The following is a 57,671-nucleotide window of genomic DNA, read 5'->3' as shown; positions in this document are numbered from 1 at the left end:
CTCGGTGAGTGAGACTGAGGCAACAGGTGTAGCTTCAATCGTTATTGAAGAAGATGGAGAGAATCGGATTATCGTTGTCCCCGGAGCGAATATTGACCTCTTTGTAGAGGATATACAGGCGTTAGAAACTGTAATTAGCCAGGCTGAGATGATTGTGATGCAGCTTGAAATGGAACTGGCGATGAGTGAGCATGCTATTGCCATTGCACATCGTCATGGAATTCCGGTCATTCTGAATCCAGCACCAGCTAGAGTGTTTAAAGATAAGATGCTGAGCCAGATATCGTATCTGACTCCTAATGAGACTGAAGCGGGAATTTTGACTGGAATGACGGTAGATAGTTTAGAGACTGCTGAGCAGGCAGCCCGTATTTTGCTGCAAAAAGGTGTTAAAAACGTGATCGTAACCTTGGGATCTAAAGGCGCACTGATTGTTAATGCTGAAGGCGCTAAGTCAGTTCCGGGATTCCCGGTCAAGGCGATAGACACGGTTGCTGCCGGAGACTCATTCAATGGGGCATTAGCCCAGCAATTGGTCTTAGGAAAAACGTTGGAGGAAGCAGTGAACTTTGCTAATGCTGTTGGAGCACTGGCTGTAGGGAAAGAAGGCGCGATCCCATCGCTACCGCAGTTATCAGAGGTTGAACAGTTTCTAAAACAAGTAACGGCAGTAAAATAATCAATACACAATCTATACTAGACGACGGGATAAGGAGCTGAAATAATGAGCAGGACAGTAATCGTTAAAAATGTGATCATTGGCGAAGGAATCCCTAAAATATGTGTTCCGTTGATTGGAGCTACCTTGTCTGAACTGAAACAGGAAGCCGAAGCATTGAAAGAGCTTAGTCCGGATTTAGTGGAGTGGCGGACGGATTTTTTTGATGAAGTTGAAGACACAGAGGCGGTCAAATCAGCACTAAAAGAAATTCATTCTGTAATTCCGGAGTTACCACTGATTTTTACTTTTCGGAGTGCCAAAGAAGGTGGCGAAAAGCAGGTTAGCACGGAATATTACATAACATTAAATATAGCTGCTGCCGAAAGTGGTCTAGTAGATATAATTGATGTTGAATTATTCAATGAGGAACAGGATGTAAAGCTACTGGTCGAGACTGCTCATACTCATAAAGTGCCCGTCATTATCTCGAATCATGACTTTCATGGAACTCCTTCTCAAGAGGAAATCATCTCGCGACTATGCAAGGCACAGGAGCTTGGTGGGGACTTGCCTAAAATTGCGGTTATGCCTCAGGATGCAGGGGATGTACTGACTCTACTTGATGCTACCCATACTATGAAAGAACAATATGCAGATCGCCCGATTATAACGATGTCCATGGCGGGAGCTGGGGTAATTAGCCGTCTAGCCGGTGAAATATTCGGTTCAGCGATTACCTTTGGAGCGGCGCATAAGCCCTCTGCACCTGGGCAGGTAGCTGTGGGTGAGCTGCGAAATGTACTATCGTTGCTGCATCGCAGTCTATAAGGGTTATTAGCAGGTTTCCGGAGAATAGAAATAAGAGCGGCGACCAGATTTCCGGTGCCGCTCTATTTCTGTTTGATTATTTTGTTCCCGTGTATACGTGAACGGCATCTTTTAGGAATTCAGCAAGTCCAGGGCGGTGCTTGTCGTAGTACTTGGTAAAACGTTCATCATCCACATACATTTGCGCTACACCAGCATGTGCTTCTTTGGAATAGGAATCCCAGTAGAAGGAGAGCCACTGGCGGTGCAGGTCAGCACTTTTTTGTGCCAATACACTGGCAGGATCTCCATGCTCCATGGCTTGCAGAAGCGTCTCGAACATTTCCTCCTCAAGCTGCTGTATAGCCGCATATTGTTCTTCTGTCATACCTTTAAGCTTCTTGTTAGATTGATCTACGGTACTGTCACCGTATTTTTCCCGAATTTCTTGACCGTATTCCTTCTCGTTGTCCTCTACCAGCTTTTGCTTAAAGCCTTCGAATTTTTCAGCATCACTCATAGTCTTTCTCCCTTCTTGGTGAGCTAGCGTCTGTTCGACGTTAGCGATTAGTAGATCTAATTGATGTCTCTTTTCAAGCAGCTTGTCATGATGCTCCCGCAGCGCTTTGGCTCCGTCGAATGACGGTTCAGTCATAATAGCTTTGATACGTTCCAGACTTAAGCCAAGCTCTCGATAAAATAAAATTTGCTGTAGTAGATCCACTTCGGCGCGGCCATAGATACGATACCCCGAAGAGTTGATTCTCGCCGGCTTAAGAATGCCAAACTCATCGTAGTAGCGCAGGGTTCGCGTACTGATTCCAGCTAGCTCAGCGAGCTTCTGTACTGTGTATTCCGTAGTATCACCTCCCACAAATTCAATGTACACCTTTACGTAGCGTGAAGGTCAAATGTTTTTTTAAAATATAAGAATGTATAAGTTGCACGCTATACATTATCCTTATATTTCTACGAGAAACGGTTGTCATCCATAAAGGATGACACTGTCGTTTCTTCTTGTTCTACCCAAAACAGCGGCAGTTACCCGCTAAAGATCATTGGGAGGACTGCCGCTGCTTTGATATGCTGATGTTTGAAGTTATTTTTGGCCCATCTGCACCGCAAAATAATTCTGTAATTCCTCTAATTTCCGAGGATCGGTTAGGGTTGTTTTGTCTGAGAAGTAGTGTTCGAGAATAAGGTCCCAGGTAGGTGCAATTTTTTGCGAGTTCATCGCTTTAATGGCGACTTTGACCGTCTTGCGTTCTTTGGCATTAGAGAAAGTATCTACGTAATGCTGTGAGCGCTCGAAATCCAGATCCTTAAACACTGCGCGGAAGATCTCCGATGTCATCTTTGCATCATCCAGTGCCCGATGAGCAGATCCAGACGGTTCAAGCTCGAACAAAGCCATCGCGCCTTCGACACTGATATCATTGCTTAGGCCGCGAGCTCGCAGCACACCCTTAAGTAAATCGAAATACGTAGCGGACATCCAGTAGGAATCGTCCATCTTGTGCATGCGCACATCCTGAATGATTCGCTTCATGTCCTCGCCACCCCATGTAAGCAGCAGCACTCCGTCCGTACTTAGATCAAGCCACTCTCTAAACGCAGTGATTACTTTCGGAAAGCGGGCTGCGATATCGATTTCCTCTTGAGGAATACCGGTTTTTTTCTTAATAAAAGAATTAAGGGTGGAGAAATATATGGGTTTGATCAAGGAAGAAAATTCATCCTTATACTGCAATGAAGAGTCTAACCGGACAGCTCCAATCTCAATGACCTCCATAGGGTGCTCGCTGGCAAACTTACGGCCGTTGAATTCGATGTCCAGAATAATATAATCCACAGGTACTTGCCTCCGTTCCATGACTGACGCTGTAGTACTTAATACGTCGACTACTCTATTTTAACAAAAAAAGCGATGTAATGGGAAATAAGGCTTTAGGCATTATGAATATTTGAGCAAGACCTCTCGATCAGGTAATATGGAGTGTAATACTTACTAATCGCCGAATGGTAATAAAGTGCTAGAAACTACTTTTGATAACATCACCAGGAGGATAATAATGCTTACAATTCGGGGGAAAATGAATAAGGCGTCCTAGTGAAGAAACCAAACGCCATGAGATATTGAAGCAGTTATTAGGAAGTGTTGGCAAAGAGCCATGGATTGAAGCGCCGTTACATTTGGCATATGGGAGTAATACTCATATTGGGGATCATTTCTATGCAAATTTCAATCTAGTAGTAGTAGACGATATAGATGTACATCATTGGTAACAACGTAATGTTCGCTCCAAACGTGACCATATCCGCTACAGGCCACCCCGTAGATCCGGAGCTTCGAAAAAACTGCGAGAAATTTCAGAGCGTGATAAAGAATACTATTATAAAGATTTGAAAGTTGAATAGGAAGCATGTAGCAACATAGAGCAACTTGATCAGGGCGACTTGAAGGGGACTCTTAAGATAAATTTCCATTCAAAAAGACGCATCCATCCTCACTTAGTGGGTTGGATGCGTCTTTTCGTAGGGTTAGGTACAATTCCTTTCAGGTTCAGGCTGATGAATTGGCTGTTCCAGTACGACAGATCCGTCTTCAAGGCGAAGCCAGGTATTGAAGTCCTTATTGCCCTGGGTCAGACTTATGACGCGTGCGCCCCGCATAAAGCCTTCTTTTCCATAAGTGTTGTAGCCAGTCGCCCGCCCGTAGCTGAGGCGTATGCCGTACAGGTTGCCCGTAAAATCGTTAATATGGTCATGCCCGCAAAAGGTACCAAGCACATCGCCCATTTCAAGCAAAGCTGTGAACAATCCCGAGTTAACATGTGATGAGCATACACGCTCGAGCTTATGTCCATGACAGACTTGTGTTGACCATACTTCCTGGTATTCGGGAATCGGGATATGGAAGAAAGCCAGTGCAGGTAGTCTGTTTTCAGCAGTCTTTGGATTCAGCCGAGCAGATTCAGCAGTTAGCCAGTTGATCTGATTCCGGCTAATCCAATTGTAGCCAGGGATATGCTCCATCTCGGAGTAGCTGCCGGAGTCTATGAAATAAAGGACAGCTGCCCCATGGCCATCCTGATCTTTTATTTCAAGCGTGTAATTGCCTGAACCTTCAAGATCCTCTGGACCGGCTTCGGCCAGGCAGTGGGGATGTTCCAATGCAATCTGCATTAGTTCACTGCGGGAGATCAGGGTTTCTGTATCATGGTTGCCAAATACGAAGGCCCAAGGGGTACCTGTTTTCTCCACAGCAGCGACAGCATCCCGAAAAGCTTGGGCGGGGTCTTCACACGCCTTCTCACCAGGTGAGACAGGGGCGGTGTATATTAGATCTCCCGTGAAGACCACAAGATCAGGTTGTTCTGCTTCCAGAACGCGTTCCATCAGTTCCCGGGTACGCTGATCTTCGGCTCTTCCATCCATCCAGTGAAGATCAGTGAACTGTACAATTTTCAAGGTTCCATCTTGCTGAAATGATAAGCTGTGTCTCATTGGGGTTATCTCCCTTACTATCTAATATTGTTAGCCGATCCAGATTCGCTGGGTGAAGTGATCTCCGGAGTTCCTACCAATCATAATATCAAATTCCCCGGGTTCGAAGACCAATTGATCGTCTTTTCCGTAGAACATCAGCATTTCTCTAGTGATCTCGAAAGAAACCACTTGTTTCTCATGCGCTGCGAGTGTAATTTGTTGGAAGGCCTTCAGCTCCTTGACCGGGCGTACGACACTTGCGCTGACGTCATGGATATAGAGTTGAACGGTTTCCTTGCCGGCGATGTCTGAAGTATTCTCCACCTCAATGGAGGCAACAACCTGATCAGCAGCATCAACATTGAAATTGCTGTAATCAAAACTGGAGTAGCTCAGACCATAGCCAAAGCAGAACAGCGGGTCGTTAGGGCAATCCAGATATCGAGTTACATAACGCACATTGGGATATAGGGGATCATAGGGACGCCCCGTCTGATAGGCATTGTAATAGACAGGAATTTGCCCAACCGAGTAAGGAAAGCTCATAGATAAACGGCCGGACGGATTATAATCTCCGAACAGCACATCAGCTAGTGAGTTCCCGGATTCTGTACCCAGAAACCAGGCTTGCAATAAAGCATCGCTGGCCTCAAGAATAGGCTTTAGTTCCAACGGTCGGCCGCTAAATACAATGGTAACAATCTTTTTGCCGGTGTCTTTCAGACGCCAGATCAGCTTCTCCTGATTGGTCGACAAGCGCAGATTGGTTTTGCTTCCGCCTTCCCCGGTATCCTGCTGATTCTCACCGACAGCAGCGAGAATTACATCGCAATCTTTTAGGCGCTGGAAGGCTTCTTCGATTTCATCCTCCACATCAAAAACACCCTCCAGCATGCTTCCCAGCTCACCAGTCATAGCCGTAATAATATCCGCGGCAGATGTTTTTTGAGAAATGCCGTTGTAGAGTGATACAGCCGGGTCTTTTTCCGTTCCAGACCAGCCGCCCAGCACATGAATAGAGGTAGCGAAGGGACCAGCCAATCCAATCTTCATACCGTGTTTAAGGGGCAGAGCATTATTGTCATTTTTCAGCAGCACCACTGAGCTGGTACCCAGCTCTCTCGCAGCTTGTAAATTCTCCACGCTCGGCGTAGGCGCCTCATCTACTAGTGGATCTGCATCCTTGAATGGATTGTCAAACAAACCGAGAGCGTCCTTGAGTTCTAGCACTCTAACAACAGCTTCATCGATCAAGGAGATATCAAGCTTGCCTTCCTCGACTAGACCAGCACCGTAGTTTAGATAATGGGTGGACATCATTTCAATATCAAGTCCGGCAGCCAGACTTTTCTCCGCAGCTTCACGACCATCTTCGGCAGCACCATGAGGGATTAGTTCATTAACAGAATTGAAATCGGCGATGGTAACGCCGTTGAAGCCCCATTCCTCACGCAGAATTCCGCGTAGAAGTTTGGAATTGCCGCTTGCTGGTATGCGGTCTATTGTATTGAATGCAGCCATCACCATGGCGACACCAGCATCTACGGCAGCCTTATAGGCTGGTAGATAGAACTCACGTAAAACGCCGAGGGACATATCTACCGTATTGTATTCACGACCGCCTTCGGGAGCGCCGTAACCGGCGAAGTGCTTCACACAGGCAGCGATACGCCCTTTTTCTTTCAGGTCTTTGCCCTGATACCCCCGTACCATACTCTCGGTTACTCGTGCATTCAGATAAGGGTCCTCACCGGATGTCTCCATCACCCGTCCCCAGCGCGGATCGCGTACGAGATCCGTCATAGGCGAGAAAGTAAGGTGAATGCCGGCAGCTGCGCTCTCCTTGGCTGCAATTTCAGCGAACCGTTCGCAGGCTTCCATGTCAAAGCTACAACCTATCGCAAGCGGGATCGGAAGGATCGTTCTGTAGCCATGAATGACATCCGCCATGAAGAGCAGGGGAATCTTCTGACGGCTGGCTTGCAAATGCCGGGTTTGCAGATCGATCACATTCCTGGCTCCAATGCCGTTTAGAACACTTCCGATGTTCTCCATTACTTGCGGTTTAATGTTCAGTTCTTTAAATGGACCGGTTAAATCCACGGTATCATCCAAACCCCAATAGTGAGGGCCTAGCTGGGTTAATTGGGCCAATTTCTCTTCTAGAGTCATATCGTTCACAAGATCTTGGATAAACGGTTTAGTCATGGTTAACACCTTCCTCGTGAGCGCATTGAAAGTTATTGTGACAAATAAATGTGCTATACCAATAAGAAAGCGCTTGCGATTTGTGTTCGCCGCTGCTTTGAGCGGGAGCGGATTCTGAGTAAAGGATAGCTTTCAATATCCTGTTCCGTGTGCACACGCAGATTAATATAAATGGATGAGACATGAAATAGATCAGAACGGGGAGTTCATCGTCAGATGTCATAATAGAGGCTGACATGGTTGTAAAAGAACAAATAGAAACGTTTCCATTAACGATACATATCGATCTTAGTCCGAAGACCTTAAAAAGTCAATTATCTTCGCGAAATCGGCCGATTCATTATATTTAGGTTGTAAAATGTGATTTTTATTACAAGAAAATCAAAAATAAAATGAATTGACAGCGCATACATCTAGGGAGTATGATTTTCGTACAGGGAGTTTCAAAGAAATTATGGAAACGTTTCTATATCATCCGATACGCTTTTTTCATAAAGGATGAGCAAGCAGTTTCATGCTGGTTGCGGGACAAGAAAGGAAGCTAAGTTATGCATGTGACGAAATGCATCTTTCAAATTGGAGGTGGGCTCATTGTCAAGAATTAAGCTTGCGGGTGGAAGTATTGTCCGAGAAGTCATTAAGAACAAAGTGCTTTTTCTAATGTTGCTGCCTGTAATCCTATACTTCATTATTTTTCACTATGCGGTAATGCCTGGCGCTTACGTCGCATTTGTAGATTACAAGCTCAACAAGGGCATTTTTGGAAGTAACTTTATCGGTCTGAAAAACTTCGAATTTTTGGTTCAAAATGGCGATCTATGGAATATTACCAAGAATACACTGCTCTACAACATCGTCTTCCTAGCTCTGGGTAACATTATTCAAATTGTGTTTGCCATTATGCTTTCGGAGATCTCGGGCAAGTGGTTCAAGAAAGTGTCTCAATCCGTTATTCTCCTACCCTACTTTATCTCTATGGTTATCGTCGGTGTGTTTGCCTACAATATATTCAATTTCAATTCCGGGTTCATCAATACGATGCTAACCGGAATGGGGCTAGACCGTTACGAGTTTTATTCTGATCCGGGCATCTGGAAATATATCATTGTAGCCTTCAAGATCTGGGCTGCTACCGGATATGGAATGATCGTCTATCTGGCAACGATCACAGGGATTAATCATGATCTGTACGAGGCTGCTTATATGGACGGAGCTACTACCTGGCAGCGAATCCGTTATATGACCTTACCGATACTGAAGCCAACCTTTATTCTGCTCCTGCTGTTCGGTATGGGTGGAATTCTCAAAGGATCCTTTGACCTCTTCTATAATCTGATCGGTACGAACTCGGTGCTGTATCCGCAGACGGATATTATCGATACCTATGTCTTCCGTTCACTGGTGGGACAATTCAACTTCTCTATGGGCGCCGCGGTGGGCTTCTACCAATCCATGTTTGGCCTGATTCTGGTGCTAGTAGTTAACTTTATTGTACGCAAGGTCGAGCCTGACAGCGCATTGTTCTAAAACCAGACACGAAACAGGGGTGATGAATATGGAAACTCAAAAAATCAAACAGGATTCCGGAAGTATTATCATAAAAGTGATTAGCTATATCTGCATTGGTATCTTTGCACTGTTCTGTGTATTTCCCTTCGCACTAATGATCTCCTCATCGTTCATGAACGAGCAGGAAATTGTCCGTGAAGGCTATAAGCTGCTGCCTAAGGAATTTTCCTTTAAGGCTTACGAATTGTTGTTTAACAACTCTACGCAATTGGTAAATGCTTATAAGATAACTATTTTTATAACCGTAGTGGGTACGGTCCTTGGACTGTTCATGATGTCGATGGCTGGCTTCGTGCTTAACCGCAAGGATTTCAAGTATCGCAACTTCTTTTCCTTTCTAATTTACTTTACGACACTCTTCAGCGGTGGCTTGATTCCAACGTATATCCTGATGGTCAAACACCTGCATATGAAAGATAACTTATTTGCCATGATTCTACCGGCTGTAGTTGGCGCTTGGTCGATCTTCCTGATGCGTAATTTCATGAAGGCGATTCCGGATTCCTTATATGAATCTGCTACCATTGACGGTGCTGGCGACTTCCATATCTATTGGCGGATATTTATTCCGCTGGCGGTTCCTTCCTTAGCTACCATCGGGCTTTTCTCGGCGATAGGCTTTTGGAATGAGTGGTACAACGGGATGTTATATATGGACTCCCCGACGAAATATCCACTCCAATACTTTTTGCAGCGAATGGTCAACCAGACGAATCTCGGTACACTAATCAATTCGGGGGCAGTTATCAATACGGCTGATCTTCCAACGCAATCCATCAAGATGGCTACAGCTGTGCTGGCCACCGGGCCAATTATTCTCCTCTATCCATTTGTACAGCGTTATTTCGTAACAGGCCTCACTGTTGGGGCTGTAAAGGGTTAATGGACGTCTCCTTTTCGAAGGCGCGTTTATTATAAATGCAATTCATAAATAGAAAAGAAAAGGGAGGCTTACCTAATGAAAGGTAAAAAAATTGCGTCTTCTTTAATTGCTGTACTCATGCTTTCTGGGGCATTGACAGCCTGTTCATCGAAGAACAACGAGGCGAGTAATGATCCGGCAGCTACGAAGGCACCAGAAGCTTCAACGAATGCAGGAGGAGTAGACACTTCCAAAGAAGCTAAGTTGGTGTACTATCTGTGGGGCAGTGAAGGTGTTCAAAATAAGGCGATTCTAGATGAGATTAACAAAAAGCTAAAGGCTGATCTCAACGCTACAATTGAAGTGAAGTATATTGACTGGCCGGATATCAATACGAAATACCCGTTGCTGTTTGCTTCAGGCGAGCAATTTGATATGTCTCATGCATCTCCAGGAGCACCGGTATCCTATTTCACATTGGCTAGTGAAGGCGCTCTAGTGGACCTTACAGATATGCTCGATAAAGTTGCTCCTAAGCTGAAGGCAGAGATCCCTGCTAGTGTATGGGAAAATACTAAGTACAAAGGTAAAATCTATGGTGTTCCGAGTCTTTATAGCGAATATACACCGAATGGTTATGCCTATCGTGTAGACTTGCTGAAAAAATATGGAATGGAAAAAATTACAACTATTGATGACATGGTTAAATACATGGATAATGTTGTTGCCAATGAGTCCTTCCCACCAATTAACGGTAAGTCTGAAGATGCGGCCAATATGTTCAGAATGCTCGTAGATACTACAGGAATGTGGCTTAACGCACCTGGTATATCTTTGAATGAACTGAATCTTGTGACCAAAAGTCCAGAGGACTACAAGACCGTCTTCCATCCAGCATACACTCAGGAATTCGAAGATTGGGCTGTGAAGATGCGTGAATGGGCAGATAAGGGATACTGGGGCAAAGATGTGCTGTCTGCAACTCTTGGTAGCAAAGATAACTTCAGAGCAGCAAACTCCGCAGGTTATTTGACTCATGCTCAGGACTGGATCGGCCAATACGGTGCAGATTTGAAGGCGCAACCTGAGGCAGAAACTGCATTCTTTACTTTTGCGGAAGCCAACAAGAAGATCAAACGTAAGATGGGCGTTGACAACTCGACTGTAATCAGCACGAGCTCCGAGAATCCAGAGCGCTCTTTGATGGTGATCGAGAAGTTCATGACTGACGAAAGCTATTACAACCTCATCCAAAACGGTATTGAAGGCAAACAATATGTTATGGAAAATGGTGTTAAAAAGCAGCCTCAAGGCTTCAACGAAAAAACGGACGGCGGAGGTTTCGCTGCTTGGTCACTTCGTAATGACAAATTCGTAGTTCCTACGGATACAGAAAACCCAATTCGTAACTCCTTGTTTGCAGAGTGGGATAAAGTCGCTATCGATGATCCATACAATGGCTTTAGCTTTGATCCATCGAATGTAACTACAGAAATTGCTTCCATCTCCAACGTGAATTCCCAGCTTGGTATTCAATTGATGCTTGGTAAAACAAGCAAAGATCCTAAAGCTGCTGTAGCGGATTACCGTGAGCAACTGAAAAAAGCAGGAATTGACAAGGTTATTGCCGAAGTAGAAAAGCAATTGGCTGAGTTTGTTCCAGTGAACTAAAGAACGTTAAAAGGTGTGAGGGAGCTATAGTAGCATATAGCTCCCTTACTTATAAGTGGGGGAGTATAGTGGACGTAAATATCAAGGATATCGCGCGGATTTCCGGTGTGGGCATCTCGACGGTTTCCAGGGTCATCAACAATAAGGGGCTGGTGAGCAAGGCTACACGGGAAAAGGTTCTGAATGTTGTTAAGGAATACAATTACATTCCTAATTCCAATGCAAGAAATTTAAAAACGACGGAGTCTAAGAACATTGCGCTCATGGTCAAAGGGATTACCAATCCGTTTTTCTCCAATATGATCAAAGAGATTGAGCGGCAAGCTAATCTTCGAGGTTACCCCTTCCTCATTCATCAGGTAGAGGATGGAACGGATGAAATTAATGCGGCGATTCAGCTGACCAAAGAAAAGAATCTATGCGGGATCATCTTCATGGGCGGAACCTACAATCATTCTGAAGAGAAATTCAAGCAGCTGACGGTCCCATTTGTTCTGACAACGATCACCTCTACACAAGAGGTGGACCCTGATATCTTTTCTAGTGTCACCATTAATGAATTGAAGGAAGCTTATAAGGCCACCAATTACTTGATATCACTTGGGCATGAGAATATCGGTTTTCTAGCCAAGTCCCCATTACTGGATGAAACGACAGGCAACCGGCGTTATTTAGGCTACAAAAAAGCACTGGAAGAACATAATCTGCCTTATGATGCACAGCTTGTGGAAGATTGTGAATACAGCCCTAGCTCAGGATTTGATGCAGCGCGAAGATTGCTTAAAAGGGATAAGGGAGTAACCGCAATATTTGCAGCCTCCGACACGATTGCTATCGGTGCTGCCAAAGCGGTGCTTACCGCAGGGTTGTCAATTCCGGATGATATTTCAATCATTGGCTTTGACGGGATCGAAATGGCTGAATATTTTCATCCTTCACTTGATACGATCAGCCAACCGGGTACAGAAATGGCTTTATCCAGTGTGGGCGTTCTGTTTGATCTAATTTCTGGACGGTCAGGTCATCAGCATTTTGTCTACGATGCGGTATTGCTCAAGCGAGGCTCTTGCAAGATGCTCAAAACACTTAAGGTTTAATACTGACTATAAACGCTATCATTGGAGTGGTAACCCAAATGCAAGACACATTGAGAATAGGTACTCTGGTTCGTGGCGGGGAGGCCGTCACCGTGATTCCGCAAATCGTTCAGCATGGTTTTGAATCCTTTAACCTGAACTTTTGGCAGACCACAGGTGAAACCAATCTTGTAGAAACAGCTGCACGAGTAAGGGAGCTGGCTGCTGAGCATGATTTTGTCATCTCTTCCGTTGGGATTTACGGAAATCCACTTTCAGGAGATGGAGACAATGCTGACACACTCGCCAGTTGGGAGCGATTGATTGATCATGCCCATTTATTCGGCACAGATATTATCGGCGGATTCACTGGACGTCTGCCGGGTTCGTCGATCGACGAGTCGATTCCGAAATTTGCAGAGGTGTTCGGAGAATTGTCCAAGAGGGCAGCGGATCGCGGTCTAAGAATTGCTTTTGAGAATTGTTCTATGGGTGGGAATTGGCAGACCGGAGAGTGGAATATCGCCCATAATCCTTCCGCCTGGGAGAAGATGTTCAATGCTGTTCCAGCAGACAATCTGGGTCTCGAATGGGAACCGTGCCACCAGCTGATCGGTCTGATTGATCCGATTCCGCAGCTACGCAAATGGGTGGATAAGGTGTTCCATGTACATGGCAAGGATGCCACCATTGCTTGGGATATCGTCAAGGAATACGGGATTCATGGACCTAAGCCTTATGTGTGGGACCGGACACCTGGCTTTGGAGATACGAATTGGGTGGATATCATCTCGATTCTGCGCCAAGCTGGCTATAAGGGAACTATTGATATTGAAGGCTGGCATGATCCTGTCTACCAGGGTGAACTAGAAATGACTGGACAAGTACATGCGCTAAATTATTTGAAGTATTGCCGAGGTGGCAGTTTTGTCCCTAATCCGGTGTAAAGGTTGTCAGATAGTAACAACCCAAAAATGACCTCAGAATCCACAGTGAAGTGGAGGATGAGGTCATTTTTAAAAATATACTTTAATCCCGAATAAGATATCCTTGCCCAAGCTGGATTTCATTAAAGCCTGCCATATGGCGAGCTTGAAAGCGAATCGGCTTAAATCCACCTATAATAATGATGTTTTTAATATCCGCAGCCCCATCTGAAGGCAGTGAAAAGGATTTGATATAGGTGAATTCTTCCGCGAGCGTGGTGTGAATCGCGTTAATGTGCGGGTCATTTTCACCTTTTCCCATTAGATTCATTAGGAGATACCCTTCGGCATTCAGTTTTGAATACACGATGCTGAAAAATTCACTGGAGATTAAGTGCCTCGGCGTACCCGCGGCGGTAAAAGCATCCAAGATAATGTAATCATATTTTTGTGGTTCTTCACCTTCAAGGAGCTGACGTCCGTCACCAATCACTACGTTATCTTGGGTGTATCCAAAATAGCGGCGGCTTAATTCGACTACTTCGCTGTCTAGCTCGGCTACTTTAAAATTTTTGTCTAGAAAATGCCCAGCAATCGTTCCAATTCCATGACCAATAAGAAAGGCATCCTCGAAAGAGGGGGCGTTGAATTCCATTAAGTGAATGATGGCTCGCGGATATTCAAATAGAATTCGTTCCGGGTCATTAAGATCCATCGCACCTTGAGTAGCATTATTCGAGAACTGCATGACGCGGAACGAGCCTTTTTCTCCATATAGTTCTGTCGTGTCATAGACGGTGATTTCATGATTATCGCTGTTTCTTTGAAGTTCCGAATGCAAGTGATCAATCTCCTTATACGATAGAAATTCGTTTATATTCATTGGGCGTAACGCCGACTACATGTTTAAACAGCTTATTGAAATAGGCAGGATCGCCATATCCAACTTCTGATCCAATCTCGTGAATCTTTAGGTCAGGGACATTCTTGAGCAGATGCTTGGCTTTACGTAGCCGGATTTCTGTGATGTAGTCCGTTAATGTAAGTCCAGTCTCTTGTTTGAACAGCTTACTTAAATAGCTTGGTGTCAAAAAAACCATATTCGCTAAGGTGTTCAGATCTGCATGTTGATTATAGTTGGCTGATATCCCGCGCTTTATGGTTTCTACAGCTGTACCGGACATCTCTAGGCGATGGGCTCTGATATCAAATAGAATCTTCGAGAGATGATCGGTGAAACCACGCTCGATTACACTGAAGCTCATACTGGATGCGATACTTTCATACAGCCTGAGATGAGGATCGCCTTTGTAGAGGGTCTCGAATTCTTGCAGTTCCTTCTGCGCAGATTCAACAACCCATCGACAGACACGGAGAATTTGATCGGGCGCAGCTTGTTGTGATTTCAGCACTGAGAATAAGTTATGCACACGCTCTAAGGCACCCTCCATATTCAGAATCTGCAGATCATGGATTAATGGCTCCTTGATCGCATGGAAAGGCTCAAGAATATTTACCTCAGGCTGCTGAATGTTCTGAATATTTGCATAGTGCAATCGGTCAGTATTATAAATGCCGAGACTGCAGGCTAATTTAGCATCTAGATATGCTTGTCTAAGCTTGGCTGCATCATTATAGGAACTGCTAGTACCTACATGCAATATCATACCATTGGCAGAGGTCCGAATCCTGCCGCCGATGTCATGCCAATCGCTGTCTGAGAGTGGCTTTGTAGAATACAGGATACAGACGTGCAGTCCATATTGAATCTCTAAGCTGTCGATGCTAAATGACTTCTCTTGCCGTAAACTTTCTACGCAGAAACAGACAGGCTCTCTGGATCTTCCTTTGAACACAAAGACCGAGAAATAAGGCTGGGGTAAGATAAGGCTCGACAACAGCAAGGGGGAAGGGGGCTCATCGACTTGAAGAAGGGTCAGTAAGAGACCAGAACGGTGACGTACCTCCTTGTCACGAGAGAACTTTTACTCTTCCTCCAATTGATAAAGCAGCTCGAATAGTTGTTCCTTATCGATTGGCTTTAATAAGTAGTCTACGGCAGAGCTGCGTATGGCTTCTCTGGCATAATTAAATTCAACAAATCCACTCATCAGAATGGAGCGGATTTGTGGGTGACTGGCTTTTAACTGTTTAATTAATTCCAAACCATTGATTTGCGGCATACGAATATCAGTAATCACAACATCAAGTTGAAGTGAAGGTAACTCGTCAAGTAGATGTTTCCCATCAGAGTAGGTGCCGATGACCAGAAATTCAGTACTTTCTTTGCTGATCATTCGGGCTAGACCTTAGCGGATCAGGATTTCATCGTCAACAATTGCAATACGCAGCAATCAGAGCATCTCCTCTCCGTAATCCATGCCATCTTCACTATGAGTAGTGAAGGTAATGTCCTCAATGCGCAGCGTAACACGAGTACCCATTCCGAGTGTACTCTCCACAAGGAGCCCAAATGAGCTGCCGTAATGCAGGCGGATTCTCTCATTCACATTTCGTAGACCAATACCGAACATTTCACTTTCAGTCCCATTATGCAGACTATTATTTAAGGATCGAAGGGTAGCTTCATCCATACCGATGCCATCATCTTCTACACAGAATACGACATTTCCATGCTCACTCCATGCGGTGATGCTTAAGGTGCCGAGCCCTACTTTTTGATCTAAGCCGTGAAAGAATGCGTTCTCCACAATCGGTTAAAAGACAAGCTTGATTACAGGAAGATGCAGAAATTTCTCTGGCACATCAATGTGTAAACTGAACTTATCTGGGAACCGGATTTGTAGCAGATGATAATAATTCCGTACATGATCCAGCTCTTGTCTGATCGTAACGGCTTCTTCGCTTCGGACAATGCTGTAACGCATCTGAAGTCCAAGCAAATAGGTGAGCTTCGCTACACGGAGGTCATCATTGCTCTCTGCCAGCATACGGATAGACTCCAGCGTATTATAAATAAAATGGGGATTGATCTGATTCTGAAGTGCCCTCATATCAGCCTTTTGCTTACGCTTCTCGGTAAGGGATACTTCCTGTAGGAGATCCTTGACCCTTATGATCATTCGATTAAAATGACTGCCGAGCATTCCAATCTCATCATTATATTTGGAGTGCTGCCAGACATCTAGATTACCGTGCTGTACCCGTTTCATTAGACGAACCAAAGATTTAAGAGGTTTGGTTAACGCATGTGAGATAAACGTCGCAACACAAAGTGCAAAAGCAATAATGATCAGTGTAGTCAATATAAGAGCATTGCGATTCTTCTGTACAGGTATCAGGATACGGGCCAAAGGATTGTAACCACAGTCGTCCAACCTGTCTGTTTCGAGACGGTATACACTGCAAGATAAGACTGACCATTCATTTCTATTTGAAAATGATCCTGTTGCGATTCACATGCTGCAGCAAAAGCTGCGTGTTCTGATTTTGCTCCTCGTTAGCTTGCATCGAGTCTGCGGAGTCTTCACCGGCATAGATCAGTTTTCCGTTATTATCTACAATTATCGTGTTGCCTTGCGTAACCGCATTTACGGGATCGATGATCCCCTTAAACAAGTTGATGTCTACATCAAATACGAGAATTCCTATATTGTCCAGCGTACTTACAGAATTAATGGTGCGCAGTACACTAATACCTCTCTATGGGCGTTGGAGTTTACGCGAATTGTATGTCTGCCTTGAATGACAGGAGCAGCCCCGGCTTCTTTACTTAAAGTTCTCCACTCGGCTAGTCGTTCTTCAGGATACAACTCGTGGATTCCCGGGACTCTATCATAAAAAACAGAACCGTATTGATCCACCATGTACACGGCGATGATCTCTTCCTTCGTATGCTTCAAGTAGCTCAGGAACATCGCCATGCCAGTGTTTTTATCCCAGTCGGTATTTTGCTGAGTTAAGTAGAATTGTACATCGGTGTTATACAGCGGTAGCGCTGTGTATCTTTTTAGATCGGCGACATAACGGTCAATGGTATCAGAGGCATTCGATGTCATTTGGTTCGCGCCTTCCGTTGCATTCACAAGAACAGAATTGAACATGGAGCGGGAGGACAAATAACTAACATATGTGATTGGAAGCGAGATCAGAAAGATAAATACGACGATCAGTTTTCGCTCCATCGGAAGATTAGCAAGGAACAACCACATTTTGCGTAAGGCTAGCCGGATGTATGATACCATTTGCGTTGTTCCTTTCTTAAAGAGGTTGTTCAAAAAGTCGACTTTCTGAACTCGCACTTAAAGTGAACTGACTTATTTAACTGCGCCTCTAGTTACGCCTTCAAAGATGTAACGTTGTAGAAAGAAATATAGAATTATTGTTGGAAGCAGGATAAGTAGAATAGCCGCACAGATCAAATTCCACTCTCCCGAATTGCCCCCCTGAAAACGCAACAGGATCGTCGTAACCACACCTAGGCTTTGCTTTGGCATATATAGATAAGGGATATACATGTCATTATAGATACTGATTGTCTTCAAAATAATTAAAGTAGCCGTGGCCGGCGTTAATAATGGGAATATAATCGAGCGATAGATTTTGAAAAGAGATGCACCTTCTACCATCGCATTCTCATCGAGATCCACAGGAATATTACGGATAAATTGCAAATAAAGAATAATTTGAATCACATCTGCTCCGATGTAGAGCACGATAGGAGCGCCGAGTGTATTATATAGCCCCATGCTTTTGATGATACCAAAAGTGGCTACTTGTGTCGTGATGCTAGGAATGATAGTGGCGATTAGATAGGCACCGAAGACAACAGGTTTTAATTTAAAAGAGAAGCGTTCGGATATTTCTCATTAAAGCGCTTTAAATATTCGTCGTACTCTTTACCGATCATGTCTGTTCTGTTGGTTAAGAAGGTGATTTTACCGGTAATATCAGTACCCGCTGCAGGCTCAGCTGTTGCGTTGCTTGTTGAATCACCACTTGTATTCTCTGTATTCGTTGCTGCGGGTTTATCGGTTGCGGGCGCCGCGTTATTCGTGCTATTGCCATTGTTCGAGCCGCAGCCAGCAAGCGTTGATGATAAAATCATAATCATAACAAAAGATAACGAAAATAACTTATTTCTCATAACTTAATCCCCTTTTCATTATTTTGTTAGCGTTTGCATGAACATTATAGCTTTAAATAAAGCGTTTAGAAATGTATTGTATTATTATTTATTGTCTTTATTTGTTTTGTTTGAATGATTATAATTAGTGTACACCTAACGAATGAATAACAAAATACAAAGAATATCAAGTGAAATCAATGAAATGCTAGAAGAGGTATGTTATTTTGAAAGATGAATGGGCTTACAAAACTTAAACACATGTTTCCGAAGTGAGTTTTGTACGAAGTCACTCAAAGAGGCATATGCTCTACAAAACTTTTAGGCAAATGCTTCCGGAGTGAGTTTTGTACGAAGTCACTCAAAGAGGCATATGCTCTACAAAACTTTTAGGAGGATAAAATGAAACATCTAGAGATGAAGCTTGCGAAGTGGGAATTTAGAAGCTGTGGTGATGAGGAGTGGCTTCCTGCTACTGTGCCAGGCACGGTCCATACGGATTTACTGAAGAACGGAAAGATTGAAGATCCCTTCTATGGAACAAATGAACATAACCTACAGTGGATTGATAAGAAGGATTGGGAATATCAAACCACTTTGCAGCTTGGTGAAGAGTGGTCGGAGCTTACTTGCACGGAGCTGATCTTTGAAGGTCTTGATACCTATGCTGACGTGTATGTGAATAATGTACATGTGCTCGCTGCAGACAATATGTTTTTGGCGTGGAGAGTGGATGTTAAAGATCATTTGAGGATTGGTGAAAACCATATAAGAGTGAGATTCCGTTCTGTAGTAAAAGAGGATCTACCTAAGCTAGCGAAGCTGGGGTATGCGCTTCCTGCACCGAATGATCAATCCGAGCTTGGGGGACTAGATGAACAGCGGATTAGTATTTTCGCCCGCAAAGCTCCTTATCATTATGGTTGGGATTGGGGTCCTCGTTTCTTGACCAGTGGAATATGGCGTAAGGCGGCTCTTGAGGGGCGTAATTCAGTTCAAATCACAGATCTATATATTCGCCAAAATGTGATCACAAAGGAAGAGGCTCGATTAACCGCAATTATTGAAGTAGATGCTCCTGCGGCATGGCAGGGAATGCTGCGAATGAGTGCTGATGGTTTAGAGTCGATGCAAGCGGTTTCCTTAAAGAGTGGCAAGCAACAAATAGAGATGGATATCGTGGTAGATCAGCCGCAGCTCTGGTGGTGTAGAGGGCTAGGCGAACCTCATTTATATACGTTTCAAGCGGATTTGGTGAAAGGTAAGGAAGTTGAAGTTAGCAAAAGTGTAAGAACCGGTCTCCGTAGTATTCAATTGATTCGGGAGCGTGATGCCAAGGGGACTTCATTTTCTTTTGTACTGAATGGTGTGCCGGTCTTCGCCAAAGGTGCCAATCATATTCCGAATGACAGCTTCATCACAGAAGTAACCGAAGAGCGGTATCGGCATGAAATTGCCACGGCTGCAGAATCAAACATGAATATGCTGCGAGTGTGGGGTGGCGGTTTTTATGAAGAGGAGATATTTTACAAGCTCTGTGATGAATACGGGCTGCTGGTCTGGCAGGACTTCATGTTCGCTTGCAGCATGTATCCGGGGGATAAAGCGTTCCTTGCGAATGTGAAGAAAGAAGCTGGGTATAACGTCAAAAGATTGCGCAATCATCCCTGCATCGCCCTATGGTGTGGCAATAACGAGATTGATTCAGCCTGGTCACAGTTCGAGGAAAATATGGGCTGGGGCTGGAAAGAAAAACTCAGCGCGGAGCAAAGAGCTACAATGTGGGCTGATTATGAGGAAATATTCCACCGGATTCTACCTGAGGCTGTAGCCGCGTTCCATCCAGGTGTGGACTATTGGCCGTCTTCACCGATGCGGAATTTGACTGGAGATATGAATCAACATGCGACGCGGATTGTGGGCGATGGGGATGTTCATTACTGGGGCGTGTGGCACGGGATTGAGCCTTTTGAGAATTATAATACCAAGGTTGGTCGCTTTATGAGTGAATACGGATTCCAGTCGTTCCCGGAACTAAAGACCGTAATGAGCTATGCTGAAGAGCAGGATTTGGAGCTTACCTCAGAGGTGATGCTGGCTCATCAGAAGAATGGACGCGGAAATCTGCTGATCAAGGAATATATGGATATGTATCTGCCGCAGCCGAAGGATTTTAAAGCATTTCTGTATATGAGTCAAATTCTGCAGGCCGAAGCGATTCGAATCGCGATTGAAAGTCACAGAAGAAATAAACCTTACTGTATGGGCACTTTATACTGGCAGATGAATGATTGCTGGCCGGTCGCCTCTTGGGCGGGGATGGATTACAACGGACGCTGGAAAGCATTGCAATATAGCGTGCGCTCAAGCTTTCAAGATGTTCTGCTGTCTATTGACGGTACAGACCGTGAGCGGATTGACGTTCATGTCGTATCTGATTTAAGAACAGCAAAGACCGCTGAGTTAGTGCTTAAATTGTATCAGTTTAACGGTTCGACACTGCGAGAGTGGATACATCCCGTTGATCTGGGAGCCGATTCTGCGGCTATCGTATTCTCGTCTTCAGTGGCGGAACTGCTAGAAGGTCATGGATCTAACGATGTATTGCTTGAGATCAGCTTGCAGGCTGATGGCGAGATGATAGATCGTAAGATGCACTATTTTGTCCCGGAAAAAGAAATTCGGTTGCAGCGTTCAGTAATTAACATAATGGAAACTCCAGATAGCGGAGGTCTAAACTTCACTGTGACAAGTGATGTATTAGCTAGAGGCGTATACCTGACCTCAGAAGATGAAGGAATATTCTCTGACAATTACTTTGATCTTCTCCCAGGGCAGCCCAAGACAATAGCGTTCTCGCAACGCGGGAACGATGGGAGGGACTGGATTCCAGGCGCTCCTAAGGGACTAAAGGTTCAATCGATGGTTGATTTTGTGAGCGAGGATTTACTGTAAATCTTAAGGAGAGAAGGACTTTCGTATGGGGATTTCAATTCAGGAAGATAAGGGACTATTCCTTCGGCGGTGACGGTCTAATGCAGGTAGGACTGGCACTGCCAGATGTCCAGCAGGATAATATTAGCGGATGCTTTAAATTGAAGATGCGGCAATAGATATTTTATTTTTTCAATAAAAAGCAAGCCAAGAGCCCGGCTCTTGGCTTTTTAATGTAGATGCAAGGACTGGTCAAGGGTATAATCCTGCAAAAGCTCCTAGGCCCCCTAATTAAACTGGAGTCTTTACACCCAATAATCTAAACTTAAGTTAAAGGAGTGATCCAGTATGGGGAAAAGGTTGAATAAAGAAACGCAGCTTAACATCGTCAAAGAAGCGTTGGCTGGTATTAAGGTGGGGGTATTGGCTCGCATGTATGACATCCATCCTGAAACCATTCGTAGTTGGATAAGAGATCATCGTGACTTCATCCCTGCTGAAGAGATTCCGTTTGCTGACGAGCACCTCCAGGAGCTGCAACGGCTGCAAGAGGTCGAACAGCGGTATGAAAAGGCGGTTAAGGTGCTCGGGGAGAAGGAACTCGAGCTTGAAATCTTACGAGAACTGCTAAAAAAGCAAGCCCCCGCTTATCTGAAAAACTCGAAGTAGCAGAACCATTTATTAAGCGGGGAGAACCAGTAGCAGTGGTTCTGCGCATCCTAGGCATTTCGGAATCCACCTATTATGACCGCAAAAAAAGAGCGAATGTTGCACCATCTGAACGCCCTACAAGAGGCCAACGTGGCCGTCCAGTGCCCGGATACTCTTATACGTATGAGGGCGAACGCATATGCGACGAAAGGGATAAATCAATGGCTTCTTGAACTGATTGAAGGTGAAGAGTATGTTTACGGCTACAAACTTCTCGCAAAATGTATTCAGGACAAATACAACGTGAAACTAAATAAAAAGAAGTCTTACCGGTTATGTGACGAGCTAGGCATTCTTCAAAAACCACGCCAGCGAGTCCAGTCACATCCGCGTAGACTGCCGAGAAACCGCATCGTTACAGGCTCTAATCAACTGTGGCAAATGGATATTAAATACGGATACGTCAGTGGGCTGGAGCGTTTCTTTTATGTGCTCAGCATCATTGATGTGTTTGATCGCGTTGTTGTTAAGCAGTACAGAGGGCCCGCTTGTGAAGCTAAGCACGCCGCTCAGACGCTTTGTTACGCCCTTCAGAATCGGATAACAACAGGTGAAGAGATGCCTACAATTCGTACGGATAACGGCCCTCAATTCACCAGTAAACTATTTGGAGATATGTGCGAGAGTCTAGATATTATCCATGAGCGCATACCTCCAAGGACACCAAATATGAATGCCTACATTGAGTCTTTCCATAGTTTGATGGAACGCGATCTGTTCCGTATAAGGGACTTTAGGACATTTGAAGAGGCCTATGAATCGCTTGACCAGTACATGGATTTCTACAATAACCGAAAAATGCACGGTAGTTTAAAATCGAAACCTCCTGCCGTATTTTCAGTGTGGGTTAAAACACTAGAGGATTCTTCAGCATTTCATAGAGCGATGTAATTGCTCGAAAGAACGAGCAATTCTACGTCTGCAGTATTTTTGGTGGACAGGACTCCGGATTAAGGGGGCCTAGCCGTTTTCGCAGCTTTTAGACATAGTGATCAGGATTTCTTAACAAAAAACTGTATTATTGCAGGATTTTTCTGGCCTCTGGTCTCTAGTCCTGCGGAGGGCATGGATATGGATGACTTAGAGCACGTTATATTTTCATTGTGTGAGTGATTCGAGGACTCATGAAAGTATGATGCTGTATCGTTTTTTCGTTAATTCATATTCCGTTCATATTGAAGACATGAGGAGTACATCTTCATTGGTTAACCTTACTGTAGCAGTCGGTTATGGTGGTCCAATAGACAGAGGATGACAGGAGAAGATGTGAGTGAAACTAAGAGAGGTAATGAGTGTGAAGGCGGGCACGAGAACGAGTAGAATACTAAACATTTTATTGAAAACCATAGGCGCAATACTCATAGCAATCATGTTGTTTCTCGCCATTGTTTATACAGTTAATCTGATCAGCAATAAATCGGAACAAAGCAAAATAGAACCCTATGGTCAGTTAGTACCTGTAGATGGAAAAAATATGAATGTGTTGATTCAAGGACAAGGTGAAGAAACAGTCGTGCTATTACCGGGTTATGGGACATCAGCACCGGGGCTTGATTTTAAATCACTAATAGAAGAGTTAGTACCTTTTTACAAAGTTGTCGTGATTGAGCCTTTTGGGTATGGATTAAGTGATCTGACCAAAAAGGAGCGCAGCACAGAGAATATTGTTAGTGAAATTCATGAAGCTTTACAGGTTCTTAATATCGACCGTTATATTCTAATGGCCCACTCCATTTCAGGCATTTACGGACTAGATTATGTAAATAAATATGAAAATGAAGTGAGTGCATTTGTCGGGCTCGATAGCAGTGTTCCCACGATAAGAGAAAGGAAGATTGAATCTTCAGAAATAAGAATTATAAATCTAATCAAAAAATCCGGACTCGTCAGATTGCAAATGAAACTAAGTGCTGACCCCATTGCTGAATTACCATTTGATGATAAAACAAAAGGACAAATGAGAATGATCAATCACAAAAACATGTATAATCCTACTCAATTAAATGAAGCTGAAATGATGTTTTCTAATTTTAAAGGGGCTGAAAATTTATCGTTCCCCAAAAATCTTCCTCTTATTTTCTTTGTACAAGCGAATCATCCAGTAGCTGATAGATGGTTACCAGCGCATGAAGAGCAAGTGAAAGATTCTGTACATGGAAAAGTGGTGACATTTGAAGAAGACCATTATTTATATCGTACTAAAGCAAAAGAAATTACAGAAAATTTCAGAGCATTTATGGATGAGGTTAAATAAATCCAGCAAAACACAGGAATATTTCACAAAGAAAGCAAGCCAAGTGCATAGCTCTTGGTTTGCTTTTTTTTTTTGTTGATTTAAGAGGTTGGATTAGTGTTTTAAGAAGTTACGATCCGAATGCCTGACGGTACTTCACAGGAGATACGCCTTCAAACTTTCTGAATACTTTAATGAAATAGCTGGACTGGGCAAAACCGGACTGAGTCGCAACCTGAGCAATGGAGAGTCCAGTAGAAACTAGCAGAAGCTTGGCTCTGGTCAGCCGGCAATCTGTTAAATAACGGTTTGGTGTTTTGCCCATAACCATTCGGAACAGCCGCAGAAAATGATAGCTGCTATACCCGGTTAGTCTTGCCATCGACTCGAGTGACCAAGGACGGGCACATTCGACATGAATGATATCTGCGGCACTGGGGATAGACTGCCTGACCTCGTGCGGTACTGAGCCGTGAAGCGGTTCGGAATTCTGTAGCAATTTTACTAGAAGCTCATACAGAAGCGCGGATAGCCTTGGCTCATTACGTGTTACATAGGAAGCGCTCAGTAAGTACATTTCCTCGAACAGCTCGTCCAGCTTGGCCTCCAAATCAAAAGTGAACAGGTATGCACGAGACTGGTCCACTTCTTCTAATAAAGGGAGCACAATTTCAGTACTAAAATGAACCCAGCGAACATCCCAAGGCTTCCCAGGATCTGATCCGTAATACTGATAGGCGCTTTTAGGGTAAAGAAAACCTCGTCCTCTGCTCATCGGAATACGTTCGCCCTCATGGAATACATAACCCTCCCCATCAAAGATTAAATGCAGGTTATAGTTTCCCAGAAATCCTTCACTTCTTCTCTCGGTATGTTGAGGAAAGTGACTGTAATGTCCCAAAAATTCAGGATAGCAGACATATTTTGAAAAAGCTGGTGTCGGCAAATACCATTGTTTCTTCATGTTATATAGCACCCATTTCTATCGCGCTACAGAGCGCTAGTTGGATAAGGTAATTAACGCAAGATAGTTATATGATCACAATATTTTGTTATATAAGCCTTATTAACACTGATACTACAATAGAATTATAAACTACTGAAAGCATATTTTTAATACTTTGGAGGTAATCATGAAGAGACCTATCGCAACAGAAAAATTTGAACTTGGCGTCTGTTATTATCCGGAACACTGGCCGGAAAGCCTGTGGGAGGATGATTATCGCCGGATGCGAGAACTGGGCTTCATGATCATTCGGATGGGGGAGTTTGCTTGGTCTATTTTTGAACCCGCTGAGGGCGAATTTCAGTTCGGGCTCTTTGATCGTGCGATTGATTTAGCTCATAAACAGGGTCTTCAGGTTGTGCTTGGTACGCCGACGGCAACGCCTCCAGCTTGGCTGACCCATAAGTATCCAGAAGTATTGAATGTGACGTATGAAGGTGTTACCCTTCAGCATGGCATGCGCCGTCATTATAATTACAGTAGCCCCAAATACCGTGAGCTGTGTGCACGGATTACAGAACAGTTGGCTGAACATTATGTCAATTATCCAGGTGTAGTCGGCTGGTAAATTGATAATGAGCTAAACTGCGAGATTAGTGAATTTTATTCAGAGAGTGATCATAAGGCTTTCCGGGAATGGCTGCAGCAGAAATATGTCACGCTTGAGCAGCTAAACGAGGCTTGGGGGGCTGTCTTTTGGAATCAAAGTTATAGCGATTGGTCTCAGGTGTATCTTCCGCGTCCGACCCCATCACTTCAAGCAGCCCAATCCCCATCAAGCCTTGGATGAAAAACGGTTTATATCGGACAATACGATTTCTTTTGCCAAAAACCAAGCGGACATCATCCGTAATCTTGCACCCGATCAAATGGGTAACAACGAATGGTCTGTTTGGCCATCTCGACAACCATGAATTGACGGATGAACTGCTAGATTTCTTCAGCTATGATTCCTATCCTCAGTTTTCAACTATTTTTTATGATCCGAACGAGCGCAATCCGCTGAATGACAGAGGCTGGGGACTTTCATTATCTGTTGTCCGTTCCATTACCCCGAATTTCTGTATCATGGAGCAGCAGTCGGGACCAGGCGGCTGGGTGAACCGGATGGATATGCCTTCTCCGAAGCCGGGACAGATGCGGTTATGGACCTATCAATCGATCGCACATGGCGCTGATATGGTGCTCTATTTCCGCTGGCGGACAGCCACGATGGGCAATGAAATTTATTGGCATGGCATTAACGACTACCATAACCAGCCGAACCGAAGAGTAAGGGAAGCGGGACAGATCGGTCAAGAGCTAGCGGCGGCAGGTCAAGCACTTATCGGCACTCGTAATCAGGCTAATGTTGCTATTGTCCGTGATTATGATAATGAGTGGGCTGGAGAGTACGATGTGTGGCATGGTCCATTTATGTGGAAGAGTAATAAGGAGTGGTACAAGGCACTCCAGCGGAAGCATATCCCGAATGACGTACTCTATTTACGCAAAAAGACAACGCTGGAAGAACTTGTACGATACGACGTTCTTATCTATCCTCATCCGGCGATTATGGTAGATGAGACAGCGGTGCTACTAGACGCATATGTTCAGCAAGGCGGAAAACTGATCTTCGGATGCAGAACCGGCTATAAGGATGAGCGTGGTCAATGCTATATGCGTCCATTTTCAGGTGCTGCTAGGGATCTATGCGGGATCACAGTCGAAGAATTCACCATGGTTAAGGGCAGTCGTAAGCCAACAACGATTAGCTGGTCGGGTGAGGCCGAAGTGATTACGGGGGCAGATGATTTTAATGATATTCTCCGAATTGAGGATGATTCAGCCGAAGTCTTGGCGGTCTATGCCTCGGACTATTATGCGGGAAAACCAGCCGTTACGAGAAATCGTCGCGGCAAAGGCGAAGTTTGGTATCACGGAGCAGTCTTTAATGAACAAGCAGCGTCCGTAATCATAGATCAAATCGGTCTCAAGTCACCAGTAGAGTGGCTTGAGCTTCCAGCGAAGTAGAGCTGCAGATTCGTAGCGGAGCTTCGTCCAGCTATACTTTTTTACTTAACTATAGTGAAACGCCTGTCTCTATACATCTACATGAGACTAAAACGGATTTACTGAACGGAACAACGTTATCGGGTGAGGTTACTCTGGAAGGCTTTGGTGTATTGGTATTACATTAACGTTATGAATAAAAGCTAATAAAATAAATAGAGTTACGTATTAGAGATCTAATATGTAACTCTATTTTTTATAGGAGCTATTTAAGAGGATATTTTTTAAATATAGTTATTTATTCCAACAAAATACAACGAGCAACAGGTAAAATATAAAGAATATTATAGATTTGAAGGAGGAAAGTATTGTGATCATTGAAGCTGAGAAAGTATTGTTGCAGTATTCGTTCATCGATCCAATCATTGAATTCATTAGGCATAATGAGAATATAACATTTAAAGTGACCGACAAAACGGATAACAAGAATTATTTGTTACGTATACATAAACCAATATCGGAAGGGTTCTCAGGCTTACAACATACTCGAGATGGATTACAGTCAGAAATGTTTTTTCTGCGAGAAATCGATCAAAAGAACATACTGAAAGTACAAAGACCTGTTGTAAATGAAAAGGGTGAACTGGTTACTGAATATAGTTCGGAGCAATTTGGTACCAGTTTGGCAACTCTTCTAGAGTGGATCGAAGGTTCGACGCTTACCCAAGATGAAGATAATATTGATCAGATTGTTTATAGATTAGGCGAGAATCTTGCCAATTTACATAAATTTTCACGAACGCTAATGCCCTTGGAGTTACATAGACCTGTCTACGACGTCCAAAAGATTGATGAAACGTTAAAAGAACTTCGACAGGGTACAAACAACGGAGTCCTGAATCAGGAGGATTACGATGTTATTAGTAGCGTTCTATTCGTAGTAAAAGAACAGTTAGCAGAACTGGACGCCAAGGATAACTCATGGGGATTCATTCATGCTGATTTTCAACTGGGGAATGTCGTTGTGTCAGAACAAAACCCGATCTTAATAGATTATTGTTTATTTGGTTATGGTTACTACCTGTTTGATTTGGGCTCTGCATCTTCCATGCTGAAAAGTGAGCTCCGTAAAACGCTATTGGATGGTTATGCTTCTAAATCAAGCTTTTCACTTGATGAGATTCGGTACATTGAAGGACAAATATTTATGGATATTTTTATTAGTTACGTATTTTTTATTCATGACCCTGAGAGGAACGGCTGGATTCAAGAGCATGCCTCCAAAATATGTAGCACGCTATGTCGAGATTTTCTTGAGGGGAAAGAGGTATATTACTCGTTTTAGAGATGGTGTGATATTCTAATAGTGAATGATGAATGAAGGGACTGAACTATGCGCAGAGATCATTATTTTTAAGCCAACTATTAAAATTTAATGGAGGTAAAAATAATGTTAACTACAGAGTTACACACAGAACGATTACATTTAAGAAAAATGAAGGTATCGGATTCGCCAAGTCTGTTTAAAATTTGGTCTGATCCAGAGGTTACCGAATTCATGAATATTGATTGTTTTACTGATGAAAGTCAGGCAAAAGATATGATAAAACTTCTTGATGAATTTTCTCTTGATAACAAAGCAATTCGTTTCTCCATAATTGAAATGGAATCCAATGAAATCATAGGTTCTTGTGGCTTTAATTTCTTAGACTTTGAAAATAAAAAAGCGGAGATTGGATATGACATTGCTAGAGAATTTTGGGGAAGAGGATACGCTTCAGAAGCTATAAGTACTTTGTTAGATTACGCATTCTTATCCTTGAAGCTGAATCGAATCGAAGCAAAAGTAGAACCCGAAAACGTGAATTCAGTAAAAGTCTTACAAAAGCTGAACTTTATGTTTGAGGGAACCTTAAGAAGGTATGAAAGAGTAGACGGAAAGTTTATAGATATCAATATGTATTCGAAATTAATAACAGATTGATTATTTAAGCCAGTTTAACGCAAAAACTTAGATTTATCCAAGAGGTTATATAGGTCTCCATAAGGAATAAAAACTTAAACACTATAAATATAGGAGTTGACCAAATGGAGACAATATTAACAGAGGAAATGATCTTAGATGACCTAATTAAGACATTTCATCGTTTGTTTGGTTTGAATGTAATTGAAACTACTTCAATAAAACGAGGCTGGTTAAACTTAAAGTGGAAAGTTACGACGGATGCAGGGGAATTGTTACTTAAACAATACAACAAAGAAAGATATAAATTATATAACCCAGAGGAGATATTGTTAGCACTCTCTCAACAGATTAGATTGTATGACCAAGGTCTAGCGTGCCCCAAAGTGTTATCACAGAATGAAGGTATTTTGATTGAATCTGATAATGGAGAACGCTTCCTGGTGATGGAATATTGTCAGGGAAAACTAATTTCACCAGGTAAAACCAATGTCCATCAAATATACGATTTAGGTCGAGCAACAGGAAAAATGCATCGATTGCTAAATGACGGGACACTTGTCAGTAAAAATAGCCCGCAATTTATTCCTCCAAGTCGTGAGGAGCGTTTAGCACATTGGAACTCCGTTTGGGAAAAGACTAAGGGACTTGGTAAACCTCAGCTGCTTGCCGATATAGAAACTCAATTTAAAGCTACAGAAGAAATGAATATAGAACTACTCGAATTACTTCAAACAGGCTGGGCACATCGTGACCTTTGGGTAGATAATCTTTTATTTAATGATAACGGATTAACTGCAATTCTAGATTTTGATCGACTAAAATATGACTATCCGCAGCTTGATGTAGCTCGTGCTGTGATGTCATGTGCCTTAGATGATAATTTAGATGTCTCCCTGGCTTCGGCGTTTATGGATGGTTACAGTGAGGAACGTAACGTGGTAGAGGGCTATTTAACACATTCATTACAGTTGTTGTGGTATATGGAAAGCACATGGTGGATAAATGCTAACATGGATCAACATAGTGTACCGCCGGCTCGCTTTGCGAAGGAAATGATTTGGCTTGCAGAAAATCAAAAAAAGTTGTCCGCTTTGTTAGGAAATCTTTAGACAACGCAAAGTAACCGCTTTTCGTTAAACTAAACAGCGACAGTCTAGGGCTTTGTTTTCCACGTCCATGACTGCCGCTGTTTCTTTTATTGAGGTAATTCGGTAGAGCATGACCTATTTCCCCATAATCCACATTGACTTGGGTTTGTCTCACCCCTATGATGATTATTAATATAAAATAAATGGCACGAAGAGGAGCGAGACATCATGGCTTTGGAGATCGAACGCAAGTTTCTGCTGCCGGAATTTCCGGAGCGGCTTATTCAAGAAGGCAAATTGAAGATTGTGACACGGCATAATATCGATCAGACGTATCTGGCGATAGACGGCGGGCAAGAGCTGCGTGTGCGTAAGATTACAGATCTGGACTCAGGTGAGGTAACGTATACACATACGTTTAAGGATGGCAAAGGGATCAAGCGTGAAGAAATCGAATATTTTATCTCAGAGGGTTTGTATAATCAGATGATCGAGGCAGTGAATGCGGTAGCCTTGGTCAAAGAGCGGATTACGGCGGTGTGGAATGACACAACGGTTGAGATCGACGTCTATTCTCAGCTGAAATTGTCCGTTCTGGAGGTTGAATTTGAATCTCTGGAGGAAGCGGAAAGCTTCAAGGCGCCGGAATGGTTCGGTAAAGATGTCAGCACAGAACGGCAGTACAGCAACAAAACCGTCTGGAAAGAGCTACAAAATAAGACAAAGAATTAACGGACTTTAGCGCGTAAACGTGGTAGTATATAGGGAAAACAAGCAGCTATAAAGTGAAATGTATATATATATTATATAGAGGGGTTCAGGAGGATGAGCATGAAGTATATAAGCACAAGAGGCAATGTGGAACCTAAAGGCTTTATCGATACAGTGTTGATGGGGCTTGCCGATGACGGCGGATTGATGGTCCCTTCGGAGATTCCTGTCGTTTCAGCAGCTACTTTAGAAGAGTGGAGAAGTCTTAGCTACCAGGAATTGTTCCTGAAGATTTTCGCCTATTACACTAATGATGAGATTCCTTTAGAAGATTTTCAGGAAATGGTCAACACTAGTTATGGCAATTTCCGCACGCCGGAAGTAACGCCTATTCACCAAGTGAATGATTCCTTATATGTATTGGAATTGTTCCATGGTCCTACTTTTGCCTTCAAAGATGTAGCACTGCAGTTTATGGGTGAGCTGTACTCTTATATTTCAAAAAAACAGAACAAGATCATCCACATCCTGGGAGCAACCTCGGGGGATACTGGGGCGGCTGCGATTCAGGGCGTTCGTGGTAAAGAAGGAATCAAGATCTGTATTCTTCATCCCCATGGTAAGGTAAGTAAAGTGCAGGAGCTGCAGATGACTACGGTTGATGACAGCAATGTACTGAACCTATCTGTTCATGGTAACTTTGATGACTGCCAGAAGGTGATTAAGGATCTGTTCGCGGATCTGGACTTTAAGGGTCGCTATCATCTGCGTGCAATCAACTCCATTAACTTTGTGCGTATTCTGGCGCAGACCGTCTATTATTTCTATGCATATTTGCATGTCGATGGCAGCAGCGAGAAGAAGATTAACATCAGCGTGCCTTCCGGCAACTTCGGTAATATTTTCTCCGGATATTTGGCTAAGCAAATGGGATTACCAATTAACAAACTGATTATTGCTACGAATGAAAATAATATCTTGGAGCGTTTCGTGAACACTGGTGAATACAAACCGGGCAGCTTCACAAGCACATACAGTCCTTCAATGGATATCCAAGTGGCTAGCAATTTTGAACGGTATCTGTATTATTTGGTAGGCGAAGATTCTGAGAAGCTGTCTGCGTATATGTCCAAGCTCCAGACGGAGGGTAAGATTACGGTTGAAGGCGAGGCGCTTCAGCAGGTGCAGAAGGATTTTGCAGCGCTTGGCGTGAAGAATGACCAATGCTTGAATACAATTGCTAAGTATCAAAAAGAATATAGTTACCTGCTTGATCCGCATACTGCATGTGGAATCGCAGCTTACGAAGCTTTTAATGGCTCGGATGAGATTGGGATTACCTTTGCGACCGCACATCCAGCTAAGTTTGATGAGGCGATAACTCTGATCGATATTAAACAGGAATTCCCGGCACAAATTAAAGCGTTGTTCGAGATGCCACAACACCAAACCGTAGTGGATCATGACAAGGATGAAATTGTGCGTCAATTGCAGGCTTTTTATAAATAAGTTGTAACTCAATATGGGCTCATCGGGTTCCTGTTCTTAAGTTAAGAATAGGAGCTTTTTTTAACATTTCAGAAAGTATATATTTGGGGCCCCCGCAAAGTACCTGATTATGCATCGAAGCAAAGCCCCACTTTGTGGGGATGTTTTACTGCACCTTTCGACAAATAATATCGCTGTTTACTATGAATAGCTTGATATCGACAAAAGATAATAGAGTGGTGCTTTTTTTCACAAGGTGGATCTATCGGAATTTGTCGGAAATTTGTCTTGAAAAGTAGACATGACCACCCTGAGAGTGAGAAAATAGCATATAGAGTTTTAGTAAGAACTAAAAAGGACGGGATTATCATGACAATTCGTTTCGGGGTCATTGGAACAAACTTTATTACAGACCGCTTCGTGCAAGCCGGCTTGGAGAATGAGGAGTTTATCCTGACAGCCGTGTACTCTCGTACAATGGAGAAAGGTCAGGCCTTTGCTGCAAAATATGCTGGAGCTACAATTTATACGAATTTGGAAGATATGGTCTCCAGTAAAGATGTCGATGCCATATACATTGCAAGCCCGAACTCCATGCATGCTGAGCAGGCGATTATGTGCTTAAATCATGGCAAGCATGTGCTCTGTGAGAAGCCGGCTGCCTCAAACAGTGCGGAGCTTAGAGCAATGATTGAAGCCGCGCAGAGCAATGATGTGTTGTTCGTAGAAGCAATGAAATCGACATTCATGCCGAATTTCGGAGTGATCAGAGACAATTTGTATAAAATCGGCCAAGTTCGCCGTTATTTCGCGAGCTATTGTCAATACTCATCGAGATATGATGCCTATCGGCAGGGAACGGTATTAAATGCTTTTAATCCAGCCTTCTCTAATGGCTCGTTGATGGATCTTGGTGTTTACTGCTTGTATCCTATGGTAGTGTTGTTCGGGAAACCGAAGTCTGTAAAGGCTGTGGGTCTAATGCTTTCTTCTGGAGTGGATGGCGAAGGAAGTATTGTTATGCAATATGATGATATGGACGCAGTGGTGATGCATTCCAAGATCGCTGATTCCTATTTGCCAGCTGAGATTCAAGGGGAAAGTGGTACAATGGTGATCGATAAGATCAACCAACCTTACCAAGTGAAGATTCAGTATCGTGACGGAACCGTCGAGGAGCTTACGCAGCCTCAGGTGTTCGAGTCTATGTATTATGAGGTTGAGGAATTTATTAACTTGATTAAGAACGGTGAACGTGAAAGCAGAATTAATACGCATGCAAATTCTTTGGCGGTAGCAGAGGTTATGGAGGAAGCCAGAGCACAGATTGGCCTCCGTTATGCCGCAGATCTATAAATAGAAGGGGAGCAGAACTTGAAGACTTTTAAAAAGGTATACATTGAGATAACAAGCGTCTGCAACCTGGCCTGCAGCTTTTGTCCACCAACCGCCCGAACGAAAAACTTTATGAAGCTTGATACTTTTAATACGATATTAGATGAAATTAAGCCACATAGTAATCATATTTACCTTCACGTTAAAGGTGAGCCGCTGCTGCATCCCAAAATTGGCGAGCTGCTGGATGCCGCATATGCGAAAGGGTTCAAGGTCAATATTACAACCAACGGCACGTTAATTCATAAGGCAGGGCCTAAGATTCTTGGCAAACCTGCACTACGTCAGATGAACTTCTCTCTGCACAGCTTTGATGGGCATGAGGGATCTGAGAACCGCGAAGGGTATTTGTCGGAGATTATTTCTTTTGTACGGGAAGCCTCTGCTCAAGGAGTGATTATTTCCTTCCGGCTGTGGAATTTGACGGAGGATAATCTGACTAATCTGGAGAAGAATCGTAACCGTGAGACGCTTGCTGTGCTGGAGGAAGCCTTTAACCTTGATTTTAAGATCGAAGAAAAGGTTGTGCCTGGCAGCGGCGTTAAGATTGCCCCACGCATGTATCTCAATCAGGACCATGAGTTCCGTTGGCCTGCACTGAACGAGCCGGAAGATGACGGAAAAGGGTTCTGTCATGCGCTGCGCAGCCAAGCGGCAATCCTCGTGGATGGCACCGTTGTGCCGTGCTGTCTGGATGGTGAAGGGGTAATCAACCTTGGAAACATTCATGAGACTCCGTTCTCAGAAATCGTAGAGGGCGAGCGAGCGAACAATTTATTTTATGGGTTCTCTCGTAGAGAGGCGGTAGAAGAGCTGTGCCGCAAGTGTGGATATCGGCAACGGTTCGGAACTTAAATGAGTGAATGTAAACAGAACTGGGACATGGCTATTTCATGAGTCCTGGTTCTGTTTTTTAATTAACGTGAGTGTATATATAATAATAGGTCTTTATAGTCTCGACTTTGGAGCGAAGGAGGAGCATATGCTGAAATCACTGGAAGCCATCGCATTATACCGTGAAGGCGCACAAGAACATTTAGAGGATAACCTTTGGCTAAAGCTTATTGTCCAAGCGGAGGAGCAAGTTGTAAATTTAGAACGTGTGGAATCTCTACAGGAGCTCGATCGCAGGAATCCCGTGCTGGACTATGTGGAACGCAGTCTGCGGATTCTGGATCAACTTCCCCGTTCTATCTGGATAAAAGAGCTTGTGGAAGAAACGTTAATCTGGTCAGAAACGGCTAAAGGCGGCACATTGAAGGAGAGGTTACTTTGGCAGGAGGAAGGCATTAATTATTTTGTACATAATATTGGTTCCGCACAGTTATATGATAGGCATTTGGGCGGAACTGTCTCCGAGAAAAGCGCGTTAATTCAGCGGTTAATTGAGACTCATGGGCTCATAGGACAGCAAATTCGCGGGGAGGTGCCTCCGGAAGTAAACAAGCCGCTTCGTGATCTTGTGGAAGAGCAGCTGCTGACCGTGGAGGAACTGGAACGCTTGCTAACCGTACTCAATCATTGCATCATCGGAGCTGTATCACCCGAGCTATGGCTGAATGTAGAGCATGAAGTGAAACAGCTTATCGCTCTGATTTCATCCGGTGAACTTGCGAGTCCAATGCCTATGAAAGAAAGACTGCGCAGAATGCGGCTAGGTCCGATTTCTAGAGGAGAGGATTTCACTACGGAATGGGCAAAGCTGACACAAGAAGGCTTCCATGCGGAACGATTAGACTCCTTAAGTAAGATTACTTTCTGGTATGTGGAATCTGCACTGCAGACCTTCTCACTGGAGCAATTTCTGAAAGTGATGATACTTGCTGCCCAAAGAGCTCAGAATGAGTCGCTAAACCAGATCAGCTTCGAGCAGGTCATGAACAGTATTTACTATGACTACAAGGGTGTTAAGAAGATCAATGTCTATAAGAAGCGAATGATAGAAAAATATTTATCGGAGCTTATATGGGAGGATATCGAAAAAGGGATTTTACCTGCTGAGAACCCGCATCTAATGCTTCGTCCATATGCTAAGAAGCATCTGCCAGACACGCTGTTTTTTCAGTTTCAATTCTCGGCAGCGGCAGAGAAGCTGATCGATTTCTGTATGGAAGCCGAAAAGTCACCTTTATATGAACGTGCAGTGCTGCTGTTATTCGATCTGTTCGAGCTGCGGAGGGACGCCTTCGACCGTTTTCATAATGAAGATACTTACTTAAATCAAATGAATAATACGGCAGATTATAAGGCTGTGATCCTGGATCATGTCACTGGGCACAAAGTGCTGGATATCGGCCCGGGCGGCGGTGTGCTGCTGGATTTGCTGGAAGAACGTATGCCAGAGGTTACCCCTATCGGCATTGATATATCAAGCAATGTAGTGGAAGCCTTGCGGCAACGCAAGCAGCGGGAAGGCCGCCAGTGGGAGGTGCTTCAGGGAGATGCGTTGAACCTTAAAGATTTCGTGGAGGCTGGAACGGTGGACACGGTAATTTTCTCTTCAATTTTGCATGAGCTATATTCTTATGTGCCACTTAATGGTAAAAAGTTCAATCATGACACCGTTTCGGCTGCCCTACAAAGTGCCTTTGATGTATTGTCAGCTGGCGGGGTTATCATTATCCGTGATGGGGTTATGACCGAGCCCGTTGCTTTGCTGCGGAGAGTTCGCTTTTTGGAGGAGGACGGTATGGCATGGCTGGAGCGTTATGCGAAGGATTTTGCCGGACGTCAGATTCAGTATCAGAGATTCGGGGAACAAGAAGTACTTATGCGCGTTAATGATGCCATGGAATTTTTATATACGTATACTTGGGGCGAAGAAGCTTACATTCATGAGGTCCAGGAACAGTTTGGTTACTTTACCCCTACGGAGTTTGCCTCATTTATTGAGCAGACTTTAGGAAAGCAGGCGAAGATTGAGGTCTTCCGGCATTACCTGCAAGAAGGTTATACCGAAGCACTGCGTGACAGAGTAAGGTTCATGGATGAGAACGGGCAGGAAGTGGCGCTGCCAGACAGCACCTGCTTTATCGTGATTCGGAAGGAATAGTCGAAGAATAACATCATCCGCATATAAAAAAAGCAATCGGCAGACTCTCTGATATGGAGGAGGTCCGATTGCTTTTTCTATATAGAGCATCTTGTCTTTGTTAGATTAGTATTTCTAGCTGCGACTCATCAGAGTCTTCGGCTAAACGCTGGATTTCTTGATAGGAGGCTAATTTTTCTGTCCGCTCATTGGTACTCTCTTCAGAAGGTTTAATTTCTGTTGAACCTGCTTTATCGATCTGATCTTTAATTTTATCTCCTGTGTCTTTCATGGCATCGCCTAACGTTTCGTTCATTTCCGATATTTTATCTTCGATTTTGGATAACTGCTCCCGTTTGGCTGTTGCGGAATGAGTAGAACGAGCCTCATCCAGCTCTATTTCCTTGGTCAGAACTTTAGCCTCGCCACGCATCTTAGTGTGGGTAGAAGAAACTACCTCCATTTGGGTAACATCTTGGCTTACAGAAACAATCGTATTCAATCTTTCGTTTTGTATCTCTTGCTCGGTTTTAGGTTCATCCGTTTGATTTTCTTTTTGAGTATTTTCTAAGTTCTTTTGTTGCTCTTCGAAGGTGTATTTTGCAATTTGTTGGTCAATCGTTTGGAGCTGCTTGTCGAACTCCTTAAGTTGATCTTGAATAGAATCGAGGTTATGTGAACTTTTGGTAGTTCTTTCAATCAGACTGTTTTTACTGTCGATGATACTTTGTTTTTGTTTAAGCAGGGAGTTAACCATTCCGTCCATTTTGGATTGATTTTGAAACGCTGCTTTTGCAGATTTGCTTATCGATAATTTGTCTCCATTACCATTACCACTAGTATTGCTGTTTGATTTCATGGTTTTATCGTTAGTTTGGTGACTAACAGATACATTAAACCTCGTTCCCATAGATGAGGTCATATTCATTATATGCATGGTTCATTATCCTCCTGCGACGATAAGATCTATCTATAATATATCGGTAGATCAACAGGAAGAATTAATAAAGAGAGCCGTTAGCAAAGTCGAACAGCGAGATGTCAACGGGCCCCTTTCCTAAACTCCGAGGGTGAGCATTTCATCGCTCTGCGAAACACTTTAATAAAATAGCTTACATTATCAAATCCGACTTCGAATGCGATGTCGGATATTTTTCTGTCGCTTTGTTGCAGTAGATCGGCGGCTTGGCGAATCCGGTAAGAGTTAATGTAATCCACTGGAGTCTTTCGGGTCATTTCTTTGAAAAAGCGGCAGAACTGTCCTTCGCTCATGGGAATCAGCTCAGAGAGATCACGGGTTCGAATCGGCTCCTGATAGTTATCCTGAATATAGAGAATAATCTTTTTAAGACGATTGATCTTAGTAGTATCAGCATCATCCAACTGGCTACGGTTTACAAAACGATCTTCTGGAGCAATCTGCGAGAGCATGATGAGAAGTGTGCCTTTAATAAAAGCTTCAAACCCAGGAGATTGCGCAGCGTAGGCGTCCATCATACGCTCTAAGTGTCGCAGAAGTTCTTGTTGCCATTGCACGGCCGGCGTAAGGTGGCGAGGAAAGCTTTGTCTTTTCTCCTGAAGGGGTAAGATGGTGTTCTGCTGGATCGCATCATATTGGGCACTTGCCAGAAGATCAGGGAGAAACACGAGCGCACAAAATTTGCATGGTGTGTCTTCGTTCAGTACATAGGCGGCATGAATATCACCGGACTCGATAAATACAGCTTCACCGGCTTTAAGTGGGAAATATTCGGTGTCTACCTGAAACAGAATTTCTCCTTCTAGCAGCATAAAAAACTCCGCTTCTTCATGCCAATGGGTATCAAGTACATGTGTTCCAGCCGGCAATTCTATCCAATAAGCTGCAAGTGGAAACATGTTATCACCATGAACTCTGTCTTCTTTTAGCAAACTCTGGGTTGTACGGTCCATAAATGCCACTCCTTTCAGATAAAACATCAGAATAGTGTTATAAATGAGCTATATAGTATTAGTTCTGTTCATTTTTTATCGGTATAATGCAACTATAAACACCAAATTGAAAGGTGGCAAGTACACAATGAAATTTACTGATGGTCTCTGGCTGGTGCGTGATGGTATCACGATTAACGGCGCAGTTCAAAATTATGTTGTAGAAAAGACTCCAGAAGGATTAACAGCAATTACTCAAACGACTCCAATCACAGGACGTTCAGCAACGCTGAATTCAACCCTGCTTACTGTTAAATTTCATTCCCCGCTTCCGGGTGTGGTAGGGGTTAAGATTATTCATCATGATGGCGTACAAGAACGCGGTCCAGTATTCGAACTCACGAAAGGTACCGGAGATCACGTTAAGATTGAAGAAACCGATTCGGAGACTGTGCTGGTCAGCGGCGGACTTCGTGTAGTGATTCGCAAAGGCCAGCAATGGGCAGTGGATTTCTATCATGGTGACGAGAGAATTACAGGTAGCGGTTACAAATCAATGGCTTATATTACGGATCAAGACGGCAACACGTATATGCGTGAAGAGCTGGATCTCGGTGTAGGCGAATTCGTATACGGTCTGGGCGAGCGTTTTACCGCTTTTGTAAAGAATGGGCAGACCGTAGATCTTTGGAACAAAGACGGTGGTACTAGCTCCGAGCAAGCATATAAGAACGTTCCTTTCTATGTAAGCAGCAAAGGTTATGGCGTATTTGTTAACCATCCTGAGCTGGTTTCTTATGAAATCGCTTCGGAAAAAGTGAAAAAGGCGCAATTCAGTGTATCTGGAGAAAGCCTAGAGTACTTCGTGATTGATGGTCCTACCATTAAGGAAGTTATCAGCAACTATACATCACTCACGGGTAAGCCCGCACTTCCGCCAGCATGGACTTTCGGCCTTTGGCTGACGACTTCTTTCACTACCGACTACGATGAAGCAACCGTAAACTCCTTCGTAGATGGGATGGCAGAGCGAGATTTGCCGCTGAGCGTATTCCACTTCGATTGTTTCTGGATGCGTGAATATCAATGGACCGATTTCCAGTGGGATGAGCGCGTATTCCCTGATCCGGTAGGCATGCTGAAACGCCTGAAAGATAAAGGCCTGAAGATTTGCGTATGGATCAATTCTTATATCGGACAACGTTCCCGCTTGTTTGAAGAAGGCAAGAAAAATGGTTATCTGCTCAAAAAACCTAACGGCGACGTTTATCAATGTGATTTGTGGCAAGCGGGCATGGCACTAGTGGACTTCACTAACCCTGCGGCTTGTGAATGGTATGCCGGCTACCTGCGTGATTTGGTAGATATGGGTGTAGACAGCTTCAAGACAGACTTCGGCGAACGTATTCCTACTGATGTAGTTTACTTTGACGGATCTGATCCGATGAAAATGCATAACTATTACACTCAACTGTACAACAAAGTGGTATTTGAAGTACTTGAAGAGAAGCTTGGTAAGAATGAAGCAGCATTGTTCGCACGTTCTGCAACTGCTGGTGGCCAACAGTTCCCAGTTCACTGGGGCGGTGATTGCTATGCAGATTATGAATCCATGGCAGAGAGCCTTCGCGGTGGATTGTCCCTAGGATTGTCCGGTTTCGGCTTCTGGAGTCATGATATCGGCGGCTTCGAGAACACGGCTCCTGCGCATGTATTCAAACGTTGGTTGGCCTTTGGATTATTGTCCAGCCACAGCCGTCTGCATGGTAGTACTTCGTACCGTGTGCCTTGGGCGTATGATGATGAAGCTTGTGATGTAACTCGCTATTTCACTAAGCTTAAATGTAGCTTGATGCCTTATCTGTATGATGTAGCTGGACAGGCTGCAGAGCATGGCTGGGCTTCTATGCGGGCAATGGTTATGGAATTCCCGGAAGATCCAACTTGCGAAGTGCTTGATCGTCAATATATGCTGGGTGATTCTTTGCTCGTAGCTCCAATCTTCCAAGAAAACGGAGAAGTGAAATACTACTTGCCGGCTGGTCGCTGGACACACCTACTTAGTGGTGAAACTGTACAAGGAGGGTCTTGGCGTAAAGAGAAATATGATTTCTTCAGCCTGCCATTGTTCGTTCGTCAGAACTCCTTGCTGGCAATCGGCAGTGTCGATAACAAACCGGATTACGACTATGCGGCCGGCGTGAAATTTGGCCTGTATTCGCTTGAAGATGGCACTGGCACTTCTGCAACGGTTCGTGATCTCAAAGGCGCTCCTGAATTGACGGTGAAGGCTGACCGTAAAGGCAGCATCGTAACGGTTACTGCAGAAGGAAGCGGTAAAGAATTCTCGCTTTCCCTTAAAGATCTGGGAGCTATCTCTTCTGTAGAAGGCGCGGAGCAAGTAGATGAAACTACAGTAAAAGTAAACGCAGGTGCGAAATCCGTATCGTTTACAATTACACTGAAATAAGATCGTTTTCTCAAAGCATATTGATATAGCCATAACCTCTCTTGTAAACTGGGTGGACGATCCGTTCCCTGGTTTATATGAGAGGTTTTAGTGTTACAATCTTAATGAATAACGGGGGAAACTATGGATACTAATTTAACAAAGGGAAGTGGAGTATTGAACCAGACGGATTATACCTCAGCAACGGTTCTTTCAACTGCAGCGAATTTTATAATGAATAGGCAAGAACCATTTACACATACCTTCCGGACTTATATTCGTTTAAGGGAGAATGGTACGTTGAAGCTAAAGTTCTGGCACAGTAACGCGGTGGATTCTACATGGGATCAAGGGCAAGAAGCTGTAGGCAGTGAACCTGGAGGAGACTGGGTTATCGAGACAGCTTATATCGCTGACGGAGGAACTGAACCAGACGGAACGATTACTGAAAATACACAACATGCTGTTACCTTTGAAGGCAACGCCTTTAAAGCCGTTGCGGCTGGGGAATGTTTCTGGAGTGATGAGACAAGTATTGTTCTACCGGAGGGTCATTACTTGGCGTTTACGTGGACGATTAAGACGCTCGCTGGGGGTAAATCGATTCCTTTCAATGTAGAGGGTATGCTGGCAACAGCTTATGACGCACCCGGAAATCTTGCCGCACAAGAATCAGCGGATGGTTTTACAGCGTCTGATAATCTTTTGGTACTGCCAAGTTTTATTGGGTATAAGAAATCTGTGACCAAGAAACTAGTATTCTTGGGCGATTCGATTACTCAAGGTGTGCGGACATTAAAGGATGAGTACGAATATTGGGTCGCGAGAATTGCGGCTGGTCTTGGTACAGATATTGGTGTATGGAATATCGGCTCGGGTTGGGCTAGAGCTTATGATGTTGCCGCGGATGGTCCATGGCTACACAAAGCTAAGCAAAGTGATGAAGTGATGATCGTACTTGGAGTGAATGATATTGATATTGGCTGCCGTTCGGCGGATGAGCTTCTTGGTGATTTGACGACTATTATTTCTAAGATCAAGGGGGCAAATACTGAAGCTAGTATTATTCTAGGTACGGTACCTCCATTCAATTTCCAGGGGGAAAGAGAAGAGACTTGGCGCAAGGTGAATCATGAGATCTTGTCCAATCCACCTATAGGTGTGAGCCGTGTGTTTGATATAGCGAGCCTATTGTCGTTGCCTGCACCAGATGATCATCGAATCAGACCGGAGTTTATGAGTGGAACAGATGACCCACACCCGAACGGCATAGCCGGTAAGACGGTTGCGGACGCCTTTTTAAAAATATAAGAAAGTATAAGTTTCACGCTGTACATTATCTTTATATTTATACGAGAAAACGGTAGTCTTCCATAAAGGAAGACTACCGTTTTCTCGTAGCGTGGTATTAATTAAATTTTAAACTGGTTTCGATAGTCCTTAGGTGATGCACCAACCTGTTTCTTGAATACCTTGCTAAAATACTTCACATCATGAAATCCGACCATTTCAGAAATTTGCGACAGCTTTAGCCGAGGGTTCTGCATAAGCAATTTAGCCTTATCTATTCGGATGTTAACGATGAAATCGGAGAAATTAATGCCGTATTCCTGTTTGAATCGGCGTGAAATATATTCGCGGCTAACAAAGAACTTTCCGGCAATCTCCTGTAGGGACAGATCCGAGGCGTAATTGAGTTCGATATATTTCACGATATCATGCATAGGATTGCTTTCTTTAGCTTGTTTAGCTGCAATCACTTCTGACATTCGCTCCATCAGATCAAATGACCAGTCACGCCAAGCAAATAAGGAGAACGAGTAACCGTTCGTATAAGGTGCTGGGTGAAGCTGGTCAGCCTGTTCTAGCTCAGCTAGTGCGCTATCAGCATCGGGGCCTAACGTTTCCCGTACCAACTGGGAACGGAATAAGAGTGCATCATTCTTCCACGAGTTCAGGATCTCCGGTGTAACAATTCCGCTTCGGCTAAGCTCGTCTACCCAGTGCTGTGCTGCCGAGGACAATACATCAGGACTTCCACTGATGACTGCCATTTTCCAATCTTCCTTTACATGAGCAAAGATCGTCGGCGTTACATTTCCGTGAATTTCTGTCTTTGTGGTTTCATTGCGCTCTTTAAACTCTTCGGAGGAAGTGGAATAATGGCAGTAATCCTCATGTATTAATAAATTTCGACGTTGCAAGGCTTCGGCCACTTCTGCACGCTGATAAGGTAATTGTTTAGGCAGGCTGCCGATGCAGCTAATTCCGAAATGCATTCGGACCTGCAGAGTAGCATAGATACCATGATTAATTCTACCTATAAGCTCGGCAACGGACGTTTGGATATCCCACAGAATAATAGCAATCTCTGAAGGACCTCCCCAGTAACGAAAAGACACACCCTTATGCTGACCTTGTAAAAATTCATTGCAAATATTGACGATAGCGTAGTTCATGAGCCCGGTGTCTCCTCCAAAACGCTTTAGTAGGAGACTATTTCCAGTGTCTGTCTGCACCAGTATTAGGCGTGAAGAGTGGACATTTTCCGGGATAATGCCATCGCTACGCAATCTTCGGAGAGATAATTCCGAGTTGATCGGATCATCGATTAGCGCGGATAACAGTTTTTCTCCGTAGATGGGCTTGAACTCATTAAGCTGGATGCTCTGCTTCTGTCGTTCGCTACGGTCAGCGTCCTCTGAACGCCAGGCAGCCACTGCCTTAGCGATTGCAACATTTATTGCCTCCGCTTCAATGGGCTTAAGGATATAATCAATTCCACCATGACGTACGGTCTGGCGTACGAACTCGAAGTCATTATGTCCGCTAACCACAATGAATTTGATGTTGCCGGCAAATTCGTTTACCCATGTCATTAACTCTACGCCATTACCGGATTCCATCATCATGTCCATAATGACTAGGGCTGGTTTAACTTGCCGAATAATTTCAATGGCTTCATTTCCATTTCCGGCTTCCAGAATCTCATCTATTTGATGTGCGTCCCAGTCGACAAGAAGTCTAACTGCCTTTCTAACTCTTGCTTCATCATCAACAATCAACGCCTTCATATCGTTTCACGCTCCACAATAATGTCTATTTCCAGTCTTACAACTACTCCGCCTGCTCTGAGGTTGTCCACTGTCAAGATAGCACTATCTCCGCATACTAGCTTAAGACGTGCGAGAACGTTCGGCAGACCAATGCCAGATCCTGTGGCGTCCTTGTCTTGCTCAGTGTTTCTTAATAAATCTATTTCTGTTCTAGTGGAGTGTTGAAGTTTCTGCCGTAGAAGATCCAGTTTCGCTGAAGGAATGGCATTTCCGTTATTTTGAATACAAATTTCCATCCGCTTGTTACTTACTCTTGCTGCGGTGATCTCAATGAATCCATCCGTGCGGGAAAGATTAAAGCCATGTTTGAAATAGTTTTCTACAATGGGCTGAAGAATCATCTTAGGCATAAATGTCTCAAAAAGAGATTCCTCCATATCGTAACGGAAACTGAATTTATTTTCAAAACGTTCCTTCTGTAGTTCAATGTAAGCTTTAACATGATCTAGTTCGTCTTTAACCGTAACAATCTTCTCCTCATTGTACATGCTGTAGCGCATCATTTTCGCTAGCGCCGAAAGAAGAGAGTAGATTTGGGGTACTTTAAGCTCCAGGGCAAGCGTACCGATAATCTGTAAAGTGTTGTTAAGGAAATGCGGATTGATCTGTGCTTGCAAAGCCCGCAGTTCATTCGTTTTATTAGTTAATTCCAGCTTGTATTCTCTCAGGATCAGATTGTTGATCGTATCCATCATACTGCGGAACCGCTCTGTAACAACACCAATCTCGTCTTTGCCCATGGGGCGGATATCGATATCAAGTTTCCCGGTTTGGACCTGATTCATATAGCGGGTCAACTGCTTGATCGGGGCTGTGATTCGAAAAGAGATCAGAATCGTTAATGTGGTAATTGTAATCAGCAGCAGGATCGACAGTGCTATATTGATCGTTGCCGCCTCATTGGCTTCTCGGAAAAGATAAGATACCGGAATCTGCTTTACCAGCGTCCAATTTAACCCTGGACCTTCGATATTCTGGTAAATAAACATGGCTTTCTCCTCTTCAAAGTATCCTTGTGAGCTTTGATTTCCTCTGATATTCGTATCGTACCAAGCTGTATTCAGTTTCTTGCCGTATTCTTCACTATTGTCCCCGTAGATAATGTTTCTGTCGCCATCCAGCAGCCAGATGTTCTCCTGCTTCTGATCATATAACTGACTGATGATGTCGGTCAGAGCCGTTAGCTTGACATCAATTGACAGATAGCCAAGCGCCTTCGTGGTAGGGACTCTTTCGATTCTCCTGTGCAAGGTAAATACTGGCTCCGGTATAAATTGCGGGATCGGTGCCGTTAGGCCGTAGCTATGACTTAAATGCGTACTCTGTATGGATACCGCAGAATCGGTAGTGATCTTTGAGTCAGGATAAGGTGAAATACCCTGCCAACGTTTCGGTGTATTTTGGGTGAGCAGAGTGGCTTTGCTGTCCTTGACACCGTATAAATAGACCTGAGATACGTCAGGCATAGATGATGAAATGTAATTCAAGGAAGAATAAATCCGTGTATTGGCTGCCATATCCTCGTATCCAGCTTCGAGCAATCTGTAGAATTCTGAATCTGAATAGACGATAAGGGAAAGTCGATTGATTTCTTGAATTAGACTTTCGATATTTTTAGTGCCCTGAAAGAGAAGGTTCGTATTCTCATCTACTGCTCTTGTTCTTAAGGATTGGGTACTAAAGTGGTAGCTTATAAACATCGTGGCCATAATACAGATTAACGTTGGAAGTAGGATGAAAACGATCATTTTTGTGCGAATTGTGTTCCATTTCATCGAAATTTGTCACATCCGATCAATATTTTACACCTGAAAGATCACTTCCGTAGGTGTGAGGTGCGCTCGAAAAAACGGATAATATGTGTATAAAGCATAAACAAGTAAGTGAGCAAAAGAAAGGGGGGACAATAAATGCGCGGCACTAAGTTGTCCCAGTTAGGTCAACAGGCATTTTTCGTTGGTCCGGCAGTCTTGTTTTTTACCTTAATAACGATTATCCCATTTATCATGGGGATGTATTACTCCTTCACTGACTGGAACGGTGTATCCGGTAATGTAAGTTGGGTCGGATTTCAAAACTTCTCCACTATATTTACGAATGACCCCGACTTCTGGTCTTCCTTTTGGTTTACAGTAAGATTTACTGTGTTAGGTGTAATTTTGACTAACGTGGTAGGATTTTTCCTAGCTTATCTGTTAACGAAACCATTAAAGACACGTAACATGCTTCGGACCATTTTCTTTATGCCGAACGTTATTGGGGGATTGTTGCTCGGGTTCATCTGGCAATTTATCTTCATCAAAGGGTTCGCAACAATGGGAGAACTCACAGGTTGGTCGTTCTTTAATCTTCCTTGGCTGGGTGATGCAACAACCGGGTTCTGGGCGATTGTAATGGTTTTTGTTTGGCAGTCTTCCGGTTATCTGATGGTCATCTACATCGCTTCTCTCAGTAACGTATCGAAAGAAGTATTGGAAGCGGCTGATATTGATGGTGCCTCCCGTTGGCAGGTACTACGCAACATTGTAGTTCCATTAATAATGCCTGCTGTAACTATTGGTTTGTTCTTGGCCATTTCTTGGTCTTTCAAAATGTTCGATCTTAACCTTTCCTTAACGAAAGGTGGACCGTTCAAATCTACTGAATCAGTTGCAATGAATATTTACAATGAAGCCTTCCTGAACAACCGTTACGGACTGGGTACTGCTAAGGCGCTGCTGTTCTTTGTTATCGTAGCGATTATCACCTTGATTCAGGTCCGTATTACGAAGAGCAAGGAGGTAGAAGCTTAATGAACGCTAAGTCAAAGAGCAGATGGAATATCGGCGTAGAAGTGTTGATGATTCTTCTTGCCCTTCTCTTCCTCTCTCCATTTTATTTCTTGCTAGCGAACTCAGTGAAATCCTTCGGTGAGATTCTGAGTGATGCCGCAAGTTGGCCACAGACATTCATGTGGTCGAACTATACAAGTGCTTGGAAACTAGCACGTTTCGGTGAAGCTTTCCGAAATTCGGTTATCATCACCGTGATCAGTGTTATTCTGATCTCTCTGTTTAGTGCGATGGCTTCTTATCGTATGGTTCGGGCGAATACGAAATTCAATCAGTTTTTGCTACTGTTGTTCGTAGCCGCAATGGTTGTTCCGTTTCAAACGATCATGATTCCTATCTTGAAAGTCGTAAATGTAATAGGGGTAAACAATTCCTTCTTGGGTTTGATTATCACGAACCTAGGGATCAGTGTTCCAATGGCAATCTTCCTGTTCCACGGCTTTATCAAGTCCGTTCCTCTTGAAATTGAAGAGGCGGCTACAGTTGATGGATGTAATCCAATTACCGTATTCTTCCGCATAGTACTTCCTTTGCTGAAGCCAATGGTAATGACAACGATCGTGCTTAATGCACTTGGGATTTGGAATGACTATCTGCTGCCATCTTTGATTCTACAAGCACCAGAACTTCGGACCATACCGCTCGCGACCTTCTCCTTCTTTGGTCAATACACCAAACAATGGGATATGGCGCTACCGGCTCTCGTAATCGGGATTGCTCCAATTATCATTTTCTATCTGTTCATGCAGCGTTACATTGTTGAGGGAATAGCGGCTGGCTCGGTGAAAGGTTAACACCGAGCCCTCCGTTCCAAATATTTCATAAGTAGTCCACTATCTTAAGGGGGAAAATATAATGAATAAGAAACGCTCAGCAGTTGCACTTACGGCAGTAATGGCGATGAGTTTAGCATTAACAGCATGTGGTGGAGGTAATAACGCTTCTAGTAACTCACAAAATGGAAGCGCTGGCACAGATAAGGGTGAAGTAAAGACCGTTAAGATCTTTCAATTCAAAACTGAAATCGTTGAAGGTCTAAATGAGCTCAAGGTTGAATTTGAAAAAGAATACCCTAACATCAAGCTGGATATTCAAACCGTTGGTGGTGGTGCCGATTACGCTGCAGCACTGAAGACTAAGTTTGCTTCCGGCGATGCACCTGACATTTTCTCAAATGGTGGATATGCTGAAATGGAGCTTTGGGGAGATAAGATGGAAGATCTGTCCGATCAACCTTGGGTAAAAGACCTGATTCCTATGGCAGCAGAGCCAATGACTAAAGACGGTAAAGTATACGGTATGCCAATGAACCTTGAAGGAATCGGTTTTGTATATAACAAAGACCTGTTCGAAAAAGCAGGCATCACTGAAACTCCAAAAACATTGTCACAATTAGAAGAAGCAGCTAAGAAATTACAAGCGATTGACGTAACTCCTTTTGGTAATGCGTATCAAGAATGGTGGCTCCTTGGTAACCAAGGGATCAGCGTAGCATTTGCACAACAAGATGATGTAAATGGCTTCATTAAGAGCTTGAATGAGGGTACGGGTACAATTGTAGGTAACAAAGTGTTTGAAGATTGGAGCAACTTGCTCAACTTGACTTTGAAATACGGACAAAAAAATCCTTTGACTACAGATGCTAACACTCACTTGGCTATGTTTGCTAAAGGTGAAACTGCAATGATGCAAGAAGGTAACTGGGCACAAACCCTTGTTGATAACATTACACCTGACATGAACATCGGTATGTTCCCTATGCCAATCAATGAAGATGCTGAGAAAAATGACAAAATGACTGTAGGTATTCCTGCGAATCTTGTTATCAACAAAGACTCCGGATCTAAAGAAGAAGCTAAAACATTCTTAAACTGGTTGGTAACTTCTGATATGGGTAAAGAGTACATCGTTAAAAAATGGAAATTCATCCCTGCTTTGTCCACTATCGAAGCAACTCCTGAAGATATCGGGAAACTTGGATCTGACGTATGGAACTATGTAAAAGAAGACAAAGTGTATGGTTTGCAATCCTCTAAATTCCCTGATGGCGTAACGCAAGAATTTGCTAGTGTTATTCAACAGATGATCGCTGGTAAGGTTGATGTTAATGGCTGGATGACTGGCATGCAAGCAGCTTGGGACAAGCTTAAGAAATAAGTGAAACTCCATCATAAAGATTAAAATGAACTAGTGGTTAACAAAGGCGTTCTCCGTATACCTCATCATTATGAGACGGGGAGCGCCTTTTATTTTGATGATAACAAGATAGGGGGAGAGGGCGCCGATGAAACGATATGATCTTATTCAGATGGGCGTGGACTATTACCCGGAGCATTGGGAAGAATCCATGTGGGAACCGGATATCAGATTAATGAAGGAAACAGGTGTCAAGGTAGTTCGAGTCGCCGAGTTTGCATGGAGCCGGTTAGAGATAGCGGAGGGCAATTGCCAGTTTGGATGGCTGGACCGCGCGCTGGATCTTTTTCACAAGTATGAACTGCAGGTCGTGATTGGTACACCGACGGCCACACCTCCTAGATGGTTAACTACGAAATTTCCGGACGTGCTGCCGATATTTGCGAATGGGGAGACCTTTCAGCCGGGGGTACGCGGACACCGCTGCTATAACAGCACATCTTTGCGTGAATACGGAAGCCGTATCACCCAGCATCTTGCGGAGCATTATAGTGAACATCCGGCCGTGATTGGTTGGCAGACGGATAATGAATTCGGCATGTTAGATTGCCATTGTGACGCTTGTAATATAGCGTTTCGTAATTGGGTAAAAGCCAAATATGGCAACCTGGATCGAGTGAATGCAGAGTGGGGAACGGTTGTGTGGAGTGGAGAATACAGCGATTGGAATGAGCTTACCGTTCCACTGGGAGGATCGCCTCATCAGAATCCATCATTCCTGCTAGATTATCAGCGGTTTCAGTGGGATTCAGTGGTGGCTTTCCAGAGAACACAGATTGATATTTTGCGGTCTGTTTGTCCGCAGCATTTTATCACTCATAACTTTCATAGCTATCCGCAGCGTCTGGATATGTATGGAGTCGGTGCTGATTTGGATGTCGCTGCATTTGACTATTATCCGAATACTTCGCCAGCCAAGCAAGCGACAACACCCTATAGCGGAGCACTTTCACTGGACGTAACCCGTGGTATTAAACGTCAAAACTTTTGGATCATGGAACAGCTAAGTGGCTCACCAGGTTGTTGGATGCCGATGTGGAGAACGCCGTATCCTGGGATGATTCGTGCTTATGCATGGCAGACGATTGCGAGAGGCGCAGACACCGTCGTTCATTTCCGCTGGCGTAGTGCAGTAGCAGGAGCTGAACAATTCTGGCACGGATTGATTGATCACAGCAATGTACCAGGACGCAGATTTGCGGAGTTCACTCAGTTATGCCATGAAGTTAATACACTTGAGGAGAAGCTGACTGGAACGACGCTAAAGAATGAAGTAGCGATTCTACATTCCCATGAAGAGAAAGCTGCGCTGGATATTCAGCCACAGGCTGAGGGCTTTGATTATTATGAGAATATTAAGCAGATTCACCGTGCGGTGACGAAGCTTGGCGTGGGTTGCGATGTTATCGACTTAAGACAACCGTTGGATGGCTATAAAGTAGTAATTGCTCCAAATTTATATTTGCTGGATGAGGAGATCGTGCGTAATCTGGAGGATTTTGCACTAGCTGGCGGAACCTTGCTTATTACCAACCGAAGTGGCGTGAAAACAACTAATAACATCGCAGTCATGCAGCCACTACCGGGGTTGCTGAGCTATTGCACAGGGGTTGAGGTGCTGGAGTATGATCCGATTGGTGCTGAAACCCATAAGGTCATTGATGCTGAGGGTAACCCATATGAATGCACACAGTGGTGCGACATCCTAAGACCTGTTGTGGCATCACCGATTGCTTGGTATGGCGATGATTTCTATAGTGGAACGCCGGCTGTAACCGTCAATGATTTCGGAAAAGGCCAAGTTTATTACTTTGGGACTCATATGGAAGAGAGATTCTGGTCAGTATTACTGGAGCGCCTTTCTAAACAGCAGGGGCTGTTTAGATTTGAGGGGTTGCCGGATGGAGTGCAGGCTTCGGTGCGTTCGGGAGATCAAGGAAGCTTTTTATTCTTGCTTAATTTGAGCCGGGAATCGGTGACGGTCGCGTTGCCACAGGAGTATAACAGTCTGCTGAATCACTCGATTTGTTCAGGAGAGCTGCAGCTTGAGCCGTATGGTGTAGAAATTCTGGAGATGTGAAGGGATTCTAAGTAAGTGTTGATGGGGAGGGCATTTTTATCTTCTTCGGCCTATGATTGAATCCTTGTGCTTGTGATTGTGAATGTGATTGCACTCTGTGCAATAGAATTCCTTTTTGGGTGTGGGAATTTGAGATCTGTTGCACATTGTGCAATCAGATTGGTGGAAAGCCTCCATTTTGATGGATTTCACAAGATTCTAATGCACGAAGTACAACAGAACGCTCGAAATGAGATGGAAAAGTGCATTCTAATGTATGAAGTGCAATTGAATGTACTCCTTGGGTCGGAGGAGCTGTCGAGACAAGCCAGTTGGTACGGTGCGGAATAGCAGTACTTTCTACACTTATTTTGTGTTCTCGGGCTATGAAATGGTTTTAGTTGTATTTAGTGCAGCTATAATGCGAAGTATCGCGGTTCACAGTCAAATGCCGAGAATATAACTGCACAGAATACACTTATATGGATATTTTCTGCTGAACGGGCTGATTTAAGTATACAAAATGCAGTTATTCTGACGCACATGCCCATACTTATGAAATTCACAGCGATTCGCTCTGTCATACGCAACCTTATGTAGCATTTTAATACACAGGAAGCGATTAAGCTTTACACCTTAGAGTGTTTAGTGAAGTCGTCTAAACTGCTCCGGTGTAGTTCCCGACTGCTTGCGAAAGGTAGCTACATAATGGCTGACATCACGGAAGCCGACTCTCTGCGAGATGACTTTTACAGTAAGATCTGGCTGGGTTACGAGCATTTCCTTGCTTTTACGGATACGTAAGCGTACGAAATAGGCATAAGGAGATAGTCCAAAGGTTTGTATGAATAGGTTGTTGAGATATCGCCCTGATACTCCGAGCTGATCGGCAAGATCATTCAGTCCGAGATCTGGATCACCATAATGGGTGTCCATCCATTTCAGTAGCGGTTGTAGCTTATCCACATTGCGGGATATCGTCGTGTTGTTATGAAGTTGCCCATATTTGCTTAAAGTAAGCAGAAAGCGATAAGCATCAGTGGAGGCGGTCAGACCAAACATGTCCTGTGAGGCATCATATTGATCAAGTATTTCTCTTAGCAGCTTGGAGAGAGGGGCTTCTTTTTCCCAGCGGTAAAAAGAATTCATATTCATCCCCAGTGTCTCCAGAATAGATCCTGCGGAGCTGCCTCCGAACGTTAAATAAGAGGTGCTCCAGTTAGCAGCCGAAGCTTCATAGCGATGTGGGGTATAGGGAAGAAGTAACACACCGCTGCCTGCAGGAAGGGAGAAGGTTTTATTATTTTCAAAATGAATCACTCCTTCACCGGAGACTGTTTGGAGCCAGTGATAGGTCTCATAGCCATCTGTGCGAGATACTTTTTCCTGTTGATGATTGTGACCGATGCTGTCTAATGTGATAGGTAGATGCTGTCCACCCTCATGGGGGAACACAATTCTACGATACACGATTCCCTTCAATGACTTCATCTCCTCTTAGTTCCATATTCTTATATACTGGGAATATTATTTTATATTTATAGCGTGAGGTTAACCGATTACAATATATATATAATTATACTATAAAGGATGTGCGAAGTGTGATTAACGATAAATTACCTAAAATTTGGTACGGTGGAGATTACAATCCAGAGCAATGGGATGCGCCTGTATGGGCAGAGGATGAGCGTATGTTTAAGCTGGCAGGAATTGATGTTGCCACAATTAATGTATTTTCCTGGGCGCTGATCCAACCTTCCGAAGACACTTATGATTTCTCATCACTAGATGAATTAATGGATAGACTATATAAAAATGGTACTTACGTATGTCTGGCAACAGGTACAGGAGCGCACCCGGCTTGGATGGCTCATCGTTATCCTGAAGTTACTCGTGTTGATGTGAAGGGCAGAAAACGCAAGTTCGGTGGACGTCATAACTCGAATCCAAACAGTCCAGTTTACCGTAAGTTTGCAGCGAAGCTGGCAGGAAAGCTGGCTGAACGTTATAAGGATCATCCGGGGCTTGTAGCTTGGCATGTATCGAATGAGTTCAGTAACTATGATTATTCTGATCTATCTGAAGCGGCGTTCCGTGTCTGGCTAAAGGATCGTTATGGTTCTCTGGATGCATTAAACAAAGCATGGAATACACGTTTTTGGGGACATACGTTTTATGATTGGGAAGAAATTGTTCTGCCTAGTGAGCTGAGTGAAGAATGGGACGGTAACCGCACCAACTTCCAAGGCATTTCCTTAGACTTCCGTAGATTTATGTCGCATAGCTTGCTGGAATGCTACAAAATTGAGAGCGATGCGATTAAGGAGCACAGTCCTAACGTACCTGTTACCACTAACTTGATGGGCTTTTATGATGAACTGGACTATTTTGAGTGGGCTAAACATATGGACGTTATTTCTTGGGACAACTATCCTTCACTGGATACACCGGTCAGCTTCACAGCCATGGCGCATGATCTCATGCGTGGATTGAAGAACGGACAACCGTTCATGCTGATGGAGCAAACGCCTAGCCAACAGAACTGGCAACCCTATAACTCTTTAAAACGTCCAGGGGTTATGCGTTTGTGGAGCTATCAGGCTGTAGCACGTGGTGCAGACACTGTTCTGTTCTTCCAGCTGCGTCGTTCGATTGGTGCATGTGAGAAGTATCATGGAGCTGTTATTGAGCATGTGGGACATGAGCATACGCGTGTATTTCGTGAATGTGCTGAGCTAGGTAAAGAGCTGGGACAGCTTGGAGATCAACTATTAGATGCGCGCAGTGCAGCTAAAGTAGGGATTATGTATGACTGGGAAAACCGCTGGGCTATCAATCTTTCAAGCGGACCATCCGTAGCTTTGGATTATGTGAATGAGATTCATAAATATTATGATGCGCTGTATCAGCAAAATATCGAAGCCGATATGATCGGTGTCGAAGAGAATCTGTTCAAATATGAGATTGTAATCGCACCTGTGATGTACATGGTTAAGCCAGGTTTTGCAGAAAAGGTTGAAGTTTTTGTGAAAGCAGGCGGTACATTCATTACGACTTATTTCAGCGGTATTGTTAATGAGAACGACCTTGTAACCGTAGGTGGCTACCCAGGGGAACTGCGCAACGTACTCGGTATCTGGGCAGAGGAAATTGATGCACTGCTACCAGGAATGAGCAACGAGATTGTGATGGACAAAGCGTGGGGCAATTTGAGTGGTTCTTACAAATGTGATCTGCTTTGCGATCTGATTCATGCTGAGGGTGCTGAGGTTTTGGCAGAGTACGGATCGGATTTCTATAAAGGAATGCCTGCTCTGACTGTGAATAACTTTGGTGAAGGTAAAGCTTACTATGTGGCTACTAGTCCAGAAGCTGAGTTCTTGAAAGGATTCTTAGCCAATCTGTGTGCCGAAAAGAATATTCAGCCGCTAGTAACAGCACCGGAAGGTATCGAATCTGTGCAACGTGTGAAGGAAGGCGTATCCTATCTATTCTTGCTGAACCACACCACTGGTGATTTGAGTGCGGATATTGGTGCTACTGAGCGTACGGATCTTCTGACTGGCAATAAAGTTAGCGGTTCTGCAGTTGTGCCAGCTCGTGGAGTATTGATTTTGTCTGATAAGAACTAGTTCGTGTGTTATATAAAAAGATCTCCGGGGAACCAGCTTGTCCCCTGAGATCTTTTTTTGTTACGCAGCATTTCATTAGCTGCTGCTGCTCGTGCTACCATCTGGAGCGGCTCCTCCGGGATTGCCATTACTAAAGAAATGAAGTATGCAAATGTTATATAATGAACAAATATGTGGAGTTTAAAGGATAAGCCAACGTTCAGGAAAGAGGCAGCACATGAAGACTTTACTAGTAACTGGATATCGTGCACACGAACTCGGTATTTTTGACAATAAGCATCAAGGGATTCCTTATATCAAAAAAGCACTGGCTAACCGATTAAAACCTTTGATCGAAGAAGGCGTGGAATGGGTGATTACGCCCGGCCAATATGGTGTGGATCTGTGGGCATGCGAGGTGGTGAGCGAACTTAAGCTGCAATATCCGGACTTAAAGCTTGGGATCATTACAGCGCATACTGGACAGGAGGAGAAATGGAAAGAAGAAAAGCAGAACGAATATCGGCGTATTATTGCGGGTGCGGACTTCTTTGGGGCAGTCAGTAATGCTCCTTATGACGGTAGCTGGCAGTTTCGGGCTAGAGACGATTTGTTGTTCCGCAAAAGTGACGGAATATTACTCTTTTACGATGAGGATGCGGCGGAGGGGAGTCCGAAGTTTTTTAAAGAGCGGGCGCTGAAGCTGCATGCTGAAGGAGAGTATGAGTTGTTTCTAATTCACTCCGATGAAATTCAGAATATTGCCGATGAAGGAAATCAGCGAGATTATGAGTGAAATTACGGAGAACTCGTAAAATGAAAAAGTCCGAATCGGCATTAGTAAATCACCGATTACGGGCTTCAGCTGCTACTTGAACGAGGGGGGAAGATTAGGATGAGTGAGGTCAATCCAGAAGATATTTGTTATGTTATTTTGCTAAGCCCGACGAATCAAGACCGAAGAGATATGGAGATTATTCGCGGTCACGTTAAGCATTTACGAGAACTGGACCGTAAAGGACAATTGGTGATGTGTGGTCCCTTTAGTGATTGTCCTGGTGGTATGGTTATTATAAGAGCGAACTCACGGGAAGAGGCAATTCTAATCGCCGAACAAGATCCTTACGTGCGTTCTGGCATTCGTAGTTATGAAGTGCGTACATGGAGTCTTTCCCATGAGGGAAACAGACATTTGGGTATAGTTCCACCCCAGGAATAGATCTAATCAGATAAAACTCTTTAGCGATGGTGCTTTGCGCACCTTGTAGTTTTGTTCATAAGCATAGGCGAGTCTGATGAGTGTAGGCTCCTGATAAGCTTTCGCTGAGAAAGTCACTCCGAAGGGAGCACCGGCTGATGTATATCCGGAAGGTACAACGATAGACGGATATCCTGCTCTGGAGGTAATTCTGGCGCCGAAATCGGCGGGGAACAGCAGGGCATCCAGATTGTATTCCTTCATGGTGGCATCGATTCCCTCTTCCTTGCACAGCTTCAGGTCAGTCGCGCGGTGTCGCAAATACTTTGGTTCGGTTTGTGTGCCGGAAGAGGTGTATTCCGCATCTATTAACGTAGCTTGACCATATCTCAAAGTTTCCACAGGATGTGCATGGTTAAAATCAATAATATCTTTTAAGGTTCGCATCGGCGCCCCTGGACCCAAACGAGATAAATAAACGTTCAGTGCTGTTTTGAATTCGTTCAATACCACCGAAGAATAACTTATTTCCCGGGCGGTTTTAATATCCGCAGGATCAATGATGGTAGCTCCAAGCTCTCTCATTCTATCTACGGAAGCATTGAACAGTGCGAGCTGTTCTTCTGTTAGCTCCTCGAAATAATAGTCACGCGGGATCCCTATACGGGCACCTTGCAAGCCATTCTCGTCTAGGAATACAGTGTAATCTTCGTGGATTTTACCTACATTCGTTCCCATGGCTGCATCGTGATTATCGTTGCCCAGCATTGCATTTAGCAGCAGCACGGCATCGCGAACCGTTCTGGCCATAGGGCCAGCAGTGTCTTGTGTGTTGGAGAGGGGAAGGATTCCCGAACGACTTAGCAGTCCAACGGTTGGCTTAATGCCAATAATGGAGCCCAAGTTACCGGGGTTAAGGATCGATCCTGAGGTTTCTGTGCCAACAGAGACTGTACAGAAGTTACAAGTGACAGCTACCGCTGAGCCAGCACTGGAGCCACCTGTTGGTGTAGATATATTGTAAGGGTTAAGGACTTGCCCGCCGCGGGAGCTGTAACCAGAGGGCATGCCGTTCGTCATAAAATTGGCGAATTCGGTCATATTGGCTTTACCCATAATGATTGTTCCGGCTTCACGCAGCTTGGTAACGATAAACGCATCTTCCTCGGCAAAAGAATTCGCCAAAGCCAGCGAACCTGCACTGGTATGCATTTTATCCCCAGTATTGATGTTATCCTTCAATAATACAGGTATGCCGTGCAGAAGTCCCCGGGATCCTTTGGTCGCACGTTCCACATCCAGAGATTCTGCGATAAACAACGCATCAGGATTGATCTCCAGCACAGAGTTAATCGTCAGGCCATTTTTGTCATGATCAGCTATGCGTTCA

General features: G+C 44.0%; 51 protein-coding genes and 2 pseudogenes (2 of these 53 only partly in view). 33 read left to right on the top strand and 20 right to left on the bottom strand.

The annotated features are described in order from the left end of the window. Window positions 1-679: the 3' portion of a ribokinase gene (gene rbsK, locus UQ64_RS19375; protein ID WP_082651212.1), read on the top strand. The gene continues 263 nt to the left of window position 1, outside the view; only the last 679 of its 942 coding nucleotides appear in the window; its start codon lies beyond the left edge, outside the window; its stop codon occupies window positions 677-679. A 45-nt stretch (window positions 680-724) separates the two neighbouring features. Further along, window positions 725-1,489, top strand: a complete 765-nt coding sequence (gene aroD, locus UQ64_RS19370; RefSeq protein ID WP_060625160.1) for a type I 3-dehydroquinate dehydratase — start codon at window positions 725-727, stop codon at window positions 1,487-1,489. 76 nt (window positions 1,490-1,565) lie between these two features. Here the strand turns inward: aroD and UQ64_RS19365 are convergent, their stop codons facing one another. From UQ64_RS19365 to bglX, 4 genes are all read right to left on the bottom strand, one after another. After that, a complete protein-coding gene (locus UQ64_RS19365) occupies window positions 1,566-2,342 on the bottom strand; it encodes a MerR family transcriptional regulator (protein WP_060625159.1) in 777 nt (258 codons plus the stop codon). A 225-nt stretch (window positions 2,343-2,567) separates the two neighbouring features. Beyond that, a complete protein-coding gene (locus tag UQ64_RS19360; RefSeq protein WP_060625158.1) occupies window positions 2,568-3,320 on the bottom strand; it encodes a 3'-5' exonuclease in 753 nt (250 codons plus the stop codon). Between the two features lie 689 nt (window positions 3,321-4,009). Beyond that, window positions 4,010-4,975, bottom strand: a complete 966-nt coding sequence (locus UQ64_RS19355) for a metallophosphoesterase family protein (RefSeq protein WP_060625157.1) — start codon at window positions 4,973-4,975, stop codon at window positions 4,010-4,012. 30 nt (window positions 4,976-5,005) lie between these two features. Beyond that, window positions 5,006-7,165, bottom strand: a complete 2,160-nt coding sequence (gene bglX, locus UQ64_RS19350; protein ID WP_060625156.1) for a beta-glucosidase BglX — start codon at window positions 7,163-7,165, stop codon at window positions 5,006-5,008. 582 nt (window positions 7,166-7,747) lie between these two features. On the opposite strand from bglX, the gene UQ64_RS19345 reads away from it, so the two are divergent. From UQ64_RS19345 to UQ64_RS19325, 5 genes are all read left to right on the top strand, one after another. Next, complete coding sequence (locus UQ64_RS19345; protein ID WP_425339607.1) at window positions 7,748-8,692, top strand: ABC transporter permease; 945 nt, start codon at window positions 7,748-7,750, stop codon at window positions 8,690-8,692. 28 nt (window positions 8,693-8,720) lie between these two features. After that, window positions 8,721-9,617, top strand: coding sequence for a carbohydrate ABC transporter permease (locus tag UQ64_RS19340; protein WP_245238097.1), 897 nt, complete (start codon window positions 8,721-8,723; stop codon window positions 9,615-9,617). 75 nt (window positions 9,618-9,692) lie between these two features. Beyond that, window positions 9,693-11,267: a DUF3502 domain-containing protein gene (locus UQ64_RS19335; protein ID WP_060625154.1), complete on the top strand. Its 1,575-nt coding sequence runs from the start codon at window positions 9,693-9,695 to the stop codon at window positions 11,265-11,267. A 68-nt stretch (window positions 11,268-11,335) separates the two neighbouring features. Continuing rightward, window positions 11,336-12,364 (top strand): LacI family DNA-binding transcriptional regulator, encoded by a 1,029-nt coding sequence (locus tag UQ64_RS19330; RefSeq protein ID WP_209445845.1) that lies wholly within the window; start codon window positions 11,336-11,338, stop codon window positions 12,362-12,364. Between the two features lie 38 nt (window positions 12,365-12,402). Beyond that, window positions 12,403-13,290 (top strand): sugar phosphate isomerase/epimerase family protein, encoded by an 888-nt coding sequence (locus UQ64_RS19325; RefSeq protein ID WP_060625152.1) that lies wholly within the window; start codon window positions 12,403-12,405, stop codon window positions 13,288-13,290. A gap of 82 nt (window positions 13,291-13,372) precedes the next feature. Here UQ64_RS19325 and UQ64_RS19320 read toward each other — a convergent pair whose 3' ends face one another. From UQ64_RS19320 to UQ64_RS19295, 9 genes and pseudogenes are all read right to left on the bottom strand, one after another. Continuing rightward, on the bottom strand, window positions 13,373-14,152 hold the full coding sequence (locus tag UQ64_RS19320) for a spermidine synthase (RefSeq protein ID WP_082651211.1): 780 nt from the start codon (window positions 14,150-14,152) through the stop codon (window positions 13,373-13,375). Next, a complete protein-coding gene (locus UQ64_RS19315; protein WP_209445844.1) occupies window positions 14,124-15,125 on the bottom strand; it encodes a helix-turn-helix domain-containing protein in 1,002 nt (333 codons plus the stop codon). The genes UQ64_RS19320 and UQ64_RS19315 overlap by 29 nt, the downstream gene beginning before the upstream one ends. A gap of 129 nt (window positions 15,126-15,254) precedes the next feature. Further along, entirely contained in the window at window positions 15,255-15,566 is a 312-nt protein-coding gene (locus tag UQ64_RS19310) for a response regulator (protein ID WP_060625150.1), read from the bottom strand. Window positions 15,567-15,623: 57 nt separating this feature from the next. Further along, the gene (locus UQ64_RS32275; RefSeq protein WP_245238096.1) at window positions 15,624-15,980 is read right to left on the bottom strand and encodes a sensor histidine kinase; all 357 of its coding nucleotides are present in this window, start codon (window positions 15,978-15,980) and stop codon (window positions 15,624-15,626) included. Between the two features lie 6 nt (window positions 15,981-15,986). Further along, window positions 15,987-16,583 carry a sensor histidine kinase gene (locus tag UQ64_RS32270; RefSeq protein WP_245238094.1) on the bottom strand — a complete coding sequence of 199 codons (597 nt, stop codon included), beginning with the start codon at window positions 16,581-16,583 and terminating at the stop codon, window positions 15,987-15,989. A gap of 76 nt (window positions 16,584-16,659) precedes the next feature. Beyond that, a complete protein-coding gene (locus UQ64_RS32265; protein ID WP_245238092.1) occupies window positions 16,660-16,848 on the bottom strand; it encodes a hypothetical protein in 189 nt (62 codons plus the stop codon). 47 nt (window positions 16,849-16,895) lie between these two features. Continuing rightward, window positions 16,896-17,474: a hypothetical protein gene (locus tag UQ64_RS32260; RefSeq protein ID WP_245238090.1), complete on the bottom strand. Its 579-nt coding sequence runs from the start codon at window positions 17,472-17,474 to the stop codon at window positions 16,896-16,898. Between the two features lie 72 nt (window positions 17,475-17,546). Next, window positions 17,547-18,083, bottom strand: a pseudogene (locus tag UQ64_RS19300) (carbohydrate ABC transporter permease); the annotation flags it as partial. Next, entirely contained in the window at window positions 18,065-18,376 is a 312-nt protein-coding gene (locus UQ64_RS19295) for a hypothetical protein (protein WP_060625149.1), read from the bottom strand. The pseudogene UQ64_RS19300 and the gene UQ64_RS19295, both read right to left, overlap by 19 nt. Before the next feature lie 381 nt (window positions 18,377-18,757). On the opposite strand from UQ64_RS19295, the gene UQ64_RS19290 reads away from it, so the two are divergent. The 4 genes from UQ64_RS19290 (at window position 18,758) to UQ64_RS19275 (ending at window position 24,254) form a co-directional block, all read left to right on the top strand. Then, complete coding sequence (locus tag UQ64_RS19290; protein ID WP_060625148.1) at window positions 18,758-21,310, top strand: beta-mannosidase; 2,553 nt, start codon at window positions 18,758-18,760, stop codon at window positions 21,308-21,310. Between the two features lie 327 nt (window positions 21,311-21,637). Further along, window positions 21,638-21,958 (top strand): helix-turn-helix domain-containing protein, encoded by a 321-nt coding sequence (locus tag UQ64_RS19285; protein WP_060625147.1) that lies wholly within the window; start codon window positions 21,638-21,640, stop codon window positions 21,956-21,958. A gap of 165 nt (window positions 21,959-22,123) precedes the next feature. Next, entirely contained in the window at window positions 22,124-22,891 is a 768-nt protein-coding gene (locus UQ64_RS19280; RefSeq protein WP_209445843.1) for a DDE-type integrase/transposase/recombinase, read from the top strand. A gap of 379 nt (window positions 22,892-23,270) precedes the next feature. After that, window positions 23,271-24,254, top strand: coding sequence for an alpha/beta fold hydrolase (locus UQ64_RS19275; protein WP_425339606.1), 984 nt, complete (start codon window positions 23,271-23,273; stop codon window positions 24,252-24,254). Window positions 24,255-24,363: 109 nt separating this feature from the next. Here the strand turns inward: UQ64_RS19275 and UQ64_RS19270 are convergent, their stop codons facing one another. After that, on the bottom strand, window positions 24,364-25,197 hold the full coding sequence (locus tag UQ64_RS19270; RefSeq protein ID WP_060625146.1) for a helix-turn-helix transcriptional regulator: 834 nt from the start codon (window positions 25,195-25,197) through the stop codon (window positions 24,364-24,366). A gap of 169 nt (window positions 25,198-25,366) precedes the next feature. Here UQ64_RS19270 and UQ64_RS32715 point away from each other — a divergent pair. The 12 genes and pseudogenes from UQ64_RS32715 to UQ64_RS19225 all read left to right on the top strand — a co-directional run bounded on the left by UQ64_RS32715 (window position 25,367) and on the right by UQ64_RS19225 (window position 36,931). Continuing rightward, window positions 25,367-26,029: pseudogene (locus UQ64_RS32715) on the top strand (beta-galactosidase). Next, window positions 26,022-26,153 (top strand): hypothetical protein, encoded by a 132-nt coding sequence (locus UQ64_RS32710; RefSeq protein ID WP_342447597.1) that lies wholly within the window; start codon window positions 26,022-26,024, stop codon window positions 26,151-26,153. Before UQ64_RS32715 ends, UQ64_RS32710 begins: the two are co-directional and overlap by 8 nt. Next, the gene (locus UQ64_RS32705; protein WP_342447596.1) at window positions 26,095-27,252 is read left to right on the top strand and encodes a beta-galactosidase; all 1,158 of its coding nucleotides are present in this window, start codon (window positions 26,095-26,097) and stop codon (window positions 27,250-27,252) included. Before UQ64_RS32710 ends, UQ64_RS32705 begins: the two co-directional genes overlap by 59 nt. A gap of 2 nt (window positions 27,253-27,254) precedes the next feature. Further along, window positions 27,255-27,419, top strand: a complete 165-nt coding sequence (locus UQ64_RS32700; protein ID WP_342447598.1) for a Beta-galactosidase C-terminal domain — start codon at window positions 27,255-27,257, stop codon at window positions 27,417-27,419. A 182-nt stretch (window positions 27,420-27,601) separates the two neighbouring features. Continuing rightward, window positions 27,602-28,576 (top strand): phosphotransferase enzyme family protein, encoded by a 975-nt coding sequence (locus tag UQ64_RS19260; protein ID WP_060625145.1) that lies wholly within the window; start codon window positions 27,602-27,604, stop codon window positions 28,574-28,576. A 90-nt stretch (window positions 28,577-28,666) separates the two neighbouring features. Further along, the gene (locus tag UQ64_RS19255) at window positions 28,667-29,215 is read left to right on the top strand and encodes a GNAT family N-acetyltransferase (protein ID WP_060625144.1); all 549 of its coding nucleotides are present in this window, start codon (window positions 28,667-28,669) and stop codon (window positions 29,213-29,215) included. A 104-nt stretch (window positions 29,216-29,319) separates the two neighbouring features. After that, entirely contained in the window at window positions 29,320-30,306 is a 987-nt protein-coding gene (locus tag UQ64_RS19250) for a phosphotransferase (RefSeq protein WP_060625143.1), read from the top strand. Window positions 30,307-30,513: 207 nt separating this feature from the next. After that, complete coding sequence (locus UQ64_RS19245; protein WP_060625142.1) at window positions 30,514-31,017, top strand: CYTH domain-containing protein; 504 nt, start codon at window positions 30,514-30,516, stop codon at window positions 31,015-31,017. Window positions 31,018-31,116: 99 nt separating this feature from the next. Then, on the top strand, window positions 31,117-32,505 hold the full coding sequence (thrC, locus tag UQ64_RS19240; RefSeq protein ID WP_060625141.1) for a threonine synthase: 1,389 nt from the start codon (window positions 31,117-31,119) through the stop codon (window positions 32,503-32,505). A gap of 348 nt (window positions 32,506-32,853) precedes the next feature. Then, window positions 32,854-33,840, top strand: a complete 987-nt coding sequence (locus UQ64_RS19235) for a Gfo/Idh/MocA family protein (protein WP_060625140.1) — start codon at window positions 32,854-32,856, stop codon at window positions 33,838-33,840. A gap of 18 nt (window positions 33,841-33,858) precedes the next feature. After that, complete coding sequence (locus tag UQ64_RS19230) at window positions 33,859-34,734, top strand: radical SAM/SPASM domain-containing protein (RefSeq protein ID WP_060625139.1); 876 nt, start codon at window positions 33,859-33,861, stop codon at window positions 34,732-34,734. A 127-nt stretch (window positions 34,735-34,861) separates the two neighbouring features. After that, complete coding sequence (locus UQ64_RS19225; RefSeq protein WP_060625138.1) at window positions 34,862-36,931, top strand: class I SAM-dependent methyltransferase; 2,070 nt, start codon at window positions 34,862-34,864, stop codon at window positions 36,929-36,931. Between the two features lie 100 nt (window positions 36,932-37,031). Here UQ64_RS19225 and UQ64_RS19220 read toward each other — a convergent pair whose 3' ends face one another. Both UQ64_RS19220 and UQ64_RS19215 read right to left on the bottom strand, forming a co-directional pair. After that, on the bottom strand, window positions 37,032-37,847 hold the full coding sequence (locus UQ64_RS19220; RefSeq protein WP_060625137.1) for a hypothetical protein: 816 nt from the start codon (window positions 37,845-37,847) through the stop codon (window positions 37,032-37,034). 104 nt (window positions 37,848-37,951) lie between these two features. After that, the gene (locus tag UQ64_RS19215; protein ID WP_060625136.1) at window positions 37,952-38,842 is read right to left on the bottom strand and encodes an AraC family transcriptional regulator; all 891 of its coding nucleotides are present in this window, start codon (window positions 38,840-38,842) and stop codon (window positions 37,952-37,954) included. A gap of 127 nt (window positions 38,843-38,969) precedes the next feature. On the opposite strand from UQ64_RS19215, the gene yicI reads away from it, so the two are divergent. Continuing rightward, window positions 38,970-41,291: an alpha-xylosidase gene (gene yicI / locus UQ64_RS19210; protein ID WP_060625135.1), complete on the top strand. Its 2,322-nt coding sequence runs from the start codon at window positions 38,970-38,972 to the stop codon at window positions 41,289-41,291. A gap of 123 nt (window positions 41,292-41,414) precedes the next feature. Then, window positions 41,415-42,581: an SGNH/GDSL hydrolase family protein gene (locus tag UQ64_RS19205; RefSeq protein WP_060625134.1), complete on the top strand. Its 1,167-nt coding sequence runs from the start codon at window positions 41,415-41,417 to the stop codon at window positions 42,579-42,581. A 101-nt stretch (window positions 42,582-42,682) separates the two neighbouring features. On the opposite strand, the gene UQ64_RS19200 is transcribed toward UQ64_RS19205, so the two are convergent. Beyond that, the gene (locus UQ64_RS19200) at window positions 42,683-44,344 is read right to left on the bottom strand and encodes a helix-turn-helix domain-containing protein (protein WP_060625133.1); all 1,662 of its coding nucleotides are present in this window, start codon (window positions 44,342-44,344) and stop codon (window positions 42,683-42,685) included. Beyond that, complete coding sequence (locus UQ64_RS19195; RefSeq protein ID WP_060625132.1) at window positions 44,341-46,161, bottom strand: cache domain-containing sensor histidine kinase; 1,821 nt, start codon at window positions 46,159-46,161, stop codon at window positions 44,341-44,343. Before UQ64_RS19195 ends, UQ64_RS19200 begins: the two co-directional genes overlap by 4 nt. Window positions 46,162-46,296: 135 nt before the next feature. Here UQ64_RS19195 and UQ64_RS19190 point away from each other — a divergent pair, with 135 nt between their 5' ends. The 5 genes from UQ64_RS19190 to UQ64_RS32585 all read left to right on the top strand — a co-directional run bounded on the left by UQ64_RS19190 (window position 46,297) and on the right by UQ64_RS32585 (window position 51,823). Further along, window positions 46,297-47,178 carry a carbohydrate ABC transporter permease gene (locus tag UQ64_RS19190; protein WP_060625131.1) on the top strand — a complete coding sequence of 294 codons (882 nt, stop codon included), beginning with the start codon at window positions 46,297-46,299 and terminating at the stop codon, window positions 47,176-47,178. Continuing rightward, a complete protein-coding gene (locus UQ64_RS19185) occupies window positions 47,178-48,011 on the top strand; it encodes a carbohydrate ABC transporter permease (RefSeq protein WP_060625130.1) in 834 nt (277 codons plus the stop codon). Before UQ64_RS19190 ends, UQ64_RS19185 begins: the two co-directional genes overlap by 1 nt. Before the next feature lie 61 nt (window positions 48,012-48,072). Further along, window positions 48,073-49,374, top strand: coding sequence for an ABC transporter substrate-binding protein (locus tag UQ64_RS19180; protein ID WP_060625129.1), 1,302 nt, complete (start codon window positions 48,073-48,075; stop codon window positions 49,372-49,374). A gap of 127 nt (window positions 49,375-49,501) precedes the next feature. Beyond that, window positions 49,502-51,493, top strand: coding sequence for a beta-galactosidase (locus UQ64_RS19175; RefSeq protein WP_060625128.1), 1,992 nt, complete (start codon window positions 49,502-49,504; stop codon window positions 51,491-51,493). A 201-nt stretch (window positions 51,494-51,694) separates the two neighbouring features. After that, the gene (locus UQ64_RS32585) at window positions 51,695-51,823 is read left to right on the top strand and encodes a hypothetical protein (protein WP_280818226.1); all 129 of its coding nucleotides are present in this window, start codon (window positions 51,695-51,697) and stop codon (window positions 51,821-51,823) included. 294 nt (window positions 51,824-52,117) lie between these two features. On the opposite strand, the gene UQ64_RS19165 is transcribed toward UQ64_RS32585, so the two are convergent. Beyond that, window positions 52,118-52,954 carry an AraC family transcriptional regulator gene (locus tag UQ64_RS19165; protein WP_245238088.1) on the bottom strand — a complete coding sequence of 279 codons (837 nt, stop codon included), beginning with the start codon at window positions 52,952-52,954 and terminating at the stop codon, window positions 52,118-52,120. A gap of 119 nt (window positions 52,955-53,073) precedes the next feature. On the opposite strand from UQ64_RS19165, the gene UQ64_RS19160 reads away from it, so the two are divergent. The 3 genes from UQ64_RS19160 to UQ64_RS19150 all read left to right on the top strand — a co-directional run bounded on the left by UQ64_RS19160 (window position 53,074) and on the right by UQ64_RS19150 (window position 56,302). Next, a complete protein-coding gene (locus tag UQ64_RS19160; protein WP_060625125.1) occupies window positions 53,074-55,104 on the top strand; it encodes a beta-galactosidase in 2,031 nt (676 codons plus the stop codon). Window positions 55,105-55,321: 217 nt separating this feature from the next. After that, window positions 55,322-55,879 (top strand): SLOG family protein, encoded by a 558-nt coding sequence (locus tag UQ64_RS19155; RefSeq protein WP_060625124.1) that lies wholly within the window; start codon window positions 55,322-55,324, stop codon window positions 55,877-55,879. Window positions 55,880-55,978: 99 nt separating this feature from the next. Further along, complete coding sequence (locus UQ64_RS19150; RefSeq protein ID WP_060625123.1) at window positions 55,979-56,302, top strand: YciI family protein; 324 nt, start codon at window positions 55,979-55,981, stop codon at window positions 56,300-56,302. Between the two features lie 6 nt (window positions 56,303-56,308). Here UQ64_RS19150 and UQ64_RS19145 read toward each other — a convergent pair whose 3' ends face one another. Further along, window positions 56,309-57,671: the 3' portion of an amidase family protein gene (locus UQ64_RS19145; RefSeq protein ID WP_060625122.1), read on the bottom strand. 95 nt of this gene lie beyond the right edge of the window; only the last 1,363 of its 1,458 coding nucleotides appear in the window; the start codon falls outside the window, past its right edge; it ends in the stop codon at window positions 56,309-56,311.

The organism is Paenibacillus etheri, assembly GCF_001012825.1.
Lineage (GTDB): Bacteria > Bacillota > Bacilli > Paenibacillales > Paenibacillaceae > Paenibacillus_AQ > Paenibacillus_AQ etheri.
This window is presented reverse-complemented; position numbering and strand designations above follow the sequence as displayed.

Bases quoted from the DNA above. Each gene is read 5' to 3' on its own strand.
- aroD (WP_060625160.1), top strand. From the start codon at position 725: ATGAGCAGGACAGTAATCGTTAAAAATGTGATCATTGGCGAAGGAATC.
- UQ64_RS19355 (WP_060625157.1), bottom strand. From the start codon at position 4,975: ATGAGACACAGCTTATCATTTCAGCAAGATGGAACCTTGAAAATTGTA.
- bglX (WP_060625156.1), bottom strand. From the start codon at position 7,165: ATGACTAAACCGTTTATCCAAGATCTTGTGAACGATATGACTCTAGAA.
- UQ64_RS19340 (WP_245238097.1), top strand. From the start codon at position 8,721: ATGGAAACTCAAAAAATCAAACAGGATTCCGGAAGTATTATCATAAAA.
- UQ64_RS19335 (WP_060625154.1), top strand. From the start codon at position 9,693: ATGAAAGGTAAAAAAATTGCGTCTTCTTTAATTGCTGTACTCATGCTT.
- UQ64_RS19325 (WP_060625152.1), top strand. From the start codon at position 12,403: ATGCAAGACACATTGAGAATAGGTACTCTGGTTCGTGGCGGGGAGGCC.
- UQ64_RS19320 (WP_082651211.1), bottom strand. From the start codon at position 14,152: ATGAATATAAACGAATTTCTATCGTATAAGGAGATTGATCACTTGCAT.
- UQ64_RS19310 (WP_060625150.1), bottom strand. From the start codon at position 15,566: ATGATCAGCAAAGAAAGTACTGAATTTCTGGTCATCGGCACCTACTCT.
- UQ64_RS32260 (WP_245238090.1), bottom strand. From the start codon at position 17,474: ATGGTATCATACATCCGGCTAGCCTTACGCAAAATGTGGTTGTTCCTT.
- UQ64_RS19295 (WP_060625149.1), bottom strand. From the start codon at position 18,376: ATGAGAAATAAGTTATTTTCGTTATCTTTTGTTATGATTATGATTTTA.
- UQ64_RS19290 (WP_060625148.1), top strand. From the start codon at position 18,758: ATGAAACATCTAGAGATGAAGCTTGCGAAGTGGGAATTTAGAAGCTGT.
- UQ64_RS19285 (WP_060625147.1), top strand. From the start codon at position 21,638: ATGGGGAAAAGGTTGAATAAAGAAACGCAGCTTAACATCGTCAAAGAA.
- UQ64_RS19280 (WP_209445843.1), top strand. From the start codon at position 22,124: ATGAGGGCGAACGCATATGCGACGAAAGGGATAAATCAATGGCTTCTT.
- UQ64_RS19270 (WP_060625146.1), bottom strand. From the start codon at position 25,197: ATGAAGAAACAATGGTATTTGCCGACACCAGCTTTTTCAAAATATGTC.
- UQ64_RS19255 (WP_060625144.1), top strand. From the start codon at position 28,667: ATGGAGGTAAAAATAATGTTAACTACAGAGTTACACACAGAACGATTA.
- UQ64_RS19250 (WP_060625143.1), top strand. From the start codon at position 29,320: ATGGAGACAATATTAACAGAGGAAATGATCTTAGATGACCTAATTAAG.
- UQ64_RS19245 (WP_060625142.1), top strand. From the start codon at position 30,514: ATGGCTTTGGAGATCGAACGCAAGTTTCTGCTGCCGGAATTTCCGGAG.
- thrC (WP_060625141.1), top strand. From the start codon at position 31,117: ATGAAGTATATAAGCACAAGAGGCAATGTGGAACCTAAAGGCTTTATC.
- UQ64_RS19235 (WP_060625140.1), top strand. From the start codon at position 32,854: ATGACAATTCGTTTCGGGGTCATTGGAACAAACTTTATTACAGACCGC.
- UQ64_RS19225 (WP_060625138.1), top strand. From the start codon at position 34,862: ATGCTGAAATCACTGGAAGCCATCGCATTATACCGTGAAGGCGCACAA.
- UQ64_RS19220 (WP_060625137.1), bottom strand. From the start codon at position 37,847: ATGCATATAATGAATATGACCTCATCTATGGGAACGAGGTTTAATGTA.
- UQ64_RS19215 (WP_060625136.1), bottom strand. From the start codon at position 38,842: ATGGACCGTACAACCCAGAGTTTGCTAAAAGAAGACAGAGTTCATGGT.
- yicI (WP_060625135.1), top strand. From the start codon at position 38,970: ATGAAATTTACTGATGGTCTCTGGCTGGTGCGTGATGGTATCACGATT.
- UQ64_RS19205 (WP_060625134.1), top strand. From the start codon at position 41,415: ATGGATACTAATTTAACAAAGGGAAGTGGAGTATTGAACCAGACGGAT.
- UQ64_RS19200 (WP_060625133.1), bottom strand. From the start codon at position 44,344: ATGAAGGCGTTGATTGTTGATGATGAAGCAAGAGTTAGAAAGGCAGTT.
- UQ64_RS19195 (WP_060625132.1), bottom strand. From the start codon at position 46,161: ATGAAATGGAACACAATTCGCACAAAAATGATCGTTTTCATCCTACTT.
- UQ64_RS19190 (WP_060625131.1), top strand. From the start codon at position 46,297: ATGCGCGGCACTAAGTTGTCCCAGTTAGGTCAACAGGCATTTTTCGTT.
- UQ64_RS19185 (WP_060625130.1), top strand. From the start codon at position 47,178: ATGAACGCTAAGTCAAAGAGCAGATGGAATATCGGCGTAGAAGTGTTG.
- UQ64_RS19180 (WP_060625129.1), top strand. From the start codon at position 48,073: ATGAATAAGAAACGCTCAGCAGTTGCACTTACGGCAGTAATGGCGATG.
- UQ64_RS19175 (WP_060625128.1), top strand. From the start codon at position 49,502: ATGAAACGATATGATCTTATTCAGATGGGCGTGGACTATTACCCGGAG.
- UQ64_RS32585 (WP_280818226.1), top strand. From the start codon at position 51,695: ATGCACGAAGTACAACAGAACGCTCGAAATGAGATGGAAAAGTGCATT.
- UQ64_RS19155 (WP_060625124.1), top strand. From the start codon at position 55,322: ATGAAGACTTTACTAGTAACTGGATATCGTGCACACGAACTCGGTATT.
- UQ64_RS19150 (WP_060625123.1), top strand. From the start codon at position 55,979: ATGAGTGAGGTCAATCCAGAAGATATTTGTTATGTTATTTTGCTAAGC.